Origin of the sequence: Prevotella sp. OH937_COT-195, from assembly GCF_003932845.1 — a bacterium.
In the GTDB taxonomy this organism is placed as follows: Bacteria; Bacteroidota; Bacteroidia; order Bacteroidales; family Bacteroidaceae; genus Prevotella.
The window spans coordinates 1-52,678 of record NZ_RQZH01000019.1 but is presented as its reverse complement, the minus strand read 5'-3'; the positions used below and the strand labels follow the sequence as shown (position 1 = coordinate 52,678).

The 52,678-nt window shown below is 45.2% G+C and carries 44 protein-coding genes and 1 pseudogene; 17 read left to right on the top strand and 28 right to left on the bottom strand.

Going from position 1 to position 52,678, the window contains the following annotated elements; translation table 11 throughout:
- Window positions 1–153: 153 nt before the first annotated feature.
- Window positions 154–1,080 (top strand): tyrosine-type recombinase/integrase, encoded by a 927-nt coding sequence (locus EII32_RS08140; RefSeq protein WP_125234938.1) that lies wholly within the window; start codon window positions 154–156, stop codon window positions 1,078–1,080.
- On the opposite strand, the pseudogene EII32_RS08135 reads toward EII32_RS08140, so the two are convergent.
- Window positions 1,070–1,514 (bottom strand): annotated as a pseudogene (locus EII32_RS08135) (hypothetical protein). The gene EII32_RS08140 and the pseudogene EII32_RS08135 sit on opposite strands and share 11 nt — an antisense overlap.
- Window positions 1,515–1,555: 41 nt before the next feature.
- Here EII32_RS08135 and EII32_RS12400 point away from each other — a divergent pair.
- From EII32_RS12400 to EII32_RS08115, 4 genes are all read left to right on the top strand, one after another.
- Window positions 1,556–1,867, top strand: coding sequence for a hypothetical protein (locus tag EII32_RS12400; RefSeq protein WP_199741415.1), 312 nt, complete (start codon window positions 1,556–1,558; stop codon window positions 1,865–1,867).
- Window positions 1,868–2,013: 146 nt separating this feature from the next.
- Window positions 2,014–3,006 carry a malate dehydrogenase gene (locus tag EII32_RS08125; RefSeq protein ID WP_125234937.1) on the top strand — a complete coding sequence of 331 codons (993 nt, stop codon included), beginning with the start codon at window positions 2,014–2,016 and terminating at the stop codon, window positions 3,004–3,006.
- Between the two features lie 305 nt (window positions 3,007–3,311).
- Entirely contained in the window at window positions 3,312–3,620 is a 309-nt protein-coding gene (locus EII32_RS08120; protein WP_125234936.1) for a hypothetical protein, read from the top strand.
- Between the two features lie 6 nt (window positions 3,621–3,626).
- The gene (locus tag EII32_RS08115; protein WP_125234935.1) at window positions 3,627–4,136 is read left to right on the top strand and encodes an RNA polymerase sigma factor; all 510 of its coding nucleotides are present in this window, start codon (window positions 3,627–3,629) and stop codon (window positions 4,134–4,136) included.
- Here the strand turns inward: EII32_RS08115 and EII32_RS08110 are convergent.
- Complete coding sequence (locus EII32_RS08110; RefSeq protein ID WP_125234934.1) at window positions 4,112–4,537, bottom strand: hypothetical protein; 426 nt, start codon at window positions 4,535–4,537, stop codon at window positions 4,112–4,114. The genes EII32_RS08115 and EII32_RS08110 overlap by 25 nt on opposite strands.
- Window positions 4,538–4,732: 195 nt before the next feature.
- Between EII32_RS08110 and EII32_RS08105 the strand changes: the two genes are divergently transcribed.
- From EII32_RS08105 to EII32_RS08095, 3 genes are read left to right on the top strand one after another with little or no spacing between them, the layout of a single operon-like run.
- The gene (locus EII32_RS08105) at window positions 4,733–7,270 is read left to right on the top strand and encodes a TonB-dependent receptor plug domain-containing protein (RefSeq protein WP_125234933.1); all 2,538 of its coding nucleotides are present in this window, start codon (window positions 4,733–4,735) and stop codon (window positions 7,268–7,270) included.
- 4 nt (window positions 7,271–7,274) lie between these two features.
- Window positions 7,275–8,300, top strand: coding sequence for a DUF4249 domain-containing protein (locus tag EII32_RS08100; RefSeq protein WP_125234932.1), 1,026 nt, complete (start codon window positions 7,275–7,277; stop codon window positions 8,298–8,300).
- Window positions 8,293–9,165 carry a FecR family protein gene (locus EII32_RS08095; protein ID WP_125234931.1) on the top strand — a complete coding sequence of 291 codons (873 nt, stop codon included), beginning with the start codon at window positions 8,293–8,295 and terminating at the stop codon, window positions 9,163–9,165. The genes EII32_RS08100 and EII32_RS08095 overlap by 8 nt, the downstream gene beginning before the upstream one ends.
- Before the next feature lie 15 nt (window positions 9,166–9,180).
- On the opposite strand, the gene EII32_RS08090 is transcribed toward EII32_RS08095, so the two are convergent.
- Together EII32_RS08090 and EII32_RS08085 are read right to left on the bottom strand one after the other, a co-directional pair.
- On the bottom strand, window positions 9,181–10,707 hold the full coding sequence (locus EII32_RS08090; protein ID WP_158611153.1) for a phosphoethanolamine transferase: 1,527 nt from the start codon (window positions 10,705–10,707) through the stop codon (window positions 9,181–9,183).
- 486 nt (window positions 10,708–11,193) lie between these two features.
- Window positions 11,194–11,403, bottom strand: coding sequence for a hypothetical protein (locus EII32_RS08085; protein WP_125234929.1), 210 nt, complete (start codon window positions 11,401–11,403; stop codon window positions 11,194–11,196).
- 307 nt (window positions 11,404–11,710) lie between these two features.
- Here EII32_RS08085 and EII32_RS08080 point away from each other — a divergent pair, with 307 nt between their 5' ends.
- The 4 genes from EII32_RS08080 (at window position 11,711) to EII32_RS08065 (ending at window position 15,113) form a co-directional block, all read left to right on the top strand.
- Window positions 11,711–12,211 (top strand): gamma carbonic anhydrase family protein, encoded by a 501-nt coding sequence (locus EII32_RS08080; protein ID WP_125234928.1) that lies wholly within the window; start codon window positions 11,711–11,713, stop codon window positions 12,209–12,211.
- 262 nt (window positions 12,212–12,473) lie between these two features.
- Window positions 12,474–13,400 (top strand): DMT family transporter, encoded by a 927-nt coding sequence (locus EII32_RS08075; RefSeq protein WP_125234927.1) that lies wholly within the window; start codon window positions 12,474–12,476, stop codon window positions 13,398–13,400.
- Between the two features lie 184 nt (window positions 13,401–13,584).
- Entirely contained in the window at window positions 13,585–13,974 is a 390-nt protein-coding gene (locus EII32_RS08070) for a hypothetical protein (RefSeq protein ID WP_125234926.1), read from the top strand.
- The gene (locus EII32_RS08065) at window positions 13,971–15,113 is read left to right on the top strand and encodes a hypothetical protein (protein ID WP_125234925.1); all 1,143 of its coding nucleotides are present in this window, start codon (window positions 13,971–13,973) and stop codon (window positions 15,111–15,113) included. The genes EII32_RS08070 and EII32_RS08065 overlap by 4 nt, the downstream gene beginning before the upstream one ends.
- A gap of 126 nt (window positions 15,114–15,239) precedes the next feature.
- Here the strand turns inward: EII32_RS08065 and EII32_RS08060 are convergent, their stop codons facing one another.
- From EII32_RS08060 to gltX, 3 genes are all read right to left on the bottom strand, one after another.
- Complete coding sequence (locus EII32_RS08060; protein WP_125234924.1) at window positions 15,240–17,156, bottom strand: hypothetical protein; 1,917 nt, start codon at window positions 17,154–17,156, stop codon at window positions 15,240–15,242.
- A gap of 512 nt (window positions 17,157–17,668) precedes the next feature.
- Window positions 17,669–18,904 carry a 3-deoxy-D-manno-octulosonic acid transferase gene (locus EII32_RS08055; protein WP_125234923.1) on the bottom strand — a complete coding sequence of 412 codons (1,236 nt, stop codon included), beginning with the start codon at window positions 18,902–18,904 and terminating at the stop codon, window positions 17,669–17,671.
- Window positions 18,905–18,907: 3 nt separating this feature from the next.
- A complete protein-coding gene (gene gltX, locus EII32_RS08050) occupies window positions 18,908–20,449 on the bottom strand; it encodes a glutamate--tRNA ligase (protein ID WP_125234922.1) in 1,542 nt (513 codons plus the stop codon).
- Between the two features lie 197 nt (window positions 20,450–20,646).
- Between gltX and EII32_RS08045 the strand changes: the two genes are divergently transcribed.
- On the top strand, window positions 20,647–22,713 hold the full coding sequence (locus tag EII32_RS08045) for an HD family phosphohydrolase (protein WP_125234921.1): 2,067 nt from the start codon (window positions 20,647–20,649) through the stop codon (window positions 22,711–22,713).
- A 172-nt stretch (window positions 22,714–22,885) separates the two neighbouring features.
- Window positions 22,886–24,370: an OmpP1/FadL family transporter gene (locus EII32_RS08040; protein WP_125234920.1), complete on the top strand. Its 1,485-nt coding sequence runs from the start codon at window positions 22,886–22,888 to the stop codon at window positions 24,368–24,370.
- Between the two features lie 153 nt (window positions 24,371–24,523).
- On the opposite strand, the gene EII32_RS08035 is transcribed toward EII32_RS08040, so the two are convergent.
- From EII32_RS08035 to EII32_RS08020, 4 genes are all read right to left on the bottom strand, one after another.
- Window positions 24,524–25,423: a hypothetical protein gene (locus EII32_RS08035; RefSeq protein ID WP_125234919.1), complete on the bottom strand. Its 900-nt coding sequence runs from the start codon at window positions 25,421–25,423 to the stop codon at window positions 24,524–24,526.
- Window positions 25,424–25,588: 165 nt separating this feature from the next.
- Window positions 25,589–27,859, bottom strand: a complete 2,271-nt coding sequence (gene priA / locus EII32_RS08030) for a primosomal protein N' (protein WP_125234918.1) — start codon at window positions 27,857–27,859, stop codon at window positions 25,589–25,591.
- A 7-nt stretch (window positions 27,860–27,866) separates the two neighbouring features.
- The gene (locus tag EII32_RS08025) at window positions 27,867–29,099 is read right to left on the bottom strand and encodes a DNA cytosine methyltransferase (protein ID WP_125234917.1); all 1,233 of its coding nucleotides are present in this window, start codon (window positions 29,097–29,099) and stop codon (window positions 27,867–27,869) included.
- 2 nt (window positions 29,100–29,101) lie between these two features.
- The gene (locus tag EII32_RS08020; protein ID WP_125234916.1) at window positions 29,102–29,860 is read right to left on the bottom strand and encodes an Eco47II family restriction endonuclease; all 759 of its coding nucleotides are present in this window, start codon (window positions 29,858–29,860) and stop codon (window positions 29,102–29,104) included.
- Window positions 29,861–30,120: 260 nt separating this feature from the next.
- Between EII32_RS08020 and EII32_RS08015 the strand changes: the two genes are divergently transcribed.
- Entirely contained in the window at window positions 30,121–31,104 is a 984-nt protein-coding gene (locus EII32_RS08015) for an aminodeoxychorismate synthase component I (protein WP_125234915.1), read from the top strand.
- Window positions 31,088–31,690: an aminotransferase class IV gene (locus EII32_RS08010; protein ID WP_125234914.1), complete on the top strand. Its 603-nt coding sequence runs from the start codon at window positions 31,088–31,090 to the stop codon at window positions 31,688–31,690. The genes EII32_RS08015 and EII32_RS08010 overlap by 17 nt, the downstream gene beginning before the upstream one ends.
- Before the next feature lie 97 nt (window positions 31,691–31,787).
- On the opposite strand, the gene EII32_RS08005 is transcribed toward EII32_RS08010, so the two are convergent.
- From EII32_RS08005 to EII32_RS07980, 6 genes are all read right to left on the bottom strand, one after another.
- Window positions 31,788–32,390: a porin family protein gene (locus tag EII32_RS08005; protein ID WP_125234913.1), complete on the bottom strand. Its 603-nt coding sequence runs from the start codon at window positions 32,388–32,390 to the stop codon at window positions 31,788–31,790.
- Window positions 32,391–32,456: 66 nt separating this feature from the next.
- Window positions 32,457–33,497: a gliding motility protein GldN gene (gene gldN / locus EII32_RS08000; RefSeq protein WP_125234912.1), complete on the bottom strand. Its 1,041-nt coding sequence runs from the start codon at window positions 33,495–33,497 to the stop codon at window positions 32,457–32,459.
- A 22-nt stretch (window positions 33,498–33,519) separates the two neighbouring features.
- Window positions 33,520–35,076 carry a gliding motility protein GldM gene (gldM, locus tag EII32_RS07995; protein ID WP_125234911.1) on the bottom strand — a complete coding sequence of 519 codons (1,557 nt, stop codon included), beginning with the start codon at window positions 35,074–35,076 and terminating at the stop codon, window positions 33,520–33,522.
- A gap of 38 nt (window positions 35,077–35,114) precedes the next feature.
- Window positions 35,115–35,930 (bottom strand): gliding motility protein GldL, encoded by an 816-nt coding sequence (gldL, locus tag EII32_RS07990; protein ID WP_125234910.1) that lies wholly within the window; start codon window positions 35,928–35,930, stop codon window positions 35,115–35,117.
- An 18-nt stretch (window positions 35,931–35,948) separates the two neighbouring features.
- On the bottom strand, window positions 35,949–37,406 hold the full coding sequence (locus EII32_RS07985; protein WP_199741414.1) for an SUMF1/EgtB/PvdO family nonheme iron enzyme: 1,458 nt from the start codon (window positions 37,404–37,406) through the stop codon (window positions 35,949–35,951).
- Between the two features lie 53 nt (window positions 37,407–37,459).
- A complete protein-coding gene (locus tag EII32_RS07980; RefSeq protein ID WP_125234939.1) occupies window positions 37,460–38,416 on the bottom strand; it encodes a type IX secretion system membrane protein PorP/SprF in 957 nt (318 codons plus the stop codon).
- A gap of 350 nt (window positions 38,417–38,766) precedes the next feature.
- Between EII32_RS07980 and EII32_RS12395 the strand changes: the two genes are divergently transcribed.
- Window positions 38,767–38,964: a hypothetical protein gene (locus EII32_RS12395; RefSeq protein WP_199741413.1), complete on the top strand. Its 198-nt coding sequence runs from the start codon at window positions 38,767–38,769 to the stop codon at window positions 38,962–38,964.
- Between the two features lie 158 nt (window positions 38,965–39,122).
- On the opposite strand, the gene EII32_RS07970 is transcribed toward EII32_RS12395, so the two are convergent.
- The 11 genes from EII32_RS07970 to EII32_RS07920 all read right to left on the bottom strand — a co-directional run bounded on the left by EII32_RS07970 (window position 39,123) and on the right by EII32_RS07920 (window position 52,514).
- Window positions 39,123–41,420 (bottom strand): T9SS-dependent choice-of-anchor J family protein, encoded by a 2,298-nt coding sequence (locus EII32_RS07970; RefSeq protein WP_125234908.1) that lies wholly within the window; start codon window positions 41,418–41,420, stop codon window positions 39,123–39,125.
- 41 nt (window positions 41,421–41,461) lie between these two features.
- The gene (locus tag EII32_RS07965; RefSeq protein ID WP_125234907.1) at window positions 41,462–42,112 is read right to left on the bottom strand and encodes a choice-of-anchor J domain-containing protein; all 651 of its coding nucleotides are present in this window, start codon (window positions 42,110–42,112) and stop codon (window positions 41,462–41,464) included.
- Entirely contained in the window at window positions 42,096–42,971 is an 876-nt protein-coding gene (locus tag EII32_RS07960; protein WP_125234906.1) for a hypothetical protein, read from the bottom strand. Before EII32_RS07960 ends, EII32_RS07965 begins: the two co-directional genes overlap by 17 nt.
- The gene (locus EII32_RS07955; RefSeq protein WP_125234905.1) at window positions 42,952–43,359 is read right to left on the bottom strand and encodes a hypothetical protein; all 408 of its coding nucleotides are present in this window, start codon (window positions 43,357–43,359) and stop codon (window positions 42,952–42,954) included. The genes EII32_RS07960 and EII32_RS07955 overlap by 20 nt, the downstream gene beginning before the upstream one ends.
- A gap of 491 nt (window positions 43,360–43,850) precedes the next feature.
- Entirely contained in the window at window positions 43,851–44,162 is a 312-nt protein-coding gene (locus EII32_RS07950; protein ID WP_125234904.1) for a hypothetical protein, read from the bottom strand.
- Between the two features lie 158 nt (window positions 44,163–44,320).
- Window positions 44,321–46,654 carry a T9SS type A sorting domain-containing protein gene (locus EII32_RS07945; RefSeq protein ID WP_125234903.1) on the bottom strand — a complete coding sequence of 778 codons (2,334 nt, stop codon included), beginning with the start codon at window positions 46,652–46,654 and terminating at the stop codon, window positions 44,321–44,323.
- 51 nt (window positions 46,655–46,705) lie between these two features.
- Window positions 46,706–48,838 (bottom strand): hypothetical protein, encoded by a 2,133-nt coding sequence (locus EII32_RS07940; RefSeq protein WP_125234902.1) that lies wholly within the window; start codon window positions 48,836–48,838, stop codon window positions 46,706–46,708.
- 15 nt (window positions 48,839–48,853) lie between these two features.
- Window positions 48,854–50,479 (bottom strand): T9SS type A sorting domain-containing protein, encoded by a 1,626-nt coding sequence (locus EII32_RS07935; RefSeq protein ID WP_125234901.1) that lies wholly within the window; start codon window positions 50,477–50,479, stop codon window positions 48,854–48,856.
- Between the two features lie 456 nt (window positions 50,480–50,935).
- Window positions 50,936–51,157 carry a DUF2795 domain-containing protein gene (locus tag EII32_RS07930; RefSeq protein ID WP_125234900.1) on the bottom strand — a complete coding sequence of 74 codons (222 nt, stop codon included), beginning with the start codon at window positions 51,155–51,157 and terminating at the stop codon, window positions 50,936–50,938.
- Between the two features lie 196 nt (window positions 51,158–51,353).
- Window positions 51,354–51,908, bottom strand: coding sequence for a cob(I)yrinic acid a,c-diamide adenosyltransferase (locus tag EII32_RS07925; RefSeq protein WP_125234899.1), 555 nt, complete (start codon window positions 51,906–51,908; stop codon window positions 51,354–51,356).
- Between the two features lie 12 nt (window positions 51,909–51,920).
- Window positions 51,921–52,514, bottom strand: a complete 594-nt coding sequence (locus tag EII32_RS07920; RefSeq protein ID WP_125234898.1) for a hypothetical protein — start codon at window positions 52,512–52,514, stop codon at window positions 51,921–51,923.
- Between the last annotated feature and the right edge of the window lie 164 nt (window positions 52,515–52,678).

Below are 52,678 nucleotides of genomic sequence, written 5' to 3'. Positions count from 1 at the left end.
TCTTTTGAAATACCTGTACCTTTGTACAAGTACGCAATTTCTGATAATCGCTCTTCTTTCCATTCTTCTACAAACTCCGGAAATCTTATATTTGGGACTTAAGTTATTACGTTTCTCTAATTATTATGTACTTTTTAAAATTAAGGATTATATATGAAAGCAAAAACGATTAGAGAAATTGCGTTAGCTTGGAAAAGTGACAAGCAACGCTACGTGAAGCAGTCCACATACGCTGCTTATGCGTTAGTTTTGGAGAACCACATACTGCCATCATTTGGCGATTGTGAGGCTCTGAGTGAAAAACATGTGCAAGAGTTTGTCTTGCAGAAACTCAATGGCGGTCTCAGTATCAAGACGGTGAAGGATATGCTTATTGTATTGAGGATGGTGATGAAGTTCGGAGTGAAGAACGGATGGATGAACTACCAGGAGTGGGACATTAAGTACCCAAGCACAGAGAATAATAAGGAAATAGAGGTGCTGACAGTGGCACACCATAAGAAAATTCTTGATTTCATCAAGCAGAACTTCACGTGTCGCAATCTTGGTATCTACATCAGTCTGACCACAGGCTTACGCATTGGTGAGATATGCGGTTTGAAGTGGTCGGACATCAATACGGACAATGGTACAATTACCGTAAATCGTACCATTGAGCGTATCTACATCTTAGAAGGTGAGTGCAAGCATACAGAATTGGTTGTTAACAGCCCAAAGACAAAGAACTCGTGTCGTGAGATACCAATGAACAAAGAACTCTTGGCTATGGTGAAACCACTGAAAAAAGTAGTGAACGAGAACTTCTATGTGCTGACCAACGAAGAGAGCCCAACAGAGCCGCGAACCTATCGCAATTACTATCATCGGTTGATGAAACGTCTGGACATTCCTCGGCTGAAATATCACGCATTACGCCACAGTTTCGCCACACGCTGCATCGAGAGCAACTGCGACTACAAGACGGTGAGCGTGTTGCTCGGTCATGCGAACATCACGACAACGCTCAATCTATATGTTCACCCCAATATGGAACAGAAGAAGCGTTGCATTACACAGATGATTAAGTTTCTCAAAAAGTGATTATTCTACATTTTTCGCAATAGTCAATCGTCAAACTCACCGTCTGCTCTTGCAAGGCGGTGGGTTCTTTTATCAGGCGGATAAGTTCCTGCAACAGAGGCTTGCTTTGTTATTTCTCTCTCGGTGATGCGGAGCATGCTCACCACCTGATTGTAGTTTATCCCGATTCTGTGGACTTCAGCGGAAATTTCTGTGAGTTTGCGATAATAATCCACGGTGGACTTATCCACCATAATGACCTTGAAACTCTCCCCGAGAATACGGGCACACACGAAATCGAATTTGCTCACTGCACCCGACTTGTTGTATAAGTCAAAGGCTCGCAGTTGGTCTTGTGCATTGGGCATACGAGTGTTCCATCTGTCCCAGCGTGGTACTTCTTCTATATTTCGGTGTCCGTAACGGTTGTTGTTGGCTATTTTTAATTTTGGCATAATCGTATTGTTTTATTTGTTCTTCCAATCACGACTTTGGAGTGATTGGATCCCCTTTCGGGGCAAGGGGCTTTGTGGTACAAACGGCAGTTTGTCGGACAAAGACACACCTTGCCAATATTAAGAATGATGTTGATAAGCCCTGCCGTATTACTGCATTCATTGGATGCGGTTATGCCATCTGCGAAGACGACATTGTGGAGCGCATAACGTCAGGGGGCAAGAGACGCACTCTGAAATCGGCAAGTGCCGTGCAGGCGGCGATAAAGAAACCGCTCGAATACGACATTGTGACGAAAAAAGGAAAGCAGTACAGTGTCTCCAACCCGCAACTCGGGATTTGGCTTCGGTAAAGGAACAACGAAATATGATACCCCCGATGTCGCATCTTTTAGAAAATATAACATTTTTATTCTTATGGGAAAGACATTGTTACACTTTTTTTTTCTAACTTTGCAGGCAGAGTAACATTATATATAATAATATTAAAAAACAAGTTATGGCATTTTTAACAAACGAGAAACTTACAATCGTCGGTGCTGCCGGAATGATTGGCTCAAACATGGTTCAAACCGCATTGATGATGGGATTGACAAACGACATCTGCCTTTATGACGTGTTCTCGCCGGAAGGCGTGGCAGAGGAGATGCGTCAAAGCGGCTTCGGCAACGTGAAAATCACTGCCACCACAGACGTGGAAGAGGCTTTCAAGAACGCTAAATATATCATATCTTCGGGTGGCGCACCACGCAAGGCCGGCATGACACGCGAGGATTTGCTGGCAGGCAACTGCAAAATTGCAGAGGAACTGGGAAGAAACATTAACAAATACTGCCCCGACGTGAAGCATGTGGTGATTATATTCAACCCGGCAGACCTCACCGGTCTCGTAACTTTGCTGTATTCCGGACTGAAACCCGGACAGGTTACGACACTTGCCGGACTTGACACGACACGTCTCCAGAGTGCACTTGCCAAGAAATTCAACGTAATGCAGGACGAAATTACAGGTTGTGCCACATACGGAGGACACGGCGAACAAATGGCAGTGTTCGGCAGCCATGTGGTAGTGGCAGGTCGCAAACTGACCGACATAATCGGTACCGACGAGTTCCCCGAAGCAGAGTGGGAGCAAATGAAAACCGATGTAACCAAGGGTGGCGCAAAGATTATAGAGTTGCGCGGACGCAGTTCTTTCCAAAGCCCGTCTTATCTCTCGGTTGAGATGATACGCGCGGCGATGGGTGGCGAGCCTTTCCGTTTCCCCGTGGGTACATACGTCAAGACCGACAAGTACGACCATATTATGATGGCAATGCAGACTACCATGACTTGCGAAGGTGCAAAATTCGAAGTTCCGCAGGGAACTGCCGAAGAGAACGCAAAACTCGACGCAAGTTACGAACATCTCTGCAAGATGCGCGACGAACTCGTAACACTGAACATCGTACCGCCGGTAAGCGAGTGGAACAAGATTAACCCGAACTTATAATCCTGCAAGTAAGTTTTCAAAATTAATTACCTATATTATTTACGTTTGTATCTCAGCAAATGTGTCGCATGAAAAAAATGGCGTGGCAGGCTGCATTACTCATTACATACGGCATAATGACGAAAAGAAATGTCGAGATACGGGAAAAGTAAAAGTATAAAAAACGACATGTATATATAATATTGATTTTTGAATACTTACTTAAAGAATTACCATAACAAAGAGTTGGGATTTAAGAAGACCTTTTCCGGTTTCCACAAATCCCAACTCTTTAACGTTGATTATACGCATACAACAGAAACACCATGCAACATGCCTACCCCGTCGTAATGCTCGGTCTGTCAACAGGCATTATTCTCTTTGCAACATTGGTTGCTTTGGGAGGAGTCTATATGATACCACGCTCCCGCATGGCAAAAATAAAGGACGGGAAAACCTATGCACGACAGTTTGCCAAGACACTGGCGGTTGTCGCCGCGGCACCACTTCCGAGTGCCGCCGTTGCCATGACAGGCAGTATCGACAAGACTATTTTCCCCGTGCTGGCGGTGCTCTTGGTGTCGTTTGCCGTATGTATTTATATAGGTACGCGTATAATGCGCAAAGCGATGTAACACGCCATGAAAACAAGTATAGAACTGCTTTTCCGCTACCATTACCGCCCGTTGTGCATGTATGCTCTGCATTACCTGCAAGACCTCGACAAGGCAGAAGACGTGGTACAAGATTTTTTTCTCCGACTTGTGGAGAAAAAAAGGAAAGGGGCAGATATAGAGAACACCAAGGCTTATCTCTATTCTGCCACCCGTAACAGTTGCATAGACTACCTGCGAAAATCCGGAAACACCGCAGAGAGGATAAACCCTCAGGACGTTGACGGTGATATTTCCGATGAAGAGGCAGTCGGCAGGTCGATTAACGAGGCTGAACTATGGACTGCCATTGATGCCCTTCCGCCACGCCAACGGGAAGTTCTGCTGCCGAGCAAACGCGACGGACTGCGCTATCGTGATATTGCATGCGAACTGGACATCTCGGTAAAAACCGTGGAAAATCTTATAAGTCGCGCCCTGCACACTTTACGAGGCAAGGCAGACAACTTTATTTATTTCCTTTTCTGCTTTTCCTGAGAATTTTCACCACGGTTCAATCTGAACATTTCCGAAGCATCACCACTTGACTTGCGCATCACCAAAGTGTTGCCGAGGACACCCGATTCCAACTCGTAAGTGCCGTTGACATCTGTAAAGAAACTGTGCATCAACGAAAATTTCAAACCGCTTACGGCAAAATCGAACTCGCATTCTTTGTCGTTCAACACATAAACACCGTGATTGTTGCTGTCGAACTTTACCGTTACGACCTTACTGCTTTCAACGGTACCGTTCTTCATCTTTACAAACGAACCGCTCCACTCGGTGTTTTTCAACGTATCCGCCGTCAAAAGCGTTTCCACATCGTCGCCGCAAGCGGTAACAACCAACATCATGGCAAACGCCATGAGCAAATAACTCATTTTCTTTTTCATCATCATTATAGTTTTAAAAAATCTACCTATATAACGATGTTTTACATAAATCCCCCATTCAATCAATGTTAAAAAAGCATAAGAGAAAAAGACACACGTCATCGAAGTAATGCCCAATCGGAGTTTTAGTTTTTATTAACAACTCCACAATGGGGGAGAGATTATACTACCGCGTCATAACAGCAAAAAAGATAAACGATGAGACACATTATCACATTTATAGTTTTGTCTTTGATTCCGGCAATATGTCGGGCACAGCACAAAACAACGGTACGCGAGGAGATGGAGCGAATCAAGACCGAACATCGGGTTAACTTCGTATATGAAGGCAGCCTGCCGCTCGATACGGAATATACCGGCGTACCGCTCGTGGGTAATCTGAAGCAACGGTTGAGAATGCTTTTCGACAATTCCGGCATCACGTTCAGACAGAAAGGAGTTTATGTCATGCTGTTCCGGAAAGATGCTACGCGACACGAGAAGAAACGCGTTAAAAAACAGATGAGGGCACGGCAGAATCAGTGGAAAGAGGAACTGGAGGCCGATATTTTCCGCTCCGACAGCCTCGACGAGGTGGTAATACGGGGAGATATGCGCTCGAGGGTACTCTCCACACAGACCGGCAAGCGAACACTTTCGGCTGCCGACCTCAACAGCGAGTTCTCGCTACTCTCCTCGCCCGACCTTCTTAAAACACTACAACGCACATCGGGAGTACAGGAGGGAGTGGAACTCACGGCGGGAATGCACGTCCACGGCGGAAACAACGACGAGAATCTTTTTCTCATAGACAACACTCCGGTATATGGCAACAGTCACGCACTGGGCTTGTTCTCGGCCTTCAACACTGATGTTATCAATCGAACCGATTTCTACAAGAGCGGTTTCCCCGCACGATTTGGCGGCAGAATATCATCGGTAACAGACGTACACACCATTGACGGAGACACCCTCAACAGGCACGGACTGCTCAACATAGGGCTAATAGACGGACGGATTATGCTCGAAGGCCCCATAAAACTCCGGCGGGAACGGGAGCAGATGGAACGTGGAGAGAGGCAGGGGTACAGTACTACCTACGTCATGGGCATGCGCCGGACATGGTTAGACGCGGTGACGGTGCCGGCAATGTATATGCATAACAAAACCGTTGACGACGAAAAGATAGACATGAGATATTTCCTGCACGACATAAACGCGAAACTGACACACCGTTTCTCGCCGCACAGCAGAATTTATCTGAGCCTGTATTCGAGCAAGGACTACCTGAAATTCAGGGACGACATAGAAGATAACAACCAGACGGACAACGAGAAATGGAAGATATACTACGGGAACATCAACGTTGCGGCAGGGTGGAAAGGAACGTTGACGAAAACGCTGAGTGCGGAGTTCTGCACAACATTGGCATACTACCGCTCGCGCTACGAATACGCCACGTTCAGCCAAGATAAGATTGACAGCGAGCAGGATTCCAAATTGGTAATACGGCAATATCGCTCTTCGGTAAGGGATTTAGGCATGCGCGCCGTTCTGCACTGGCGTCCGTCAATGCACCATGACATACATTTCGGGGGCGACATGACATATCATGTGTTCCGCCCACAGACACGAATACAGCACGATGTATATGGAAAGGGGACACAAGTAACCGACTCTTCCGGCATGGCATTTGCAAACAGACAGTATGCAACGGAGGCAAAAATCTTTGCAGAAGACGAGATGCACATCGGAGAAAGGTGGAGTCTGAACATCGGAATACGCGCCGGAATGTTCCATACACACACAGCGGATGGAACGCAAAAGAATTTCCTGAACATAGACCCGAGGGTGGCACTGAAATTTCAGGCATCGCATTCCACGTCGGTAAAACTGTCCTTATCCGAAATGACTCAGACAATACACTGCATAAACAACGCATACCTTCCCATGCCTACAGACTACTGGGTACCCACCACACCGCGACTACGACCTATGCACTCGTTGCAAATCGCCGCCGGAATATACATGCAGTTGAGCAAAAAATGGTTCGTATCACTCGAAAGTTATTGGAAAGAATCGCGACACATGTTGATGTCCGGCACGAGATGGCTCGTGCAGATACCCGCAAACCACTGGGACAAGTATGTGAACGACGGGCACGGCAGGTTCTATGGCATAGAGGCAGATGCCTCATATCATTCTCCGCGACTCACGGTAGATGCCTCATACACCTTGTCATGGAACAGGCGCAACTTTTCGGAACTATACAACGGGTGGTTCTACGACAAGTTCGACAGTCGCCACAAGTTCAACATAACAGCCCGATTGAAAATGGGACGAAAGGCGGAAATGTATGCGGCATGGGTGTGCCGTACAGGACACCGAGCCACATACGCTACGCTGCAAGCCGAAGGTCCGGCACTGCCCGACCCCGAAACAGGATTATCGAAAAACGGGAAAGAGAATGAACCGAGCGGCAATGTCGATGCGGCGACAATCGGTATCTACAATACGTTCGGCACGCCAAACAATATAGTACTGCCCGTATATCACCGTCTCGACATAGGTTTCAACCTGCACCATGTAACACGCCGAGGCAAAGAGAGAATACTGAACGTGAGCATCTACAACGTGTATAACCGCATAAACTCCGTATTTCTGCACACAGGGGGAGAACAGAAATCGCCAACAAAATTGAGAGCGAGGGGGCTCGTGCCCATAATTCCTTCAATAAGTTACACAATGAAATTCTGAAAACATGAGAAGATACATTTTTATATTAACGGCGTCCGTGGTTGTCGCCTCGTGCAAGAGCGACAGATATATTGACATAAGCGACCTGAACGAACCGGACAAGGTTGTGATAAACTGCTTCCCTACGACAAACGGATATACCGAGGTGTTCGTATCAAAAAGCAGAAAGAGGACAGAAGAAGACACGGGAGCATTCAACAAGCCGAACGTTGTTTCGCTTGGATACGACGTTAACGGCAAAAGACAAAGCGTCAGGAGACTTGAAGGGAAACGCGTTTTCTACGCCACAGACTACAAGCAGGAAACAGGCGACAGAGTAAGGGTTACGGTCCAGGCAGAAGAAATGCCGGGAGTATGGGCTGAAACTACAATACCCGAGGCTGTACCGATAGAGAAAATATCGGCAGAAGTGAAAGGAACCGGAATGTACAAGACAAACCAACTGGCAATAACACTGAAAGATCCGGCCGGCGAAGGGAATCACTATGCGGTGCAGGTGGTGGAGAACTTTATTACAAAATGTAGTTACGAATACGACAAAGAAGGGGGAGTGATAAAGACAGACAAACCGGACACGTTGTCGTTTCTGTGCAATGTGGAAACGCAATACGAACCGCTGCTGTCGGGAATGAACTTTGCGAACCTGCTGTTAAACGAGGGAAGCATGAATTTCCTGCACAGATTCTACATCTTCAGCGATGAGAGCATCGACGGAAAAACATATACCATGAACCTGAGAATAAATGCAAACTTCAGCGGTATTCCCATATACCGGAACGAGGGGAAGTACTACAATACGGACATCAAAGAGGAAGACGTGACACGACATTCGTTCTTCGTAACGCTGTTCAGCATAACACCGGAGTTCTACAACTTCATGAAATCGCTCAACGATCTATACGACAACGAACTCGGAGAAGCCGGAATTTCGGTAATGATGCCCATATATACAAATGTTAACAGCGGACTGGGCATCGTGGCAGGATACAACACATCACGGAAAGAAATCATATTGAAAGGACATGAATAAGAAAACAGAAGATAAAAGTCTCGATTTCGTGGCAAAGTTCTACCGCCATGGAAGGCTCAATACCAACGAAGCGATACGACGGGTTAGCGCAAGTTATGAAAAAGCAACACATTCCATTCTGACAGGAGACACTTTAAAAACAGAGCATGGAAAGGATTCTCGCAGCCCATACATCAAACTTCAACGCTCAAGAATATATGCTGTTGCGGCATCGCTTCTACTGCTGATAGTGGCAGGTGCATGGCTCTATCTCGGCAACAGGAGCGACAATGTTACGATACTTGCCGACGACTCGACACGCACGGTGATGATGCCGGACGGCTCGTGCATAACATTGCGACCACATTCGAAAATAAGTTATGATGCAGACAACCCACGCACGCTGCATCTTAAAGGCGGAGCATACTTCGAAGTGGCACACGACGAATCTCGTCCCTTTACCGTTGACAACGGCATTTCGATGGTAAGAGTGCTCGGAACACGTTTCCAAATAGTACAAAACGACCGGTATGTTTCCGTTTATGTAAGCCACGGCAGAGTTTCATTCTCTTCAAACGCGGCACACGATTCCATTATACTCTCGCGCAATCAGAAAGCGGAAATAACGCCCGACAATTCGTCGCCACGAATGATACCTGCCGGCTCTGCCAATCAGACGGCATGGGCTACGGGAACACTCGTATTCAGGAATGCCGCCATTGAGGAAGTTGTTGCCGACCTCTCTTCGTGCTTCAACAAGCAATTCTACGCCCCAAAGACAGAAAAACGTCTCACGGCAGAGTTCAAAACAGACAATCTTCAGGAAATACTCAATATCATAAAAGAGACCACGGGGGTGACAATAACCGAGAAAAAGCAATATTGATGACTTTGCGAAATATCAGTTTGACAATCGTTTCTCTTTGCGTTGATATATTTTATTGCCACAATAACGCAAACGCTTGGTGTCGTATTTGTCGTTTATCAAACTCAGTTTTTCGCGAAACTCTTGTGTTCGTATTTGCATCAAATCCAACAGTGTGTGTATCATGTCGTCTGTCATAAAAGGGCGGTCGGTACTACGGCGTATGCGAGCCACAAGATCCGGATATACCGCCTGAAACTTATCGGAAACCCATATCATCATAGGTATTTCCACCATGTGTATGTTAGGATTAAATTCATAGTGCCCCGGCATTTTCAAATTTAACTCCATTACATCTTCGCCGTGGTCGGGCGTATAGATCACGATGGCGTTTTTGTCTTCGAACCTGTTTATTATTTCGTTTATAACACTGTCGTTGTATAACACGGCATTGTCGTAGTCGGCTTTCTCGGATTTCACCATGTCATTGCAGCCAAATTCCATGGCAGTGGTAAACTTTCTGCGCGACTGTGGGTACCTCGCACTATACAATTGATGCGCTCCCATCATGTGTAGCAATACGAAATTCTTATTGCGAGGATTAGCCAAAGTTTTGTCTAAAAAAGGAAGCATGGCTTCATCATACGGATCGGGAAGAGTATAACTCGACATTTGTCTGCACAAAGTATAGAAGTTGTTGTCGCATCTTTTTGCGTAGAAATGAGCCGTATTGGCATGTTTGCCGGAATATTCCTGATTGGATATCCATGTGGTGTGATAACCGGCTGCCCTTAAAATGGTAAACAAGTCTGTGTTCTCGTACCATTCTCCTTTCGCCCCCCTGCGGTGGAAAGTAAACATCTGGGCAATAGATTTCCGCGTTACCGGCTCCGAACTTATCACATCGGTAAACTTGATTAAATTGCCTTGCTTCTCTTTCGCATCGAGAAGAGGGGTTGTGTCGAGATGATAGCCGTATAAACCAAGATGATGACGTGAGATCGACTCCCCAAGTATATAGACTACATAGGGAATGGTACTTTCGTTTTTCAACATATCAAGTTTACCCGCCGCGTTGTTTTCCATGTTGCTCATGGCATCCAGGTTGTTGATGGCTTTTATCAAGAAGAGCGTTTTGCCTAAAACCGAGCAAGCCTCATACCTTACATGCCTGTATGTGGTCATATCTCTGTCTATTCTCTCGCTCACGATATTACTCAATGCCTTTATTGTTCCGAACAGTATAAACACGCTTATGGCAGCCATCACACCGCGCACATTTCTTAAATTTCGTGCATAGCGCATTATGGCAAAGAACACGAGTAGCGATACCACAAATACTACATATAACCAGATGTTCGTCATGTAGGCTTGTATATATCCCAATGCCTCGGTGGGATTTGTCTCGAGAATTATTTCGATAACAGACTGATCCGGAACACCATCATAGAATATAGAGAAATACGCATCTAAATAGAATGACAGCAACGACAGCACTATTATAAATATCTGAACCGAATGACGAACTCTTTTCCACGGTATGGCAGAAAATAATAATGCCACAATGGTATTGACAGCAAATATATAAGCAAGGAGATCGAACTTCTTCCAGACATTTTCATAGGTTATCAATACTGGCAAATTGCAGCACACCATCAAGACTATAAATGTGATGTTGTTTGCCACAAATTGCTTTATTGCCACAAATGCTTTATTTAAAAAAAAAGGAATTCTCATAAACTTATTCCACAATCTGTTATTATAATATCAGCATTACATTGCTCTTGCTTTCATGTTTTTGCTGTCTATAATATTTATTCGTCAAAAACATTAAAGCAGTAAATACCTTAAAATTGCGTGCAAAGTTACAAATATATTTTAATATTTCAAGACTTTCAGCATGATTATTAAATTTTGCTATCCATGCAAAATCATTTTCTTTTGCATGGATAGCGAACCATGTACACTGTTCTTTACCACGGGACGGTATCTCATTTGCATTTAATCGTAATGCAATTCCGGCGAAATTACCGACCAATTTCGGCGGTTTTACTCACCAATTTCGGCTAAATTGCAAAGTTGGTTGTGGCGAACGATAAACCCAAATCGGTCATTAGAACCCTCAACTGATTTTGTTCGGTTGTTGAGCAGATGTGCAGCCGTTTCATAGAAGACGTAGCGGGCTACGTCGGGATGTAACGGCTGCGCAGATGTCAGCAAGCGGGCTAAAGCAGTCGGGAAGCGTAACGGCAATAGCAAATCTAAGCAAATGCGGTATAATGACCGATTTGAGATAAATTTGCTCATTATCAACTCGTAACAAGATGTATGTCAATAAAAATATATATACAGATAGTACCATGCAGAATTATTTTTCAATTACTGTGCAAAAAACAATTACTATTACAGGAGTATAATATCATCATTTGTGTGTCGTAATTGATTGCGGAAATAAAAAACAATCGGAATATATGATAAATCGTAGTATTTTTATTAACTTTGCAGTCATAAAAAAATATATACCAATACCTTAAAGTGGTAAGAAAGATAAGAAAAAGGAAACGATATGGCACTGATAAAGGAAGTGAACGGACTTAAACCGCAATGGGGAAAGGACTGCTATTTTAGCGAGAACGCCACAATAGTGGGTGAAGTAACTATGGGCGACGAATGTTCGATATGGTTCAACGCCGTGGTACGAGGCGACGTGGCACCGATAACCATTGGCAACCGCACCAATGTACAGGACGGAGCATGCCTGCACACAACGCGCCATACCGGTCCGCTAAACATCGGGAGCGACGTGACAATAGGTCATAACGCCACCGTACACGCATGCACAATACACGACCACGCACTAATAGGAATGGGAAGTACGCTGCTCGACCACTGCGACATCGGCGAGGGTGCAATCGTTGCTGCGGGCGCATTGGTAATCGGAGGTACCAAGATTGGCTCGCACGAGATTTGGGGAGGAGTACCCGCGAAGTTCATTAAAAAGACCAAACCCGGGCAAACCGACAACGCCGCCCATTACGTAGAGTACATGAAATGGTATAAAGATTAACGATTTCTTTCAGGGTGTTTCAACATATTTTTCAAATGCAGAAAGCATAATGACGAGAAAGATTGTTTTAGGACGGGTTCCATAAATCGGCATTGTAGGACATTAATAATGTTTCCGGGTAAAAAGTAGTAATGAGCATAGAAATGTTACAGGCTGCACACCCGAACGAAGCAACGCTTTGGAACATAAAAAACAATCCTTTTCCCGCAACATTCTTTTATCGTTTCTTTGCAATATCACAACTTTAAACTAATTTTGCAGCATGAAAAATGAAAACACCATACTATATCATTTTGTCGCGTTTCTTACCATTGCGACATGGGGAACGACATTCGTCTGGACAAAACTGCTGATAAATAACGGACTGTCTCCCGTAAACATATTCACGATACGTTTCCTCATGGCGTACGTTCTGTTGCTCGTTTTCTCGCTCATACGGGTGCGCAACCATAAGTTCCTGTGGTTTGCCAACGGTTGGAAAGAAGAACTGAAGATGATGGGACTGGGCATCACCGCCGGCTCAATGTACTTTCTTTCGGAAAATGCGGCATTGCAATACACCGCAGCCACCAATGCGTCGCTCATCGTATGCTCGTGTCCGCTGTTTACCATGCTGTTGTTCGCGGCGGTATATAAAAGCGAGCGTTTCAACAAAATGCAAATTATAGGGTCGATACTTGCATTTGCAGGCATGGCGATCGTAGTGCTGAACGGGCGTTTCGTGCTGAAACTTGACCCAAAAGGCGACTCCCTTGCTTTCGTTGCCTGCCTCTCGTGGGCTGTGTATTCGCTGTTGATGAAACCAATGACCGGTCGCTACCCCACCCTTTTCCTCACTCGCAAAGTGTTCTTCTACGGTCTCATTACGGCATTACCTTATTATTTTATAGAACCCGGACTGCCGCCGGCAGAGGTACTCATGCGCCCGCAAGTAATTGCAAACCTGCTGTTTCTCGGTTGCGTTGCCTCAATGGTTTGCTACCTGACATGGAATTGGTGTATGGCGAAACTCGGTGCAATGACAGCCACCAACTGGGTATATTTCAACCCGATAGCGACAATAATAGTGGCATGGTTGGTGCTGCGCGAACAGATAACAGGATATTTCATCGTGGGTTCGGCACTCATACTTGCCGGAATGTATCTATCCGACAAACGCAACAAGGAGACGGAGAAATCGAAGGCATAACCAAGATTTGTTGTCTTAATACATGGTGTCACGCCTGCACCGACGGATAAAGAAAAGTTACATTTATCAAATGAACCTGCAGACTATTAATTTGTTTTAATCAAACTGCAAATTTCGGACACATTTCTTGCAATATCTGCCGGAATTAACTATATTTGCGGTTATTACCTAACAAACAATTACTATGAGAAAAATTTTACTTTCTTTTGCCATAATGCTGTTGCCGGCAGTGGCAATGCAGGCAGACGAGGTGGTTACCGTAAAAACGGGTGCGACGACAACTCTATTTGAAATCAACAACATCGAAAGGATTAATTTCGATGACGAGACCGTTACTTTTGTTGATAAGAAAGGTACGCTCACACCTTTCAACTATGACGACATAAGTGAGATTACTTTCGACAATGTTGCCACCGGGCTGGAGTCCGTAAACATTCCCGACGCATTTCCAACGGACATGAAAGGCGGCGAGGTGTACAGTTTGTCGGGACATAAGATGAACGGCGGCACGCTTCCGGGCGGCGTATATATAATAAAGAAAGGAACGAGGATTGTCAAATTCGTAAAACGATGAGAAAGTTTCTGTTTTTATGCCTCTTTATGGGTATAAGTTGTCTGGCGATGGGGCAGACGACGGAACGCAGACAAATTGTTTTAGTGGGCAACGACGATGACTCCACCTTTTTCTATACGGAACATTTGGAGTATGCAAAGATTGACAGTACCACGACAACTACTCCCAAACAAAAATATTTAAACATCAAGAGAAAAAGCGGAGCAAGTGTAAGAATATACTTCTCAGACATAAAGAGGATTGTCTTCCGCAAGATAAAGGAAAACATTGTGCTGCCCGACGTTGCGCCCAAAATAGGCGACTACTATTACAGCGACGGTACATGGAGCGACGGCGGACTGATAAGCATTGACCCGGAGGGAACAAATCCGGTGTGGAAAAACGAAAAACCTGCACCAACGGCAGGAAAAACAGTAATCGGCATCGTTGCCGTTACCGACCCATCACGCATCGCACAAGCCGACAAAGACGCAGGATACACACACGGCTATGTGGTATGCAGCAAGTTCGCACACGACCCGAACAACAAAAACATACACACACAAGAAGTGTTCCCGACCACGAAATTCTCTTGGGACGACAATTTCGAATGTAACATAAAGGTTAAGAAAACGGGCAAGTCATGGTACTCCGACCTCGATGGCAGGAAGCATTGCAACAACGTTGTGGCGTTTTACGGTGATGCGGTCGTGGTGCAAAGCCCCACGGTTTATTACACAAACATCATGCCTCACCCCGAAACATCGAGCGAATGGTTCATACCTGCAACGGGACAGATGTGGGACGTGTTGGCAAACCTGTGCGGAAACAGTGCGGCACAGAGGATGAAAGGCTGGCGAACCGTGGAGACTGACGCAACGATAAACTGCTCGGCATATATCTACGATGACCCCATGACACGTTTTAACAGCACGCTTGAGAAGGTTGCCGACAAGGACAAAGAACTGCTCGAGACAGATAGTGAGTCTCACAACTACTGTCCGATGTGGACCAGTACGCGATATAACGATGAATCGATGTGTATTTTCAACGTAGGCACGAAACACACATCGGGCAATTTAAAAGGCAAGTCGCTTATCGAGTGCATGGCCGAATGGTATAACGGAGATTGTTATGCACGCCCGATATTGGCATTCTGATTAGTCGTGAGAATGTTTTTCAAAGTATTTTTGTAGTAAAAACAATTTGGGAGTTTAGAACCCACCTATAATAAAAGGTGTTATCCAAACTCCCAAATTCTCATATTTTAAAAAGTCGCTTCACGCTTATTTCACAACCACTTTCTTACCTTTGTGTATGAACACTCCGTGTTGCGGATGTGCTATGCGCTGTCCTTGCAGGTTATACCAAGCATTGTCGTTACTTTCCGTTGCGACCGAACTGATTCCGCTTATGATTTCTTGTGCATCGATATAAGTCAACTGCAGCGCAGGTGCCTCTGCATAACGAAATTCGTTGTCGTCAGCCTTTATTACACGGTCTTTGGCATAATTCTCCATAAAAGTCTTGTTGTCACCGGCAAAGATGGCCGTGCGGAATGGGTCTGCTGGTTCTCGCGATACGAAATAGAACTGAAAGAGGTCTGTTGACGGGTCGAAATACGAATCGCTCTCGTTTGTTATTGTCAAAACGATAGATTTGCCTTTATATGTATAAGGCTTGTTTTCGATATTCAGAGTGAGGTGGAAATCTTTATTGTCCATATATGCCTGTTTGAAATCTGCAGTCAGGTCGTATGTTGTCGAAGGTTCTCCGTATTCAGTCTGAACCCACTCGTAGCGCGAGGCCTCATCGTTGTATGAGAATGTCTCATTGTCGGTTTCCGTGATATACACTTTAACCGTGCTCTTATATGCATCCTGCGTGTATGCGTTTGACATTCCCGAGAAGGTAAGCGATGTTATTGCCTTGCCCTTAAGTTTTTCCAACCATGCGGCAGGATATATGGTTTGCGTACCGCTGTTCTTATAGTTGAATGTCATTGGCGAGTTCTGATTGTTGAATCCGTCGTATGCCACCTTATCGTTGCCTTTTCCATAGAAATTGCCTATTGTCAGCACTCCGTCCGGGTCGGGGGTGGGTTCCGGCTCCGGATCGGGGTCGGGTTCCTGAGATTCCTCCACCATAACATAGAATGTCCCGGCAGCAAGTGTTGCCGGCTCGGCTTCGTGATAGAATCCATATTTACCTTCCTTTTTACCGAAAGCATAGATGGTCTTGTCGTTGGTTACCGTTCCATCGCTTACTTTTATCAGGTTATCGGCAATGGGAGAAGTCTCGGTGTCTGTCGAATAGAACACCGGAGCCACAAGCGAGCGTATTATAAGATTTGTTCCTGCCGGTGCCTCGGTAACTTTCTCGTATGTTATTTTATCTTTTGTCGCAGCCGTCACCTTGAATGCATCAAGCCCCGCAATGTTCAAATCGGTGTCATACTTCGTGGTAAATGTTCTCCAAGTGCTGTCCGGTACGGCAGCATCGACATATCCGTAAGCCACCGCCGGCATGTCCACCAATCCCAGATTACCTGCCGGTCTCAAGTCTCCGCTAAGTACTTCGGCAGGATTTCTGCTCTCGGGGAAAGTCAATGTACTCTTCGATGTTTTCTTTACTTTCGGGAAATCAATATAGAATCCTCCATCCGTACATGTCTCTCCGGTGGCAGTTACAGTTACTACAAGGTTGTTTTCTCCGCTGTAATAGAACGGACGGTCGAACGTAATAGTGTACTCCGGTCCCATTGTGCCGTCCCAGTTGTATGTCTCGCTTACTGTCAGTGTTCCGTGATACACTGCCTGTTGCCAGCTTATATCGAAGAATCTAAATCTCTTTTCTTCTTTTTTGAAAGCCTCTTTGTTGGTTTCACCCATGTATATAGTGACATCGCGAGTAAGGTCTTCTCCGTTATACCCGTTGTTATACATTCTCAGATTCAGCGTGGTGATATTCTTTCCGGCCATTGCCGCTATGTCTGCTTTTGGCAGAATGGTTTGCGAACCGCTGTTCTCTAAATAAAAGTTGATGGGGGCTATTTCATAATAGTTCCCATCTTCATAGAGGTTGTCAGGTTTATCTCCGCCTTCCTCCAATTGGGCATAGTTGCCGAGTGACAATTTCTGCGCAGATGCAGTACAGAATGTGGCACCGAGCAACAGTGCCGTGAGTAAATGTTTTGTTTTCATTCTTTTATAAGATTAATTGTTATTTAATGATTATCTTCTTGTCGTTTTTGAATTTAAATGCCACATTGGCAATGCTAAGGGACACTCCGATGACAAAGCAGGTTTTGTCATTTCCCCGTCATTAATTCGATATAATTCACAAGAGTTTTCGGTAGTTGAGATTCTATTCGCCACATGTATTCATTCTTATATACATCAAATGGAAAGACATCTTCGCCCTTCCTTCGTTTTTTCAGGTGCAAAGTTACTTACACCAGTTAAACCATGCAATACCTAATAATTGGTAAATTGTACCCCGTTCACGGTTACTTTTCCTGCATATACACCAAAAAGACTGTATTCTTCGCTTGGAATACTGTCAATATTTTAACTCTTCAAAAAGTTTCAAAGGCAACCAACAGTTACATATACAAAACGAGCGTAATGCCATTTTGTGACATCACGCCGTGCATTTTTTCATGTCTCTCAAAGAAAATCGTGAGGGAGTGTCTGTTTATATGTGGAACAATTTATCAAATTCGCACGCTGTCGAGAATTTTTTTCGTTGCTCCTGCTTGCGATGCGACATATTCGCCGGCAAGTTTCCCACGACGAATAATTTCTTCGGGCGATGCGGAAAGTTTATCCATCTGTGCCGCAAAATCATCGTAACTACATATTTCTATGCCGCCGCCGCACGATTTCAATGCTTGTGCTTCTTGAAATCTGTCGTTGTTGGAACCGAAAAACACCGGCACGTTCCACACCGCAGCCTCGGGCAGGTTGTGTATTCCAACGCCGAAACCGCCTCCTACATATGCCACCGTACCGTAGCGATATATGCTCGACAGCAGTCCGAAACAGTCTATTACAAGGATGTCCGCCTCTTTCGCCAAAGTCTCATCGGTCTGCGTGTAGCGCATTACCTTGCGCTTCGTCATGTTTTGTATCTGTTGCAAACGTTCCTCCCCTATTACATGCGGAGCGATTATAAGTTTCCAATCCGGATGTTGTTCGAAATATTTCATGAATATTTCCTCGTCGGGTTGCCATGACGAACCTGCCACGAAACAGCGAACCGGTTTGCCGTCTGACGCATTACCCACAAAACTTTCCACTATCGGCAGCCGTGTTGATTGCTCTTTGATTTGCAGCACACGGTCGAAACGGGTGTCTCCCGTTATGGTTACGTTGTGTATCCCTATGGTTGAGAGCAGTGTTCTGCTTATCTCGTTCTGCACGAAAAAATGGGTAAAACATTTCAACACGCGCCAATACTGCCAACCGTACCAGCGAAAGAATATCTGCCCGGGGCGGAAAATGGAACTCACGCTATACACCGGAACTCCGCGATGCTTCAATATGTGCAGATAGTTGTACCAGAACTCGTACTTTATGAAGAATGCAACCTCGGGACGCACGGCACGCAGAAAGCGACGCGCATTTGTGATGGTGTCTATCGGTAAATAACATACGATGTCGGCACCTTCATAATCTTTGCGAACCTCATAACCTGAAGGCGAGAAGAAAGTAAGAAGTATTTTATATTCGGGATGCTCCCGCCTGAGCCGTTCCATAATGGGACGCCCTTGCTCGAACTCGCCGAGCGAAGCGGCATGAAACCAAGCATAACGTGCTTTGGGGTCAACCTTCTGCCTCAATATCCTTACCGCCTCGCGCTCGCCGCGCCACATCTTGCGCACTTTTTCACAGAAGATGCTGGCAACGGCTACGCCAAACAGATATAGATAGATTGCTATGTTATACATATATTACCCTTGTTTGACGGGGGCATCGGCGGGCAACACTTCTATTGCTCTGCGCATGCGGGCAAGTGTCTCTTCCTTACCGAGGAACGCCGTTATGTCGAACATTCCCGGTCCTTTGCCTTCCCCGACGAGTGTAAGTCTGAAAGCATTCATCACGTCTCCGAGTTTATAGCCTTTGGACTCTACCCATGCCCTAACCACACGTTCCTGATTTTCGATGGAGAAATCGTCAATGCCCTCAATTACCGCCATTAGTTCGGTCATTACTCGCGACGAGTCGGCTTTCCAACGCTTGCGCATGGTTTTCTCGTCGTATTCAATGGGCGGAACGAAAAAGAATGAGCAGAGCGACCATAATTCGCGAACGAAATTCACACGGTCTTTCATCATGTGTACAACTTGGCGCACACGCGGCATGGTTTCTTCTACTCCGTTGCCCGCAACGATAGGAGCAAAGAGTCCGGCAATTTCATCGTCGCTTTTGTTCAACATGTACTCATGATTGAACCAGATGCCTTTCTGGAAATCGAAGCGTGCACCGGCTTTCGAACATTTGGTTATGTCGAACTGACGCACGAGTTCGTCGAGTGTGAAAAGTTCCTGCTCGGTACCGGGATTCCAACCCAACAATGCGAGGAAATTAATCACTGCTTCCGGGAAATAGCCCTGCTCGCGGAAACCATTGCTTACCTCGCCGGTCTTAGGGTCGTGCCATTCGAGCGGGAAAACGGGGAAACCGAGACGGTCGCCATCGCGTTTCGACAATTTACCTTTGCCGTCCGGCTTGAGCAGCAGAGGCAGATGGGCAAAGCGCGGCATGGTGTCTTCCCAACCGAAAGCACGGTAAAGAAGTACATGCAGCGGTGCCGAAGGCAGCCACTCCTCACCACGTATGACATGAGTTATCTCCATAAGATGGTCATCAACGATATTCGCAAGATGGTACGTTGGCAGTTCATCGGCACTCTTGTACAAAACTTTGTCATCGAGAATGTCGCTCTTTATCATTACATCGCCCCTGATGAGGTCGTCAATGTGAATTTCCTCACCCGGTTCCACCTTGAAACGCACCACATATTGGTTGCCGTCGTCTATCAACGCATTTACTTCGACCTCGGACATGGTGAGCGAGTTGCGCATCATGTTTCGCGTAGTGGCATCGTATTGGAAATTTTTCGTTTCCTGACGCTTCTTGTCAAGTTCCTCCGGAGTATCGAAAGCGATGTATGCCTTGCCGGTTTCAAGTAGAATGTTGACATATTCCTTGTATATCTCACGACGTTCGCTCTGGCGGTAAGGACCGTACTTACCGCCGAAACTTACACCCTCGTCGAACTTCAGTCCGAGCCAGCGAAACGACTCTATAATGTATTCCTCGGCTCCGGGGACGAATCTGTTGCTGTCGGTATCTTCTATACGGAAGACAAAATCGCCTCCGTGCTGACGGGCAAACAGATAGTTGAACAGTGCCGTGCGAACGCCGCCGATGTGCAATGCGCCCGTTGGACTTGGTGCAAAACGCACTCTTACTCTTCTTTCTGACATCTTTTCGTTAATTTTTCAGGGGCAGACGGTCATCGGCAAAGAGTTGGCTGAAAACAATAAGATACCGCGAACACCAATACCGAAAGCACCCGAAGAATGCCCCCATAATTAAAATTCCGTGCAAAATTACTTATTTTATTTCAATTATACGATATTTTTTTGTATTTTCGCAGGGTAATTACATCAAAGGAAATAAAATGAACATTTTCAAGTATAGGGAACCGCATTTCTGGCGCAACACAATGACACGCGCCGCACTCGTGGCGGTAACAGTGGCAATAATTGTATGGTTTCTGCCGAAAAACAGTGGTCCGCAGTATCAATACGATGTAGGAAAACCCTGGATGTACGGGGCATTCATAGCAAAGTTCGACTTCCCCATATACAAGACAGAAGAGGCAATAAAGGCAGAAAAAGATAGTATACTGAACCGTTTCGAACCATATTACAACTTCAGTGACAGCCTCGGAGAGGCGGCAGTAAAACGTTTCGAGCACGATTTTGCAGAGGGAATATCCGGCATGCCGCCCAACACGGTGTCGGTAATTGCCCAAAACCTCACAAAGATATATCGGGCGGGAGTGATGGACACGCACGAATATTCGGAGAATTTCAAAGATACGACGAAAATGGTACGTCTCGTGTCGGGCAAAACGGCACAAAACATCGGAGCGAAGAACATCTACAGCGAGATGTCGGCATACGAACAACTGTTCATTGACATGAGACTGCTGCCATACAGACAACTGTTGCAGAAATGCAATCTCAACAAATACATCGTGCCGAACATCGTATATGATAGCAAGCGCAGCGAGACCGAGCGAAGCGACATGTTGAGCGCGGTAACGGTGGCGAGCGGAATGGTGATAAGCGGACAAAAGATAATAGACCGCGGAGAAATAGTAGATGACCACGACGTGCTGGTACTCAACTCGTTCGAACGCGAGATGCAACGGCGGCATGCGGGAAATGACGAGATAAGTTTTACAATATTCGGACAGATATTTTACGTTGCACTACTCGTTTTCCTCTTCACTCTTTATCTCGGGCTGTTCCGCAAGGACTATTTCCAAAGCCCGCGTAGCATCGCTATGGCTTATACACTGATAACGTTTTTCCCGATTATCGTGTCGTTGATGGTGCGTCACAACATTTTCAACATCTATGTGCTTCCGCTCGCGATAACACCAATGTTTATAAGAGTGTTCATGGACTCGAGGACGGCATTCGTGGCGCATTTCACAATGGTGCTTATATGCGCCGTAGCGGTAAAATATCAGTATGAGTTCATCGTCGTAGAACTCGTGGCAGGACTCGTGGCAATATACTCTCTGCGCGAACTGACACAGCGGGCACAGGTGTTACGAGTAGCACTTTATGTTGCACTATCAATGAGTTTCACATATCTCGTACTGCAAATTACTCAGGAGAGAAACGTGGACAACATCGACATGGGCATCATTAAGTATTTCTCATTCAACGGAGTGGCATTGCTCTTCGCATATCCTCTGATGTATGTAATAGAGAAAGTGTTCGGATTTACAAGTGCCGTGACGCTTGTCGAACTGTCTAACACATCGAAGGAACTGCTGCGAAGACTGAGCGAAGTGGCTCCCGGAACATTCCAACACTCCATCACAGTGAGTAACCTCGCGGCACAAATTGCCGACCGCATCGGAGCCAAGGCGCAACTCGTGCGCACCGGGGCGTTATACCACGACATCGGGAAAATGATAAACCCGCCCTTTTTCACCGAAAACCAAGCAGGAGGAGTGAACCCGCTGAGCAACATGCCGTGTACCGAGGCGGCACAAGTGATAATAAGCCATGTGACGGAGGGATTGAAACTCGCCGAACAAGACAATCTGCCGAGAGAGATAAAAGACTTTATCAGCACACACCACGGCGAGGGAAAGACGAAATATTTCTATGTCACATACAAGAATGAACATCCCGACGAAACGATAGACGAGGCTCTCTTCACATATCCCGGACCGAATCCGTTCACCCGAGAACAAGCCATACTTATGATGGCAGACAGCGTGGAGGCCGCTTCGCACTCGCTAAACGAATATACCGAGGAGAACATCTCGGAACTCGTAAACCGGATAATAGACAATCATACGGCAGAAGGGGTGTTCCACGACTGCCCCATAACGTTCCATGACATCAGCCTCACAAAGCAGGTACTCATAGAAAGGCTCAAGGCCATATACCACACACGCATAGTGTATCCTGAACTGAATAAGCCAAATGACGCATAACGAGGAACAGGAATAACATGATATTCAATATATAAACACATGCACAAATTGCGCATTATGAGCAATAATGTGCAAAAATACTATTAAAAAGCGTTAACCGGAAACAACCTTTTAAGGAAATATGGAACAACTTTACTAACTTTGCAACCAATTTTTACAAAGATTGTTTAAGATGAACAAAATTAAATTTAGCGTAACAACACTGTTGCTTGCCATTGCAAGCAGCACTTTCGCAGGTGGAATCCTGACAAACACCAACCAGAGTGTGGCATTCCTGAAAAACCCCGCACGCGATGCCGCAATAGGTCTCGACGGGGTATATAGCAATCCGGCAGGCGTGGTTTTCATGCCGGAAGGGTTTCATCTCGCATTCAACTGGCAGTACGCACACCAGACACGCACCGTTACTTCTACCAACCCTCTGTTCCTCTTGGGAAAAAAGAACGACAGCGCAGTGAAGACTTTCGAGGGAATTGCAGACGCTCCGTTCATCCCTTCGATACAAGCCGCATGGAACAAAGGAGACTTGAGTCTGCAGTTTAATTTCTCAATACCCGGAGGAGGAGGCGCGTGCGAGTTCGGAAACGGTCTCGGATCGTTCGAGAGTGCCGTGGGAATGATTACCAAACAACTCGAACCGCTTGGCGCAAAAGGATACGATGTTGACGCATACATGCGCGGAAGACAGTATTATTTCGGCGTGCAGGTGGGAGCGGCATACAAGGTTACACCCAACTTGTCTATATACGGCGGACTCAGAGCACTATACGGCAACGCTTCCTACAAGGCACGACTGAGCAACATTCAGGTAAAAACGGCGGCAGACACATACGTTGACTTCGGCAGTTTCCTGAACAACGCAACGGCAAACATCAACAAGCAGGTGTGGCTGGCAGAACTTGCCATTGCCAACGGACAGATGACACCGGAACAGGCAGCACCGCTAATAGAAAAGGCAAAGGCAGCACTGACGCAACTTGAGTCGCTGCAGAAATACTCGCAGGGGGTAAACCTGATGAGCATACAGAACGGATTCGGAATAGCACCGGTATTGGGTATCGACTGGAAAGTGGGCAACTTCAACCTCGCCGCAAAGTACGAGTTCAACACGCAAATGAAAATGAAGAACAACTCCACACTCGAAAAAGCACTGGAAATAGAAGCAATAAACAAGTTTCAGGACGGGACGGAAGTTGACGAGGACTCGCCTGCACTGCTTACCGTGGGCGCACAATGGACCGTTACGCCGGGCGTGAACATCAATCTCGGCTACCATCACTATTTTGACACAGACGCACATTGGTACAACCACGCAGAGAAAAAACTCGCAGGAGGCACTAACGAGTATCTCGCGGGAGTGGAATGGGACATTAACGACAAAATAAACGTATCGGCAGGAGGACAGGCAACACGATACCAACTTACCGACGGATACATGAACGACATTTCGTTCGTGGTCAGTTCATACAGTTACGGGTTCGGAATGACTTACAAGTTCAACAAAACAGTGAAGGCTTCGATTGCCTATTTCCGAACCAACTACGAGAATTACGACCGCGTTACGAAGGCGAACCCGGACACGGGAGCCACCATTGTGGGCGACTCGTTCACACGCACAAACCATGTTTTGGGACTCGGAGTAGAAATATCGATATAAGAAAGAACTTTACGCATAAAGCGAAACACCAACCACCGAAAAACAAAATCGGCGGAATCGCTTTACAAATCAGGCGAAATTACAATGCAAATTGGGCGAAATTGTTTTGCAATTTCGCCCAATTTGCATTATGAAAAGAAAGTAAATCTCTTATTATTTAATTACTTCCAATATGCTTAGAATCTCTTCTTTGCCTTCATCATCGAGCCATACGCGACCTATCTTTCGGTCAATCTTTTTCACCTTATAGTCTTTCGAGAACGAACCTACGAAGACACCCTTCACGTTGTCGCCGACACCGTAGTTGGGGGTGAGCGGTATTACCTTCACGTTGCTCTTCTTTGTCTCTTTCAACGAACTTGCAAAAGCGAGATATATAACATTGTCGCCATCCGCCTTGACGAGTATTCCTTCTTCTTTCTCACCGTCTTCGTTAACCACGATGGGGGCACCCTGCTGCATTTCTCCGTCTTTCAGCACCACGAAACTGTTCGGTTTGAGTTGCTCATTGTCATGATCTTCTGCAAAACCTGTGCCGTCGCCCTTGAAATTCAGGTCGAGATAATGTACTTTAGGCTGTGTCGGGTCGCTGTCGTCAGTAACGATTGCACGCTGCAAACCGGAACCGCTTTGCCACCATGTGAGCACAATGTCGCCCTTCTTTGCCTTTGCGTCCTTATAGATAGGAATTAGCAGATTGTTCGGATAGCGTACGTCCGTACCGGATAGTTTGGTGTTTTTTTCTCCGGCATCTGCTATTGTGTTTTTGTAGTAAATGGAAGTCTTGCCTTTTATGTCTTTGCCTTCTTCCATTGCCGAACTGTAACTACTCGGATATAGTACATACTCTATGTTGTCAACATCCTCGAGAGCAGAACCTTCTCCCATTGCAAACGTCCCCATAGGACTGAGTTTCTTACCGTCTTTGGCTTCTACAAGTTCATTGCCGGTACTGTCGGCACCTTCTTTTTTTTCTTTGTTTTTACCATCGGTGCAGTTCGCAAATACCATGATACCACATGCCAACACTGCGAATAAATAGATTTTTTTCATTTGATTATCGAATTAAGTTATTAAATTGGTTGTAAAAAAATGTTTAATTGTATCTGTCGCAAAGATAGAAAAAAAATATTATCTATGTTTGTTTTTAACAACAAAAACAAAGAGCGTTAAGTTTTTTTAGCAAATAAAGTTTTTTTTATTTGGAAAGTTTGCCGTTCATAAAGGATCAACGTCGAAATAAACTTGCAACGACACATATCGTTTTTCTTGCAACATCGCATTCCGCGCCTGTTTCAGGTGTTGTCTCACGGCATTGAGGTCTATGCCCGGCTCGAGTTTGAGTACTATTTTCCGTATGTTCATAGTCTTTATCTTTGCCACGGCGGGCTTGTCGGGTCCCAGCACACGCGTGCCGAAACTATGTCTGAGCCGCGCCCCCATCTCCATTGCGGCACTCTCTATGGCACGGTCGTCTTTGTGTTTCATATATATATATATAAGGTGTGTGAATGGCGGATAACGGAAATCGCGCCGCTCACGGCACAGGTCTTCGAAGTATGCGGGAAAATTGTTTGTCACCACCTGCTGCACAACCGGCAGTTCCTTGTTTTTTGTCTGCAACAGCACAAGCCCCCTGCTGCCTTTGCGTCCGGCACGCCCGCTTACCTGCGCCATCATTGTGAAGGCATGCTCATGGGCACGGAAATCGGGATAGTTGAGCATTGAGTCGGCATTGAGAATGCCCACCACCGACACCCGGTCGAAGTCGAGTCCTTTGGTAACCATCTGTGTACCGATGAGGATATTTGTCTTTCCTTCCGAGAAATCGGCTATTATGCGCTCGTACGCGCTCCGTGTGCGCGTGGTGTCAAGATCCATCCGTGCAACCCTTGCATTCGGGAAGATTTCCATTATACGGTCTTCCACTTTCTCGGTGCCGAAACCTCGTCCCGCAAGTTCCCTGTTCTCACAGTTAGGGCAGCAGTCAGGAAGGCGGCAGGTAAATCCGCAGTAGTGGCATGTGAGTTGCGATGTATTTTTATGATAGGTAAGCGATACATCGCAGTTCTGACACCTCGGCACCCATCCGCATACCTTACACTCAATCATGGGTGCAAATCCGCGACGGTTTTGAAATAAGATTACCTGCTCGCCGTTGTCGAGTGCTTTGTGCATTGCCGCCAGCAACTGCGGAGAAAACGCGCCATGCATCATTTTTCTACGCGTCAAATCTTTAGTATCCACGATTCGTATCTCCGGCATGGCAATGTCCTTGTAACGGGTATCAAGCGTGGCAGAGGCATATTTCCCGGCAAGAACGTTGTGGTATGTCTCGGCAGACGGTGTCGCCGTTCCGAGCAATGTCTTGGCTCCGTACATGGCGGCCAGCATTATTGCAACCGACCGTGCGTGGTATCGCGGGGCAGGGTCTTGCTGCTTGAACGATGTCTCGTGCTCCTCGTCTATTATGACAAGTCCGAGCCGTTGGAACGGTAGAAAAACGGCAGAGCGTGCCCCGAGTACCACATCGTATGGTGTTTCTGATAGTTGTTTCTGCCATATCTCAACACGTTCGGCATCGCTGTATTTGGAATGATATATGCCGAGACGGTTGCCGAAGACGCGTTGCAACCGCTGTTGCATCTGCACCGTCAGTGCTATTTCGGGCATCAGGTAAAGCACCTGCTCGCGACGTTCTATCGCACGGCGTATCAGATGTATGTATATTTCGGTTTTCCCGCTGGATGTCACACCGTGCAACAGAACCACGTTCTTTTTGAGAAAACCCATAAGAATTTCGTTGTAGGCATCTTGCTGTGCCGTACTCAGTTTCCGTATCCTCGTGTAGTCCGGCTCGGCATGACGGTTAAGTCTGCTCACCTCGCGCTCGTATGTTTCGATAAAACCTTTATCTATCAGTGCCTTCATTACCGTTGAAGTGCAGTGTGAGACATTCATCAGTTCGTCGCGAGAGAGTTCTTGTATTGGCACTTGCGGAACGTTGCCTTGCATTTTGTCCCAGCCCGTCATGGCGAGGAATGTCTCGAAAACCCGTCGTTGCTTGTCGGCACGGCGCATTATGTTGAGAGCGGCATGCAGCCCCTGTTCCGAACGCCACTTCGGCGACAGGTCGAGACAAGTCTCCGTACGCGGTTTGTATCCCTCCTCTGTCTTCATTCCGCTCGGCATGGCAGCCTTGAAAACATCTCCTATGGGTGCCATGTAGTAGTCGGCAATCCACTGCCACAGTTTCATCTGCTCTTCACCGATTACGGGCTGTTCGTCAAGAATCTGCTCTATCGATTTCCATTTCATCTCCGGCTCTGTCCGATGCACTTTTACTGCCATTGCAATGTAGTGTTTGCTTTTGCCCAACGGCACAAGTACGCGCACGCCCATGGTAACGCACTCCACCCATTGTTCGGGCAGACCGTATGTGAACAGTCCCTCAAGAGGAACGGGAAGTATTACATCTACGAAATACATAAGAAAACTACAACATCTCTATGTCATTAAGCAGTCTGACTAAAGAACGACCTACAGCCCATGCCAAATTAACGGGTACGGCATTGCCTATCTGCTTATATTGCGAAGAAACGTTACCGGCAAAAGTCCAATCGTCGGGGAAAGTTTGTATCCTCGCATATTCTCGGATGGTAAGCGGGCGCGTTTCCAACGGGTGACAACGTTCCGTTTGTTTCTGTGCCGGCGAACATGTCAGTGTCAGGCTCGGTTCGTCGAGCGACAACCGTCTTGCCATGCCTGTCTTCCCACCTTCGAGATAATAACTTCCGCCCATGTATTCTTTCTGAATTTCCAACGGAAGATCTTTCCAATAGCCTCCCATGGGAACAAGTTCCATTATCATACGTTTCTTATCCGGATATACTTGTCCGGCCGATTGCGGAACATCGGAATCGTATAGTTCTCCGGCATAAAGAGCATCGCGCAAATTCATTATGCGATTATAAGGCGACGGCCAACGGAAAACCACCTTGTCTGCCACATCATTCCTTATGGCAACCATTATTAGTCTTTCCCGTTTTTGTGGAACTTTATACTTTATTGCTTGCAGTACACGAGGCTCTACAAGCGTATAACCCAACTGCGATATGGTGTTCCTTATTACGTTAAATGTTCTGCCCCCATCGTGCGAGACCAGCCCTTTTACATTCTCACACATAAAAACTTTCGGCATTATATCCCTCACGGCTCGTGCCAATTCGAAGAAAAGCGTTCCACGAGTATCTTCAAATCCACCCTTGTTACCAGCATAACTGAAAGCCTGACAAGGGAATCCTCCGGTCAGAAGATCTGTTTCTCCCTTGTAAACAGAGAATTCAAGGTTGTGTATGTCTCCTTGTGCAATATGCCAATTGGGGCGGTTTATCTTCAATGTCTCACAAGCAGTGGCATCTATTTCATTTAGCATGAGATGACAGAACCCGGCTTTACTCATTCCCAAAGCCAAACCACCAGCACCCGCAAAAAGTTCAATTGATGTATAAGGTCGCAAAGGCACGGTTTGCATCTCTGCCTCCCATTCCGAGGCTATCATCTCCTTGATTTCCGGAACAGTTTTCAAATCTTCAAGGAACAAAAACGAAGTACCATTGCGACCTATATTGAATTTGTATTTACCGCTTTGCTTCCATTTGTCAAGAGTGCGTTTCGACACTCTCATTATGTCGGCAAAATTCGTATCAGAGATGACAGAATTATTCATATTCAAAACCTTTCAAATCCTTCATAAGTATTGAAAGCAAGCATATAAAGACCTTTGTAGAAGTCAGGGGCATCAAGTTCGTCATATACGGAAATACTCAACCTCGCAGAATTATCTTCCATAACGACATCATCAAGTATGTCAGGTAAATTCTTGCAAAGTTTGAAAAACGCATACTTGTCACCAAAAACTATCTCATAAAACTTATCCATCGATATTCTGTGAATGCCCGGCCAATTGTATCGTTCTCTGTGTCCATTCTGTATAACCGTTGTCTCCCAAACAACATCTTGCGAACGGCGAGCTATCGTCTCAACGAGATAACAAGTGGCTCTGTTACCTGAACGCATTATTCTATCAAGCATTTTCAAGTATGTTGCCGTTGCACTTGCAGAGTTCATGGTATTGTGTTTATTCTTCAATTCCGCATATATGCATTTCTCTTCATTCATGACATCAAACCCTCCTTCTTCTCCGTTATCAGGAACCTCCCATCCTCCTCCGGCATACTTAAAAAGATATTGGTGGAAATATCCAATTTTATTGTTGTTGCTTTTGTCAATCTGACGTATACACTCTGCCTCTATTGCCTGCGCTATGGAATATCCATATATTTTGGAATCGAACGTCAATTTGATTGGATCAATTATATTCTTATTGAATTCCTTCAAGTTTATACTCTTTCGATATTGCAGTACAGTATTCTTGACATGCTCATAAATGTCTTTGTCCGACATGAAACCAAGATTATAATTCCTCATATTCAAATTTTACTCCCATATAATGATGTCGCTGCAAAGATAGCATTTTTATTGTACTTTTCAGAATTATACCTGTCATATTTTGTGACACGAAGACAAAAATGTTTAACGGTGGTTTCAAATTAAACTGCTTAAACGGGCGGCGAAAGAAAAAAAATGGTTAATTTTGCGGTTCGTTAATGAAATGGAAATGCTTGCGGCAAACGCAGCATAAACGGCAATCTCATCTGTTGCCACACATATTCAACGACAATAAAAAAATGAGAATATACGACAGGAAAGATGCGGAAATGAAGATAAACGAACTCGGACAGACCGACAAGGCGTTTTTCTTTATTTTCAGTTACGACCTAAACCGGGCTTACATAGAAGAGACAGACTGCATCGACAGCAACGAATTGATGGCTGCATTCCCATCTTTCTCGAATGTTCCGCAAGGTTTGACGTACAGGAAAGACATTCCGCAGTTTGAGTTCTGCAAGCCCGACCGCGACCAATACGAACGAAGCATAAACCTTGTGAAGCAAAATCAATGCAAAGGGAACAGTTATCTTGCCAATCTCACATGCCGAGTTCCAATCAAGACAAATCTTACCATGCGCGACATCTTCCTCCGTTCGCAGGCAAAATACCGCTGTTGGTTGAAAGACAAGTTCGTGTGTTTCTCGCCGGAAACATTCGTGAAAATCGAAGAAGGCATCATCTCTTCGTATCCCATGAAAGGAACAATCGATGCATCACTGCCAAACGCAGAGCAACTGCTTATCGATAACGTCAAGGAAACTGCCGAGCATGCCACCATCGTTGACCTGATACGCAACGATCTCAGTCAGGTGGCGGAGAGGGTAACCGTGAAACGATACAGATATGTGGAGCATCTGACCACCAACCGGGGCGAGATACTCCAAACAAGTTCGGAAATTGCAGGCAGACTGACCGATTATTACCGCCGACATCTCGGCGAAATGCTGCTGCGACTGCTTCCAGCAGGCTCAATAACAGGCGCACCGAAGCCGAAAACAATTCAGATTATAAGCGAGGCAGAGGGCTACGAACGCGGTTTTTACACGGGAGTAATGGGATATTCCCAAAGCGGAAACATGGACACTGCGGTAATGATACGCTTCATTGACCAAGAGAACGGCAAACTGTTTTACAAGGCGGGCGGAGGCATCACAGCCCAAAGCAACAACGATGACGAATATAACGAAGTGATTGAAAAGATTTATGTGCCGATTTATTGAGACCATCAAAGTTGTAAACGGAGAGATAAAAAACCTCGAACGACATTTGCAACGCATCACACATACTGCCGAACATTTCCGGAATATTTGTCCGAGAACAGACTGTGAGCAACTTATTAAAAAAGCTTCGACGACAACCGGCATATCGAAACTGCGCTTTACATACGACTGTGACGGCATACACGACATAACATGCACGCCATACAATATGCGAAGGATTGACAAACTCAGACTCGTTGAGTGCGACACGGTGGAATATTCATTTAAATATGAAGACCGAAGCGCACTCGAAATACTCAAAGAGGGCGTGGAAGATGCAGAAGAGATACTTATAGTGAAAGAGGGACTTGTGACCGACACCACATACACCAACGTGGCATTGCACGACGGGAAACGGTGGATAACACCACGCAAACCGCTATTGGCAGGCACTAAACGCGCACAATTAATTGAGGAGGGGATAATAACAGAGTGTGACATCAAACCCTCGGACATCAAGAATTTCGGTCATATAGCCCTTTTCAACTCAATGATTGAAATGGGCGAACTCGTTCTCCCCGTGTCAGCAATAACGTTATCGGAGTAACAATAACGACAAAGTGAGTAATGAAACATAAAACGGGCGGTCGCTCCAATGGAGCAGTCGCCCGTCGCGCGATTATTACCTGTAAGGCAAAGCTTTCTTAGAAATAATACGATACATGAACCTGCCAAGCATTGGCACGCCCGTTGTTGAGTACGTTTTTCAGTCCATCAATCACTTCCAGTTCGCCTGTCTTGCCACAAACAATGTTGTAGTTGGCACCAATCTGAACGTGATTCATTACCGTCACACCTGCACCGATGTTGATACTAAACGTTGACTCTTTGAGTTTCCATGTAGTACTTTCAAGCAGTTTGTGTTCTTTGTCGCCTATGTTGAAACCGAACTGCGGACCGGCAGCGAAATATGCGCTTGCCATGCTGCTGAGACCAATACCGTAACGGAAATTTACCGGAATGGTAATAGCCTTCTGCTTGATTTTTTGGTTGACATCCTTTACTTTGACCTCACGCTGATCGTAGAGTGCACTTGCATCAATACCGGCACCAACGATGGGCAATGTGAATTTGACAGTAGGACCGATGAAGAATCCTGAACGGTTCTCAGTCTTGATAGCATCGTTGTTGAGCGACATGTTGGTAAGGTTAAGACCGCCCCTCAAACCAAACTTTACCTGCGCCTGCGAAGGCATTGCAACCATCATTGCCACGGCAACGAGGATGAGAGTTAGAGTTTTTTTCATTTGGTAATTGTGTTTAAAAAATTAATATTAAGGCAGAACGGTTCTGCCCCGATTGTTTAGATTATGTTAACGACGCTGCCGGCGTACCGACACACGCGGCTGCGAACCCGAATTTGACGACGATGACGAATTGCGGCGGTTCTTTACTTTTGGTTTTTCCTCCCGTACCACATTGTCGCGACGCGAACGTTTCTGCTTCTTCACTTTCTTGTTACCGTCGTTTGCAATGCTGTCGAGCGAGTCCTTACGTTGCCGGTTACCCCATATATTCTTCTCGAACTCTTGTAGTTCGTTTTCTATTCTTTTCTGCTCTTTTGCCATGGCAGAATCGTTGGAACAATACTGCGCGAGCGTCTTCCCGAGCATGTTGGTGGTCTTGTATATCTTGCCACGATACATGTTTTTCGTGAAATAGTCATCAACACTCATTGTTGCGGCATTGTTGAGATTGCTCGTCATAATCGTCTGTTTGCTCAGGAAAGGCGCAATATCTTCATATTTAACCCAGAAGAGCGGGTATTTTGCCGCCCCGTCTCCGAAATCGTCCTCGCGGCTCATTATCGGGCATAGTGCAAGCACCTTGGTATGGAACGTTGCCGAAGCCTGATCGTAGTACGCACTCTCTTTTATGTAGTAACCTTTTACCTCGCGCGAAGGAATGTCGCTGTTGTCAATGCGAGTGCGCCCGTTCTTATCTTTCTCGTAAAAGATATGGTAGTTGTCGAGGAAAGTTTTCTGCACGACTCTCGCTTCGTCGGTAAACACCTCGTTACCGTCAAGACGATATTCATACACTTTCACACGCCCCGTCATCATCAGTTTGAATATGTATGTGAACAAGTTCATCTGCGACCCTATCGGCTCCACGGGATAATACAGTCCGGCATTCGCGTCTTCGTTCAGGTCGAGTTCGCGATATATGTCGCGTCTCCACACCACATCCTCCGACATGCCCTGTGCCGTGGGGAAAGAAATCTGTGCCCTCATCGATAGTTGCTGCGCACTGCCGGTGTTCTGCTTTTGCTGCTCTGCGCGTCGCTTCTGCGGCTGTGCACTTGCCGAGAACACTGCAACCGCGGCGAGCAATATCATCAATATCCTTTTCATAAGTGTCTGTTTGTTTCTTGTTTTACTTGATAATCACCTCCATCGAGGCGTTCAACTGACGCGATATTCCGTCGGGACCCACTGCCGTTACACGCGATATGTAGAAACGTCGGTTGCGCGACAGTTTGCGGAAAGCGTCTTTCTGCCGTTCGCTGAAGTGTGTACCGTTGCTTACCATAGGCACGGCATTGCCCATATTGTCGAAGAACACTGCCTCGAAGCCGGTAACACGGAACTCTATGTCGAGCAAACCATCGTCGATTGCCGCCCTTATGCCCGAGGCATTCATGAGCGAACCCTTTGCCAGTCCGCCTCCCCGGAAACGGTTATCGCCAACAACTATGTACGGTGTCGGGTCGGGCAACTTGCGCACATGAAACTTGAACGGTGCCAGCGAGCGTGTCTTGCCGTGGTCGTTGACCGAAATATTGAACGTGACATCCTTGCCAACGGCCGACGGTACGGCAATAAAATGCCCGTTTCCGGTGGGCGTGATGCTTCCGCCGCTCATGCTAACGCTAACCTGATTGGCAGGTATGCCGGGCACACTGACGCTGACGGGGTTTTTGAATCCTGCATACAGCACGTTCATAAGGTCGGCAGCCACGGTGGCACCGTCGGGTGTCGGTATGACACTGTATTTCTGTGTAAAGTCGCGGCGCAACTGTTCGCCGGCAGCATTACGGGTTATGAGATAGCCACTGAACTGATGCTCGCCCACTCCTCCGGCAGAGAATGTATATCTACCGTTGGTGGTGTTGATTCGTGTTCCGTTGATGTATATTTCCGGTTGCATGGTGGTATCCACGGCAGCCATCACAATCTGCGACACGAACTGCTCTCCGGGATAGAGTGTGGTCTTCTCCGGTATGACGAAAGCGTCAAGTTTGTTTACCCTGATGTCTTTCAAATCGACGTTTGCAACAAGCGTGTGCAGCACCTCGCCCTCGGCATAACGTATGTCGCTCTGCAATTTTGACAGCAGTGTGACGGCAGCCGCCACGGGCATGTTTTCAAACATGTATTCCTGCCAGTTTTTGCCCATTGTATCGGCATTCTTTGGCAGTTGCGTGGAGAGGTTGCTGTTTATAATCTCTTTCTGCTCCTTGTCGGTTACCATTGACAATATGCGTGTGCGATAAGAGTTTATGGCATCATAAAGAGCCTTTCCCCTACCTGTTCCGGGAGCCAGCATTACATGACTTGCCGCCTCAAGGTTGTCTTTGTTTTCTATGTTCCTTACGTCTCCGTCAATGCCGTCGGCCTCGCGCACAATAGCCTCTTTCAGTTGCTGTGCCATGTTGTACAGCGAGTCGCTCATCTGCTTCACCTTTGTGGCTCTCTCGAACCACCGGCGCACCTTCTCGGGGTTTTTCGCCATCAGAGCCTCGAAGTCTCCGTATATCGCAGCATTCTGTTTACCGGAGTTTGCGGTGGTTCTGTTGATGCTTTCCTCAACGATTGAGAACCCCTCCAGCACTTCCGTCGATACGTTGAGCGCGAGCATTGCCAAAAGCACGATATACATCAGGTTAATCATCTTCTGGCGAGGAGATACTGGTCTTTTCTTTATTGCCATCTATTAAAATACCGGTTTTCGGTTTACGGAATTGTTGTTTATTGTTGTGGTGCGGCACCTGCGGCGCGCATATTTACCGTCATCGCTTCTATCATGCGTGTGTAGATGGTGTTTAGTTGTTCTATCTGGTCGGCCATCTTGCGCGTCTGTGCATTTATTTCGTCAATGGTGCCTATCTGCGAGCTGGCACTCTTCAACTGCATCTCGTATATTTTGCATATTCCGGTAAGCGTTCTGTTGAGGTTCTCCATCTCTTCCGAGTCTGTTGTAAGACGTTGGCTCTGTTCCGAAACCTTCTGCAGCACCTCCGTGAGTTTCTTAAGTTCCTCGACGTATGCTCCCGCGGCTTCTGCCATTTCGGGAACAACGGGTTGAGGAATGTTAACCGGCTGTCCCGCAACTGCCGCCACAGACTGACCGTCGGGCTGTTCGTACAAACCGCCTTCGGGAACACCTGCCACCACGCCGCCGCCCGCCGTGCCTCCGCCACCTATTATTATGGTGGCCGGCTGACCTTGCCGCTGCACATCGCACGCATTATCAGTTGCCACATCGGCATGCTCTTCGTCCTCCTCCTCGTTCTCCGGGTAGATATGAGTCGGCAGATCCATGCCTATCGCCGTTTTGTCAAACGGACGGTCGAATGCCGATATGAAGAACACGATTACCTCGGTTCCCATACCGATATATAGCATTATGCTCGCACCCGGCAGGTGGTTCAATTTGAACAATGCACCCAAAATAACGAGCGAGGCGCCCCAACTGTAAGCATAGTTGAGAAAAGTCTGACCCGGAACGCTGTCCATCCACTTCTGCAGACGGTAAACGAAATTCAGTTTACTGTATCTTGTCATCTTATGGTCTCTTATGGTTTATTTTTTCTTGCTTCTCTTCTGTTTCCCGCTATGAGTGTTTGCCAGCGAGCGCACGCAGCGGAAACCGATGTACGAGCGTGGCTGGTTTTGGTATTCCCATGTGCGCCATGCCGAGCGAATGTAACTCTCCGGGTCTTTCCACGAACCTCCGCGCACACTCTTTTTCTTTAATTTGTAGGGGTCTTCTTTGGCAGCCTTGTACTCCAATTGCGGATTAAGGTCGTTCATTGCATCTACACCGGCTTCGGTATATATTGTACTGGTCCATTCTGCCACGTTCCCTGCCATGTCGTACAAACCGTTTGAGTTGGCGGTGTATATGCCTGCACGGCTCGTTATCAGGTTGCCGTCTTTGGTATAGTTGCCGCGGTCGGGCTTAAAGTTGGCATTGAAGCAACCGCGACCGTTTGCCGGGTCGGCACTCTCCCACGGGAACTCCGTGCCGTTCTTTCCTCGTGCGGCATACTCCCACTCTGCCTCTGTCGGCAGGCGGTAGCGTTGTATGTACCGCGCCTCGCCTCCCAAACCTTTCAACAGATAATCGGTGCGCCATGCGCAGAACGCGTTTGCCTGTTCCCATGTCACGCCCACCACCGGGTAATCGTTGTATGCCGGACTGCTGAAATACGTACGGAGATAAACCTCGTTCTCACTGTTCCGGAAATCGTTTATCCAACATGTGGTGTCAGGATATACGTTCACTATGTATGTGTTCAAGAAGTCCCATTCGCTCGAAAGGGGACGGTCTATTGTCTCGCGCACAATCTTTCCCTCGTCGTCTATGTATGCCGTGTCTTTCGATATCATTACCACCTCATCGGGATTCACGGCCGCATCAGTGTTCAGGTTGCGCTCTTCGGGGCGCAGACGGTTGCGGCGCAATGCTGCCGCAGTATAGTCATACACCTCGTAACGGTAGTTCAACTGCGATGCATCGAGAAGTTTCTCACCGGTAACGGGGTTGGTTACATACAAGCTCTCGAATGCCCGCTGCTCATCTTCGTTGGGTTTCTTCGGCAGGGGTTTCTTCCAGTTGAGGTGCGGAGTCACGGGGTCGCCGTTCTTGTCCTCGGTTATCATGTATGTCTCATCGCCTCCGTAGGCAGGGTCTGCGAGACGTGTGCGCAGAATGGAGTCGCGCACCCAGTACACGAATTGCTTGTACTTGGAATTTGTAACCTCGGTCTCGTCCATCCAGAAACCATCAACCGAAATATCCTTCACAGGCGTCGACTTGCCCCAAAGGCTGTCCTGCTTGTCTATTCCCATGCGCAGGAAGCCGCGCGGCACCTGTGTCATGCCGTAGGGCGTAGGCTCGACAAATCCGCGACCGCGACCGATGCCGGTCACTTCGCCGCCCCTTCCCGTCATAGAAACGCCCTTGCCACCCATGCACGAGGCAAGTACGGCGAGCGACATCACGGCAAAAGCGATGAATATCCTGTTCCTTTTCATCTTATATATTATATCTGTTTTGTTCTTTCGTATCATTTATTCGCCCTGCCGACCTAAAGATGGCGGACGCTCTTATGAAGATTCCGACCTTTTTTCTGGAAGTTTATATCCATTTGATAACCCACGAACAACTCGTGACTGCCGTTGGCCGGACTTATCTTTGAGGTGTAAAACCCGTAACTGTAACCGACGTTGAAACCGTGAAAACTGCCTCCGACGTAAGCCGTGACCGAGTTCGTGGGACTGTACCCCACTCCGCCATACAGCCGTTTCTTGTCGTTCTGATAAACCAGCCGCGCAGTAATGTCGGCACGGCAGCCCACACCATCGTACCGCACAATGGCCGATGTCGGTATAGATAAAAACGGATTTCTCAACCGAATATTGTATCCGCCGGTCAAATAATATGTGCGGTCTATTTGAAGTTCGTTCCTCTCGCCGAGTTCTATCAGGGGAGCCGTGGCATGTTCGACAGACACTCCGGCATACCACCGACCGTGAGCGTAGTAGATTCCCGCACCAAGGTCGAACGCGTTTCCGTTCACGTCCGATGCTGTAAAGGCAGGGTCGGAAGAATCTTCTATATCGACTTTGGAACCGTCGAAACCTTCGAGGAGCAAACCGCCATGTACTCCCACGGCAAGAACACCGCCGAAAAGCGGACGCTTCAGTGCATACTGCACCGAGATGCGCTGGTGGGTAAACAAGCCGATCTTGTCGTTGAGCAACTGAACTCCGGCTCCGTGGAAAGTATTCATAAACCGGAACGGAGCATCGGCACTGACAAACATTGTCTTGGGATTGTTTTCGAAACCGGCGAACTGAAGCGCATACGCACCCACGACATTAAGTTTATCCTGCTTGCCGACGGCAGCGGGATTGAAATACGACTCCATGTCGAAATAGTGACTGAATGCCACATCGTACTGTGCCATGACCGATCGGGCAGCCACGACAAGCAAAAACAAAATTACTTTTAATCGTTTCAACACTGAATTATAACGCGACATTACAGCATTTATTGTCATTACGAACAACTTTCGCACACGATATTTAATTTTGCAAAGCCTCTGCAATTCTTTCACAAGTAAACATTCAGCATTTCATACCACATCTTTCACTTTTCAATTCAGCCTGTTTTACAATCCAAATTCGCCTAAATTGCCCGGCAATTTGGGCGAATTTACTTTTGCAACCATTCTTTTACGGCAACAAACAAGATAGCATGCGTTGGATAAGAACAAATCAAAACGAATCCGTATTTTGAATTTTAACCCAAATCGGTCATTAGACCGCATTTGCTTAGATTTGCCATTGCCGTTATGCTTCCCAACTGCTTTAGCCCGCTTGCTGAGCAGATGTGCAGCCGTTTCATCTTGACGTAGCCCGCTACGCCTTCGATGAAACGGCTGCACATCTGCTCAACAATCGAACAAAATCGGTTGAGGGTTCTAATGACAGATTTGGGTTTAAGAAACGTAACAAGATGTTCTATCGTTGTAAGTTTAAAAAATGTGTAATAAAAGAATTATATACAAGTATGGTGCTGCCACCATGAAAAGCGACAGCACCATTTTAAATCCAAGTGTCCTCGTTACTGCATACCGTACAGGTCATTGTTTTTTCGGTGTCGTTACACATCGAGAAATCTTGACGACCGGTTGCGATAAAGTGTTGTTACGGCAACGAGGGAGTGCCAAAAATACATTTCCGACATTAATCCACCACGACTTTATAAGTCTCGGAGCCTACCTTTACGATATAAATACCGCGTGGAACGTTAATGGAAAGTTTCTTCTTATTCTTCTCGCACACGACAAGCGTTCCGTTTACAGTATAAACCTCAACGGTTTTTCCCGATGTGTTATCAATGCGAATGGAACCGTTTTCTGCAAATAGCACGGGCATATCTGTTTCCGTATCGCTTATACCGCTTACAGAACCGGCCACATATTCGTTAGAATAGTCGGACTCGCCCTTGTCATAAGCCACTGTCACCCGGTAACGATATGTTTCGTCGTATGAAATATCGTTATCGGCATAAGAAGTCTCTGCAACGGGGGTATCATTGAGTTTCTTACCATTTCTATAAACATTATATCCCATCATTTCCAGTTCTACCGGTTTTGCCGAAACGGGAATGAACTTGATATCGTCCAAGAACAGTGCGCTGTTGACCATATAAGCACGTATTGCAAAAAACTTGGCATCCTTTGGCAATGTGTATGAATATTCCGTCCATTCCATAGGAACATTCTCTTCTGTCGCCAATTCTACGAAACTGTCAGAGTTCTTATCGGTCGTAGAATAGAGAACTTGGAAATGTTCGAGACCATAGTTGTCGAAATTCAAACTCTTTGCATTCAATGTTATTGTCTGTCCGAGTGAGTACAGTTCGGGAGAAATAAGCCAGTCATCATTGCCATTGACACCGCTCGAATAAGGAGAAATCAAAATTTTGTTGCCCGACATACTCGTCCATCCGTCTTTTTTCGTACCGATGATTTGACTCAGGTCTATTACTTGGAAGTTCATCTTTCCTCCTCCGTTCGGATATATAATCCATTGATTGTCTGCCGTACGGAACTCCATTGAGGCCGCATTGTTGTCTTTATCAAGCATTGTCCAATCGCCCAAATCTGTAATGGTGAATGCCTCATATTTCTCAAAATCTTCCACCGTGTATTCCGGCTTCATATTTGTCAGGTCGGGGGCAGTCCATGTCAAGTTCACACGGTTGTCCTCTTTATTTCCCTTCAAATCAGTAATGGCGGGATAAGACAACGGCACTACCTTCACGTTTACGACATTCGTCGTATTGTTATTGAGATTTTCATCGGCATCGTATTGAACAACCGCATGAAGTTTCATATCATACAAGTCGGTGGTCTGCGGAATAATCTTGACGGAAACGTCCTTTGTTTCACCAGCAGAAAGAGACGGTCCGGAAATAGTTTTTTTAATCTCGTCACCGTTATATATGTTTATGGTGTAATTCTTTGCGGTTTGTTTGCCGAGATTTCGCACCTTCACGATGAAATCTCCGGTCTCTCCCACCTCAAGTTTAAGAGGTGCTTCAAGACCCACGGCAGCAATATTATGCTCAAGGTTGTCATAGACATTTACGTTGTCGATATAAAGTGCGTCTCCTTTACTAAAGTTCGAAGTGGTGAAAATGAACTGAAGCGTTTTCTCATTCACATATTCCGACAAATCGACAGTGTATTTATTCCATTTTCCGACATCTTGTCCGAAATCGATGTCGAGTACTTTTTCGAATTGTTGTTCGGGATTCAACAACTCAAGAGTCATGGTTCCTTCATTCGATGAATGGAACACCCAGAACTCCAATACCGGTTTTACGGTGTTATTCATACGGAATTTGGGAGACATAAGTGTCAGCGGACCGGTGGATACCATTGGTGAAATGAGCGAAAGCATGCCGTGATCACCATCTTGTGCTCTGTTGTCATTATCCTGCACAGGATCCCACTTTGAGCCTGAAAGCATGGGGAATGTTGTCCAGTCCGTGTAAGTGAGCATGCCGTTTGAGAACGATTCCACAACCGGCAATTCGTATGGTTTGCCCTCCATGACACACGGCGAGAAAGCATCTGCTCCGATTTCTGCTTCCGAATGAGCATTGATTGCGTAACCGTAAATTAATTGCTTATCTCCAAGTCCCTCTATGGTATCATTAACCGACAACTCTGTCAAAGGACCATTTCCGACAAGGAATGAGGCATTACGCCGTACTAAATATTTCAGTTTGCTTGGATCTATATAACCGCCATTAATACCTTTCGTCTGTGCTTCCCACGTTATTTTTATTATACCGTCTGCCACTTCTTTGGCATTAACGTTCATTACGGCTGCGGGGAAATCCACTCCGATATATGCCTTTTTATTAATGTCGTCGCCACGTCCTTTGCCGTTGTAAGCAATAAACATGTAATCGTTGAACCCGTTAACCGGTTCGTTATCAGTGAAATTAAGTTCTTTTCCGGGCGTCACTTCATTGAACTCACGAACAAGATTCCCATTTCTGTATAATTCTACTTTGGAAATATCTTGCAGATTCTCACCGGCATTTGTTTTATTGGCGCATTGAAAGTGATTTTTGCACTCAACACACCCTTCTTTGCGGGTACGATGGTAATGTTTGAAACCGCTGCCGGCGCATCTACGACAGTCAATTTTTCCACGACAATGTCATCAAGGCTGAGAGGAGATGCAGGATTGCTTGTGGCATGGAAGCCAAGATAATAATCATCATTGTCTGCAATGCGGAATTTAGCCGTAAAACTTTGCTTTTCAAATCCCGTTGCAATGTTGATAGGTTCCATTATCACCTGTGTCAAACTCTCCACATTCGGCAACTTTCCTGTTGAAATTCCGATGCGATGAGTGTCGTTGGAATTACATGCCGACTTAAACGACACCTTATAATAAGAATCTTTCGACAAACGAACCGGTGGTGTTATCAACCAATCGTCGCATGTATTCGTTGCATCTAATTGCTCCAGTCCGTTTTCTGCAGAATAAGACCACGAATGATCGTCACCATTGTCATCTATGACAGTAAAAAGTTCCGCTTTGTCGGCATTGTCAAAACTCTCGTTATAAGGGATTTCTTTTCCTTCTCCCATTGTCACCTTGTTTGACAGCACTTCTTCGCCATTAATGCCATTAAAGACTGCAATCACTCCATACCAATATTTGGATTGTTCCGTTTTTTGTTATCTCCTCTGTAAAAGATATTTGCTTTTTGCCTTCTTGTACTGTCACACCTTCGGGGTAACGTACTATTTTGTAAGTTACCTCGTCATTGTTGATATATCCTCCATGCGCTCCTTTCGTTGGCACTTTCCACGAAAGAGCGATGCCTGTTTTGGAAGTTTTCTTCAAGGTCAACCCGACAACTTTCTCCAGAGAGTCGATTCCTATCCACACCGATTTAATGCAGCCCTCGCCCTCTCCGGCTTCATTGCTTGCCACGACAACGAACTTACACATTCCGGTTTCCACATGCACAGATTTGTTTACGACTTCACCGGCAGCGGCTTTTCCGCTTTGTATTTCATCATTTAAATACAATTTATAATCTATTTGTCCCGTAAGAGGTGTTCCGTTTTTCTTTTTGGACGGCATTTTGAAACTTACCGTTCCGTCATTGCTGCCGTTCTGGAAATTCACCTCTAAGTTTTCGACTGCAAACGGGGCATCTGCCGGAACATTACGGAGTATGTATAATCCCGTAATCTCCTCGCCATTAGGGAATGCGTAAAACTGTGATGCCTCACCGGTGGTAAGATCTACTTCGTACAAACCTGAAGTAAAATTGGGAAAGGTGGCTGCCCAATAACATTTTCCGGTATAGGGATCAATGGTTGCCGACTGTGCAAACATGGGTATTAACCCTGTTTCTCCGACAAATTCCACCTCCGCATTAGTTTTGTTTATGGTGTAGAACCCTCCATTATTCGATATACCATAAAGTTGTCCGTCATTGGTACAAAACAATTCCGACAGGATTATGTCCAACTTATTTATTCTCTGTTCCATCAGAGGGATTCAGTTTTCCCAACACAGCCCCCTTATCAATGAAACATCCGTAAATTTCCTTTGTTGTTGGGTCGAAAGTCATGTCGAGCGTGAGATTGGCCATTGGCTTTGACTCCAACAATTCCCATGTATCGGTATCATAAATATGAAGAGTACGAGTATCGGCATGGACAGAATAATACTTTCCTTGTGCGTAAACTCCACCACCTTGTGCTTTCAATTCGGTAGCCATCTTGACAGGTGTTAATTTTGCTTCTTTCGTGGTGAATGAATAGATTCCGCTATCTCCGTCCTGAGCATTGATAACACTTCCATAAATTACCGCATCTTCAACTTGTGCATTCGCTAAAAAGCATGCGTTCAAACACAAGAGAAGCACAAGGGACATCTTTTGGCTAAAAAAGCAGAAGTGTTTCCACAAGTGGAGATCCTCCTGAACCTGCCGATCATCATTGATCGAAAAGTCCATGACATTTGAGTTTTTTCTGTCTCATACTTTAGTTCTTTTAAAATTAACAAATATTTATCCTCCATATTTATTGAAAAATATGTGTTTTATCAATAGTATTAAATACCTAAACGCATGATGTATGAATGTTAAACCCGAAAAGGTAAGATTTTGATTATGCTGCAATCTCTCGGAGGCTCAAATCACACTTCAATTCGGCACACCCGATATGCATTATTTTAATTCCAAAAAACAGGTAAAAATTATATCGGACGCAAATATAAAAACTTTTATTTGAAAAATCAAAATAAATTGCATAAAAGATTAATAAACCCCACAAAAATAAGCCCAATACTATGTTAAAGTATAAAAAATATAATGAACAATTATACAAAAACCATTCTAAGATTTTGTATAACGGGGCAGACCATTTACGTAATTTCAAACATTACCACACATATTTTATCTTCGTGTATCCTCCCTATACATTCACTTTGCTGCCTGCTCTTTCTCCATACACGTTCATATTGTCCGGCAGGCACAACATAACCGCAATCTGTATTACCGATTTTAACGCCAACCATGATTGTCCGTGTTTTAACTTTAAATCCAAATCGGTCATTATAACTCTCAACCGATTTTGTTCTATTGTTGAGCAGATGTGCAGCCGTTTCATAGAAAGCGTAGCGGGCTGCGTCGAGATGTAATGGCTGAGAAGATGTCAGCAAGCGGGCTAAAGCCACTTGGGAAGCGTAACGGCAATAGCAAATATAAGCAAATGCGGTATAATGACAGATTGGGGTTAAAACAAGAATATCTGTGTATTAAACGTAAAAAGGTGATGTGTCAGAACATACACATCACCTTTTACACAAACGAAATTTAACGGTGCAACCGGCTGTTATTTCTTCACAAGTTTTCTCGTTCCCTCGTTAGACTTTACTACATAAACGCCGGTGCCATTGAAAGGAATGAATGTGCTGCGTCCCACAGAAAGGGCACTAGCAACCTTTCTGCCGTCCACGTCAAACACCGTGATTTGTTCGCCGTCCTTCACACCACTCACGATGAAACCATCGTTCGCCGTACACACGTCGAACACTACATTTCCTTTGTTGTCGATTGCATATACACCCGTTGGCAAAGAACCATCTTCTATATCAACCCACATGGTCAACCACAGTCCGTTGCCTTTTTGAGTATTGTCGAGTTTATCTATGGTACACCATTCTCCCACAGTCGCACCGCTATTTTCGGGTACACTGTCCGGTTTAACCATCAGCGTGGTTGCACCGGATACATATTCCAGCGCAGCAAGTCCTAAATATGAACTTCCCACGTTTATATCATCAATATCCAAGTCGAAATTATCCGGATAACTGAATACTAAATAAAAATTGCCCTTTACTTTGACCGGTTCGGCGAAAACAATGCCCTTCATGATGCCCCAATTACCGGGAACACCTGTCGTACCAAATGTTTTTGCCATTGTACTGGTATATCTTCCGAATACATTGCTCTCATCGATTTTTCCATCTTTCTCACCACAAACAATCACTTCGAACTTGCCGTTATATTGATCATCATAACTATTTTCATTGGGCTTGTATCTAAGATTTGTTAGAATTAGGTTCAAAGTTTTTATATTAACTTCATTTTCTTCGGAGACTTCAAAACGCTCGGCAATATTGCGATAATAATGAGTAGGACCTGTTATGAAATCCCATTCGGAAGTTGACAATGTTGGCACCTTACCCCTCGCGAGTGTAGCGTCACCCGATCCTTGCTTGGTAAGTCCCTTTTCCAATGTTGGTATTTCAACAATCTCAATATTCAATTCTCTGCTCATTTTCTTCTCGCCATACTCATTCTGGGCATTTAAAGAAATGGTATAACTACCAGAGTCGGTAAACTTCAGTTCGGCATCTTTTGCCACAGGGTTACTGACAAATTCGTTTGTGGCAGGTTCAATAGTCCACTCGTAACTTGTTGCGTTCTCCGTGAGATTATAGATTTTCAATGACTGGTTTTCAGAAAGAACTACTGTACTTTCAGTTATGTCATAGAGAGCATCAACATAAAAAGACGGCTTTGGCAATGCCTCTATCTCGGCTGTAGTAACTTTGAAATCCTCAAGTGCCACGAGTCCTGTTGACAACTCCGGACTGGTAATTAGGAAAGAGAAGCAATAGGCTCCATCTTTCTTGGGCGTGAATCGCACCGTGTTCAATTCCCACCCGAAATTACTATGATCTGCAAGGGTGTAAATTGATTTTTGCAAATCAAGCGTTTGACCTGTCCCCGCCAAAAAATCGAGAGTACTCTTTCCTTCTCCATTTCCACTTAGATGAGTATAGAAGGTTATGATACATTCCACATCTTTCTTAAGTGAAAAATAAGGCGTAAATAAGACATCGTTCCGCATAGTAACACTTGGAGGAGAAACAATATAATAGGTTCCCGTAACGGCCGGAAGATCATTGGAATTTGCCGTAATGAAAGGATTTGTTCCCATTGCAATCCATTTTGCCGGTACATAAGTTGTTCCGTCATAGTCGTTGTTCTCGTTGTCAAACGACTGACTGTATGGAGGAGTTATTGCCTCTGCAAGATTTGCAGGGTCTGGGTCTGGATCGGGATCTGGGATTGGCGACGGCTCCTCGCCCGTAATCTCGACGTCATCAATTGCCACTATACCACATGATGTGAGCGACGAAGCAAGCGAGATGGAGAAACAATATTCCGCATCATCATCAGGCGTAAACGTTCCCTCCAGCAATGTCCAATCGGGAAATGTACGTTTTGGAGTTTCCAAAACCTCGATTGTCTGTGCATCCATTTCCTGCGCCTTGCCCGCCTTTACTGTAAAAGAGTTCATACGCACGGCCGGCGGATTTCCTCCGGGTGCATATACATAAAACGATATTTTGCATGGCTTTCCTGCCATAATCTTTTTCAATGGTGTATAGATTACCTCGTTGCGAGTGGGCATCATTGAACTTGGTGTTGCAAAAATGTAGTCACCGGATCTTGCAACAATACCGAAATATGTACCAGTGTTGCGACTGAATGCGTAGGTTCCCTCCGATTTCCAACCATCGGGCAGGTTTTCACTTGTCGTGAAATGCGATTGATCGTCAAAATTCTCAACGATCGTAAAAATGCCGGCATTAGCACTTACACTAAACATAACAACACATGTCAAAGCAAAAAGTTTTGATAATTTTCCTTTCATAATTCTCAAGTCTTTTTAGAAATTAGTAGTTAACATTTCTTAGTTATTAAATTATTTTGATATAATGACTTTATAAGTCTTTGACAATGAACGCAATATGTACACTCCCGCTGACAACCGGTCAACGACAGCAGGCAACACTGCATGGTGGAGCATTACACCATTCACTCCGTACACATCTACCAATCCTTCAGTATTATCGTTGGCAAAAGTGTCAATGCCCGAAGTGATTTCTTCGATTCGTATTTCATTTATATACAAAGAACCAGAGCGAGCAGGCGAAGTTACACGGAATCCAACATGGAAGATGCTGTCGCTGTTTGTGGTGAAATTTGCCCTGTGTATGATTTGCGACACATCATTCTCTATGTGAGGTACGGCAGGAATGGACAAGATCATCTGATCAAGTGTCTCCGGTGTACGACCTTTACCCACCCAAACCTCCATAGACTCTGACGCCATAAATCCCGACCAAGCCTTGAATGTTAGAGTGTATTTACGGTTCTTTCGGAAATTTGCAGGTGGAGTGATGAGCCAATCGTCAGCCTTTTTCGTATCGCTGTAAATGTAAATGGGAGATTGTGCCGCCAAATCATAACTCCAACTGTTACCATCTTTATTTGCATCTACTATGGTGTAATAGTTTAGAAGTTCGGCAGGTGATTCGAAGATACTTTCAAAAGGAATTTCAAGCGGTTTACCAACAATAAGATTGTTGGAGAATGCACTTACTCCCTCTTGTCCCGAAGCATCTACCGCCTTAACAATATACACATAGCGAGTCATGTCTTCCGGGTGTTGCTCGACAAACTCACACGTCTTCAATCCGGTGGCAACAGTAACCTCGAATGGATAACGGATCACGGTATATGTGAAACCGGCAGGGTTTATGGGGGCACCATGCACACCTCCGTCGGGAGCATCCCATGTGAGTTTTGTCGTCAACCCTTCGGCAGTTAGAGTTATGTTTCGGCATGCCTTTGGCTTATCATATCCCGAAAAGAACGACCGTTTTACCGTAGGTCCTTCTTCTCCTGCTGAATTTGCAACGGTAACAGTTACCTGATGTTCACCTTGTGCAAACTCCGCAGCATTGGTTTTTACCACAGTCCCGGGCATCGCATTGCCTTCGAATTTCGTTGTACCGTTTTCCTTCACAACATAACTTAGTTGACCATCAATAGCATTGCCAACATAGTCTAGCGTGGGAAGACGAAACTCAAGATGTCCTCTGATGTGGTTGTCAGACTCTGACACATAGTTAAAATTTTCGATAATGCGCGGTGCGGAGAATTCCGGTTCCATAAAGAATGCACCATTGACCATAATGGGGTCAACGACATAAGCCGTGAGACTTGCCGCCCCGGTATTGGTGTCTACATCTATGATCGCAGTGTACTCGTTATGAACAAGGTTTTGGGTAGAACTCTGCAAAATCCAATAGAGTTTATCATTTGAATTATTGAAGAATATGTCCTGTGAATATCCAAAATTAATAAAGATGTCATTATGTAACAGATTGTCAACCGTCATTTCTCCGATGTTGGCCACTTTGCCGTCACTTTTGCGTATTTTTGCGAGATAGTGTGTAGAATCTTCTTTTTTAAAATAAATACAGTATAGTTGTCCATACTTATTACATGCCAGACAAGTGTATTTGTTCGTGAAAGGCAACTCGCATACACGCTCCACCTGGGCTGTCGCAGGATCTATCCTTACCAAATAATTCTCGGTATAAGTCTCAAGCAATCCATATATCTTGTCGGTTGTACGGTCGTAAGCAAGGTTATAAGTAGTACAACGGAAATTGTCTTCCATCTCCTTGTCTGAAAGCAACTGGTGCGTTGCTGCATCAAATACCTTCCAATGCGGCTTCTGATTTTGCAAGTTTGCATTATAATCATATTCGCAAACATATATTTTCCCATCGTTGAGGACACAGCCACCCGAAGCATTGAAGCGAATCACAGGCTGATCTTTCTTTGGCTGGAAATTTTCATCATAGTTGAAAGCATACAGACCTTTTGGCATAGCAATGTGTTTGTTGTAGTCATACGTTCCATGCTTTACCGCCACCATCAATTCCACACCTTCCATGGAAATGCGTGGGAACCCCGATGTCTGTGAAAAAAGCGATAGGTTGCCCATCAATGTCGCAAGAATAAAAAGTTTTATTTTTTTCATTGTAATGGAGTATTTTTATTTTACTATTTTCAAACTCTCTGCATTACCGTTTGCAAATGTAACCTTAACGATATACACACCATTTACCAAGAAAGAGAGGTTTACATTTCCAACAACAACCGGCAGCGAAACTATCATGTTACCTTTGATGTCATATACATCAACACGGGCTCTCGCCCCTACTCGCAGTTCTGATGAATGGCGGTCGTAAGCCATTGTTGGAACGATGGTAGTCATATCTCCGGAGATGATCGGATTTATGTAAAATATACGCAGGTTGCGCATACTCACGGAATAATTGTCGTCATATACATGGAAACCGAATGAATAAGTTCCATCGGTATCCACAGAGAATTGTTTTGTTTTGAATTCTGCAAACCCGTTTTGGTTCAATGCCACATGCTGACATACGATTTCCTTTACGGCCGAACGAGTTTGGTCGGTACCTATGGTAAAATCGATACTTGACGAATAGTCCATGGAGGTCTTTAACTCATAAGTGGCAACATAACGCGTACCTTTGGTAAGTTCAACCTTTGGCGAAAACAGCCAGTCGTCGTCTTTCTGATTGAGATTATAAATTAGTGAGAAAACATTTCCGTAGTCGTATACCCACGAACTGGTTCCACCATAATCCTCCGTTTTCCACTCCTTGGCAGTGGCGGAATTCACATCAAATGCTTTCAATAGAACCATCTCTCCTTCTACATCATTCAGGTTGAGGACGATACTGACCCCTGCCGAATACGCATCACCAATCTTTGTCTTTACGACAAAGGTTGCCATGCCATCAGTTTTATGCGGCGTAAACGTGCAGGCATCTCCCTCGCCGATAGAGCGATCAAGCAAAGTCTTTACCAACACATCGTCCTCATATATCTCAATATCAAGTTTGTCTTTTATTTCCAACCCTTCGGTGTCTTTCGACGGATTGACCCATTTAAGTTGCACTTCATGGGAAAGAGAGTTAACCGTTCCTTCGAGTGTACTGACATCCATAGGAACAGGCTTGCTTATTTCGCCCACTTTGAATTCAGAAAGTGATATTTTTCCATTTGACTCGGCGTTTGACACTAATATGGCAAACTGTATTGCACCTGTTTCTGAAGCCGTGAAACGCAGAGACTTAATATATTCGCCAAGCCCGTTATCAAGATATACTATGGCGGTGTCTATAATGTCTGTGTCTGAGAAATTACCCGTTTCGTCGCATTTCACTATCTTTATATTATCAGGAACAAATGCTCCACTTTGCCTTAAAGAGTAACTTATTGCATAGTCTTTCCCACTTTCAAGATTCAATGCCGGTGGGAGTAGCAAGTCATTAGTTGTAAGACTTTTCTCTCCGTTGTAAGTTATACCAGGGATTGACTTGTCGCCTACCCAAATATTTCCGTCTCCATTTTTGTCGATTGCCGTCCAACCTGCCATGGGATTATCGCCAGTGAAATCTGAAGAAAATACAGGGGTGGAGTTCAACTTCTTCAATTGTAACATGGTTGCAGACAACATGCATCTTGCACGGTCACAATCTGTGTTAACGAGTGAGACTGCGGATAGCAAAGGAACTGACGAACCTTGTGCCGTGATACTCACACTGGCATACAATGCCAAGATGGCGAAGGAAAATTTGTACTTCATTGGCTTAAATCTATTATATAATCGCAGCAATTAAACAAAAAGGTTATTAGCAGATGTCTAATGTATAAACAGATACAGTTATTTCCAAGTCATATAACTTAGATAATAAATAATCATTTTTAAACCTTAATAATCTGTTGTAACATTTAATGACACTTATCGAATGTAAGAAATCATCTTCCATTGCGCTGCGAAACAATATTAGAGATTCCTTAAACATTGCGCCCAAAATTTACATATAAAAAAAAATACACACAAATAAATTATCATAAAATTATGTTTTTTTATTAATTAAGGTATTAAATTTACTTTATATTATCACTTTTTATGAAATAATTCTATACAAAAAATATAGCATGTGTCGCAGTCAAGCATAATTTCATAAAAAACAGCATGGCAGTTTTATAATAAAACTGCCATGCTGCAATTATCGTTCAACTCAATAATTTCAGTTGCTTAATACTCGTCCTCATTGAAAAGAAAATCTTCCTTCGTGGGATAATCGGGCCAGATGTCATCGATACTTTCGTAAACATCGCCCTCGTCTTCAATTTCCTGAAGATTCTCTAATACTTCAAGGGGTGCACCTGAGCGAATAGCATAGTCAATCAACTCATCTTTGGTTGCCGGCCAAGGCGCATCTTCAAGTTTTGAGGCAAGTTCAAGTGTCCAATACATAAGCCTTAAAGTTTTTACAAGTTAATATTTTCTGTTTTCGATGCACAAAATTAATGGAAATAGCAGATAAAACAAAATAATTTGCCGACTATTTTCTCTATATCCGCGATTATTCCAATATTTATTGTCGAAAATCTGTCAAATACAAATTCTTTGGACAACGTGATGCTGATTAATAACTTCGCCAAAAGGTGTATCACTTCGTCCATGCAATATCGCTAACGCCTTCCACGAAATTGAGTTTGCGTGCAAGAACGAAGAGATAATCGGAAAGACGGTTGATATAATGGGTTATTTCCGGGGCGAGTTTCGTAGTTTCACCAAGAAGAAATATTCTGCGTTCGGCGCGACGACACACCGTGCGGGCGACATGTGCAAGAGCCGCCTCATGACTTCCTCCGGGCAATATGAACGACCTTTGTACAGGAATACCGGCATTTATTTCGTCAATATGATGCTCAAGGAGTGTGGTCTCGTCTGCCGATATGGTATATGTTTTAGCGAGTGGGGTTTTAGTCTTATCGGTGGCAAGATAAGAACACACTGTAAAAAGATTACACTGAGTGCGAATTATTAAGTCTTTATCCTCACCGTCTTTCATCAACGATGCCAACATTCCGAGATGTGCACTGAGTTCGTCAACGGTACCGTAAGCCTCAATACGGGGATTTGTCTTGCTTACCTTCACACCGCCTACCAGACTGGTGGTTCCGTTGTCCCCCGTTTTAGTATAAACTTTTGATATTGCCATAATATAATATGTTTAGAAATTAACAATATAGTTTTCCTTATAACGTCTGTTGTCAAAAAATATTATTCCGCAATAATATAAATCAAATGTTGTTATGCAACGATCCAAAGCGACTATCTCTTTCCAAAAATCTTTGGCAGCCTTGTCCTTATTAATTCCTTCTATGACGAACATCGATTTTCGTCCCGCTTTAGGGAGTACTTCAAAAAATATTGTTCGATAACAACCTTGAGTGGAAACTCGCAGAAACGGAATGGTTTCATGGCGTGACAAAGCAGAACATATCTCGACAGAAGTCGAGCATTGTGGTATCTCGAACACTTCAGTCTTGTTACAACCCGACCTGACATAGTCTGCAAACTGACGGCAATTAGTAGAGTAATCAATGACAAAAGGGGATTGCATATAATTTGAAAGACGGAAATACAACATGCCAAGTTTCCTTTCTTTCCGACTCGTATTTTTCCACCTGCATGCAAGTTCATCATACGAATAATAAGGATAGCACTCGTTCACAACATAGCGAATGAACCTATAAACCCAAGGCGATTGCACCCCGAATCCTCTACAATGCCTCCAGCGTCTCAGCCAAACGAATGTCCTCATTATACTATACATATTGACATGACCGTTATTCACTTCGCAAACTTACAACTTTTTTTTCAATCACACAACTCTTTATAAATAGAATTCCCCGAATTTGGTAGGCTGAAAAAGCTCTAAATGTCCATTATACCAACAATTCCACACACATATCACGAAAGCATACA

Coding starts and splice junctions, on each gene's coding strand:
- EII32_RS08140 (WP_125234938.1), top strand. CDS start 154: ATGAAAGCAAAAACGATTAGAGAAATTGCGTTAGCTTGGAAAAGTGAC.
- EII32_RS08125 (WP_125234937.1), top strand. CDS start 2,014: ATGGCATTTTTAACAAACGAGAAACTTACAATCGTCGGTGCTGCCGGA.
- EII32_RS08120 (WP_125234936.1), top strand. CDS start 3,312: ATGCAACATGCCTACCCCGTCGTAATGCTCGGTCTGTCAACAGGCATT.
- EII32_RS08115 (WP_125234935.1), top strand. CDS start 3,627: ATGAAAACAAGTATAGAACTGCTTTTCCGCTACCATTACCGCCCGTTG.
- EII32_RS08110 (WP_125234934.1), bottom strand. CDS start 4,537: ATGATGAAAAAGAAAATGAGTTATTTGCTCATGGCGTTTGCCATGATG.
- EII32_RS08105 (WP_125234933.1), top strand. CDS start 4,733: ATGAGACACATTATCACATTTATAGTTTTGTCTTTGATTCCGGCAATA.
- EII32_RS08100 (WP_125234932.1), top strand. CDS start 7,275: ATGAGAAGATACATTTTTATATTAACGGCGTCCGTGGTTGTCGCCTCG.
- EII32_RS08095 (WP_125234931.1), top strand. CDS start 8,293: ATGAATAAGAAAACAGAAGATAAAAGTCTCGATTTCGTGGCAAAGTTC.
- EII32_RS08080 (WP_125234928.1), top strand. CDS start 11,711: ATGGCACTGATAAAGGAAGTGAACGGACTTAAACCGCAATGGGGAAAG.
- EII32_RS08075 (WP_125234927.1), top strand. CDS start 12,474: ATGAAAAATGAAAACACCATACTATATCATTTTGTCGCGTTTCTTACC.
- EII32_RS08070 (WP_125234926.1), top strand. CDS start 13,585: ATGAGAAAAATTTTACTTTCTTTTGCCATAATGCTGTTGCCGGCAGTG.
- EII32_RS08065 (WP_125234925.1), top strand. CDS start 13,971: ATGAGAAAGTTTCTGTTTTTATGCCTCTTTATGGGTATAAGTTGTCTG.
- EII32_RS08060 (WP_125234924.1), bottom strand. CDS start 17,156: ATGAAAACAAAACATTTACTCACGGCACTGTTGCTCGGTGCCACATTC.
- EII32_RS08055 (WP_125234923.1), bottom strand. CDS start 18,904: ATGTATAACATAGCAATCTATCTATATCTGTTTGGCGTAGCCGTTGCC.
- gltX (WP_125234922.1), bottom strand. CDS start 20,449: ATGTCAGAAAGAAGAGTAAGAGTGCGTTTTGCACCAAGTCCAACGGGC.
- EII32_RS08045 (WP_125234921.1), top strand. CDS start 20,647: ATGAACATTTTCAAGTATAGGGAACCGCATTTCTGGCGCAACACAATG.
- EII32_RS08040 (WP_125234920.1), top strand. CDS start 22,886: ATGAACAAAATTAAATTTAGCGTAACAACACTGTTGCTTGCCATTGCA.
- EII32_RS08035 (WP_125234919.1), bottom strand. CDS start 25,423: ATGAAAAAAATCTATTTATTCGCAGTGTTGGCATGTGGTATCATGGTA.
- priA (WP_125234918.1), bottom strand. CDS start 27,859: ATGTATTTCGTAGATGTAATACTTCCCGTTCCTCTTGAGGGACTGTTC.
- EII32_RS08025 (WP_125234917.1), bottom strand. CDS start 29,099: ATGAATAATTCTGTCATCTCTGATACGAATTTTGCCGACATAATGAGA.
- EII32_RS08020 (WP_125234916.1), bottom strand. CDS start 29,860: ATGAGGAATTATAATCTTGGTTTCATGTCGGACAAAGACATTTATGAG.
- EII32_RS08015 (WP_125234915.1), top strand. CDS start 30,121: ATGAGAATATACGACAGGAAAGATGCGGAAATGAAGATAAACGAACTC.
- EII32_RS08010 (WP_125234914.1), top strand. CDS start 31,088: ATGTGCCGATTTATTGAGACCATCAAAGTTGTAAACGGAGAGATAAAA.
- EII32_RS08005 (WP_125234913.1), bottom strand. CDS start 32,390: ATGAAAAAAACTCTAACTCTCATCCTCGTTGCCGTGGCAATGATGGTT.
- gldN (WP_125234912.1), bottom strand. CDS start 33,497: ATGAAAAGGATATTGATGATATTGCTCGCCGCGGTTGCAGTGTTCTCG.
- gldM (WP_125234911.1), bottom strand. CDS start 35,076: ATGGCAATAAAGAAAAGACCAGTATCTCCTCGCCAGAAGATGATTAAC.
- gldL (WP_125234910.1), bottom strand. CDS start 35,930: ATGACAAGATACAGTAAACTGAATTTCGTTTACCGTCTGCAGAAGTGG.
- EII32_RS07985 (WP_199741414.1), bottom strand. CDS start 37,406: ATGAAAAGGAACAGGATATTCATCGCTTTTGCCGTGATGTCGCTCGCC.
- EII32_RS07980 (WP_125234939.1), bottom strand. CDS start 38,416: ATGTCGCGTTATAATTCAGTGTTGAAACGATTAAAAGTAATTTTGTTT.
- EII32_RS07960 (WP_125234906.1), bottom strand. CDS start 42,971: ATGGAACAGAGAATAAATAAGTTGGACATAATCCTGTCGGAATTGTTT.
- EII32_RS07955 (WP_125234905.1), bottom strand. CDS start 43,359: ATGTCCCTTGTGCTTCTCTTGTGTTTGAACGCATGCTTTTTAGCGAAT.
- EII32_RS07945 (WP_125234903.1), bottom strand. CDS start 46,654: ATGAAAGGAAAATTATCAAAACTTTTTGCTTTGACATGTGTTGTTATG.
- EII32_RS07940 (WP_125234902.1), bottom strand. CDS start 48,838: ATGAAAAAAATAAAACTTTTTATTCTTGCGACATTGATGGGCAACCTA.
- EII32_RS07935 (WP_125234901.1), bottom strand. CDS start 50,479: ATGAAGTACAAATTTTCCTTCGCCATCTTGGCATTGTATGCCAGTGTG.
- EII32_RS07930 (WP_125234900.1), bottom strand. CDS start 51,157: ATGTATTGGACACTTGAACTTGCCTCAAAACTTGAAGATGCGCCTTGG.
- EII32_RS07925 (WP_125234899.1), bottom strand. CDS start 51,908: ATGGCAATATCAAAAGTTTATACTAAAACGGGGGACAACGGAACCACC.
- EII32_RS07920 (WP_125234898.1), bottom strand. CDS start 52,514: ATGAGGACATTCGTTTGGCTGAGACGCTGGAGGCATTGTAGAGGATTC.